Origin of the sequence: Microtetraspora niveoalba (genome assembly GCF_001570405.1) — a bacterium.
Classification (GTDB): Bacteria; Actinomycetota; Actinomycetes; order Streptosporangiales; family Streptosporangiaceae; genus Microtetraspora; species Microtetraspora niveoalba.
This window is the reverse complement of record NZ_BBYM01000047.1, coordinates 1-53,308: the sequence shown is the minus strand read 5'-3', so window position 1 is coordinate 53,308 and position 53,308 is coordinate 1. Positions and strand designations below refer to the sequence as shown.

Below are 53,308 nucleotides of genomic sequence, written 5' to 3'. Positions count from 1 at the left end.
GCCCGGCGCCGCTCCGGCGAGCGCGAGGGCCAGGGAGGCGACGGCGAGCAGGGCGAACGACAGCGCGAGCGGCCGGTCGTCGCGGAGCGCGGCCCGCAGCATGGGCGCCGCCCGTCCGCGTCGGACGGCGAGCACGACGGCGACCGGCGCCGCCGCGGCGGCGAGCGCGAGGCGGGGCTGGGCGGTGAGCAGGCAGAGCGACAGCAGGAGGACGAGCCCCCACCAGGCACGCCCGGCGATGATCCAGAACGTCACGCCGGCGTCCCGCCGGGCGGCGGGCACCGGGCTCGCGGCGGCGAACTGGACGAGCGCCCGCACCGGACGGCCCTGCCACGCCTCGACCAGCAGGCGCAGGCCGCCCGCGGCGACGCCGTTGAGCAGCACGATGCCGCACGCCCCGGCCCACACGCCGTCCCGCGCCCCGTCCAGGTCGCCGGGCAGGGTGGCCAGGCCCGCGACGTACGCGCCGACGGCCGCGACGGCCATCGCGGCGTCCATGGTGAGCCAGAGGTCGCGGCGCAGCATCGCGGGAACGCGCGGCCAGACGGGGACCCGCCCGGTCTGCCGGATCGTCACCGCCACGACGCCGCCGAGCGCGAGCGCCCCGCCGATCTGCGCCTCCTTGTGCAGGCCGAGGCCGAGCGCGGCGGCCGTCACGGCGACGGTCGCCACGGCGAGCATGACACGGACCTGCCGGGACCAGACCTCCGCGGCCCGCCTGGCCCGCGCGGTGTCGCGGGGGTCGGCGTCCCAGGCCGGATCGTGGTGGTTGCGCGGCCGTTCCCAGCGCAGCAGGGCGAGCCCCAGGTTGACCCGGGCCGCCGGGTGGTCGCGCGAACGCCGCAGCGCCGCGCGATAGGACGCGACGGCGCTCTCGTGGTCGCCCCGGAGCAGGGCCAGGTCCCCGGCGAGCACGTGCGGGTCGGGTTCCTCGGGGGCGAAGCTCACCGCCTTGCGCGCCTCCGCCCACGCCTCCCGCCAGCCGTCGGGCATCCGGCGCAGCGCTCCGCCCAGCCTGAGGCGCGCCGCCCAGGAGCCGGGCGCGAGCCGTACGGCCTCGCGGGCCGCCGCGACGGCCTCGGGGTCGCGGCCGAGGCGTTCGAGGGCGAGGCTGGCCAGGCGATGCGCCCACTCGCCGCCCGGGTCGCGCTCGATCGCCTGCCTGGCGGCCTCGAGCGCCGCCTCCGGGCGGCCGCGCTCCAGCCTCGCGACGGCGGCGAGGCACCAGGAGCGGGGGTCGGCCTCCGGGGAGTGACGCGGGACGCCGTCTCGGGCGCGGTTTCCGGGTCGGGTCCTGGCGTGGTCCGGGTCCTCGATGTCGCTCCCCACTCCCGCATGATCGGCTGCCGGCGAGGGGTTGCCTAGATGTCGGATATATACCTATATCTCGCTAGAGAGCGCGATGCCGGAAGCTGCTGAGGGATCTACCTGGAATGGCCTAAGCTGCGACCCATGTTCCACCAGGCCGGCGGTTCCCATCCATGATCGTCATGGGGGTCGGGACGCGGTCCCGTACGGTGCACGCCGCCGCTCGGCACACGAGCCGGTGGGCGGTCCTCGCGCTGCTCTGCTTCAGCCTGCTGCTCATCGCGGTGGACGCGACCGTGCTCCACATCGCGGTGCCCGCGCTGACCGCCGCGCTCGAACCGTCCGCCGTCGAACTGCTGTGGATCATCGACATCTACTCGCTCGTCGTCGCGCCGCTGCTGGTCACGTTCGGCACCCTCGGCGACCGGTACGGCAGGCGCCGCCTGGTGCTGGCCGGCTACGTCGTGTTCGGGCTGGCCTCGCTCTCCGCCTCGTTCGCCGGGACGCCGCTGGCGCTGATCCTGTCGCGCGCCTTCCTCGGCCTCGGCGGCGCGATGATCATGCCGGCGACGCTGTCCATCATCCGCGAGGTCTTCACCGACCGCAGGGAGCGGGCGATCGCCCTGGGCGTCTGGAGCGCGGTCGCCGCCGCGGGCGCCGCCGTCGGCCCGCTGGTCGGCGGCGTCCTCGTCGAGCACTTCTGGTGGGGAGCCGTCTTCCTCATCAACGTGCCGCTGCTGATCGTGGCGCTGCCCCTCGCCGTACGGCTGCTGCCGCCGTCCCGGAACCGGTCCGGCCATCCGTGGGACGGGCTCAGCGCCGCCCTGTCCACGCTCGGCATCCTCGCCCTCGCGTTCGGCCTCAAGGAGGCCGGGTACGGGCACATGATCGGGCGCGGCCCGGCCGTGGCCGTCGCCCTGCTCGGGATCGCGCTGCTCGCCTGGTTCGTACGGCGGCAGCGGCGGCTGCCGTTCCCGCTGCTCGACATCGCGTTGTTCACCCGGCGCGGCTTCGCCACCGGCGTCGCCTGCGTCCTGCTGGCGATCTTCGCGCTGGTCGGGCTGGAACTGCTGCTCGCGCAGTACCTCCAGCTCGTGCTCGGGTTCTCCCCCCTGTCCGCGGGTTTGCGGATGTTGCCGTTGATGGTCGCCGCCATCGCGGGCGGGCTGGCGGCGGCGCACGTGCTCCAGCGGATCGGGCTGCGGGCCACCATGAGCGGCGGCCTCGGGCTCACCGCGATCTCGCTCGCCCCCGTGCTCACCTGGGGGGTCGAGCAGCATCCGTGGATGCTCGCCCTCTGCTTCATCGGGATCGGGTTCGGCGTGGAGGTCGCGCTGCTCGCCGCCTCCGACACGATCATGGCGGCCGTCCCCGAGTCGCGGGCCGGCGGCGCGGCCTCGATCGAGGAGACGGCCTACGAACTGGGCGCCGGTCTCGGCATCGCCGTCCTCGGCACGATCACCACGATGGTGTACGCCCCGGCGCTCGGCACGGTCCCCGGAGTGCCCGGCCCCCTCATGGACGAGGCGAGGGAGTCTCTGGCGGCGGCGGCGCACGTCGCCGCGCAGGTCGGCGGCGGGTCGGGCGCGGCCCTGCTCGGCGCGGCCCGCGTCGCGTTCGTCGCCGCCCTGCACCACACGGTCGTGGTCAGCGTGATCCTGCTCGGGCTCACCGCCCTGGCCGCGGCCGTGTTCATCTCCAGGGAGACCGGCTGCCCCGCCGAGGACGAGGCGGGCGAGGCGGTCCCGTCGTCCTGAGGCCCCGGCGGAGGGAGCCGATGGAAGGCCGGAGAAGGGGGGCGGCCCCGTCGTCCTGACGAGACGCGCGGCCGCCGGGTGTGCGGTCGATCCTTATGGGCAGATGTATGGGCAATCGTTGCCCGTCCCCCCAGAATGAGGAACCGTGAAGCGAACCCTCCACGACGTGGCCTCGCTGGCGGCCCGGATGGGCGTCGGCGGCATCTTCTTCGCCAACGGCTGGGAGAAGCTGGAGGCCGGTCTCAACGCGACCGCCACGCAGTACGCCGAGCTCGGCGCTCCCCTGCCCTCCGTATGGGCCGCCGCGACCATGCTCATCGAGCTGGTCGGCGGCACGCTGCTGGTCGCGGGCCTCGCCGTGCCGTTCGTCGGGCTGCTGCTCTTCGCCGAGGCGGTCGCCGTCTTCGTCATCACCACCGGGCACGCCGGCATGCCGCTGACCGGCGGCGACATCAAGATCATCGTCGCTCTCGGGGCCGCGTCCGTCCTGCTCTCGGTCGGAGGGGCCGGGCGCGTCTCGGTCGATCACATGGTGGTCATCAAGCGGCGCGAGGCCGAGGCGGCCGACGAGTTCGCCGCGGACCGGGAGGCGGACGCCGTCATCGCGGCGCTGCGCGACCCCGCGGACGCGTCCAGGACCGCCATCGCGCCGGGCTCCGCGTCGGAGCAAGAGGGTGGTGGGACGGCGCCGAAGGCGGCCGGCGCGGAAACCGCCGCGACGGCCGGCGGCCGGGGACAGGAGGCGTCCACCCCCAAGGGGCCGGTCACGTTCCCCACGGCCGGCGAGGATTCCGCGTCGAGCGCGGCGCGCCGCCCGTCCGGCGGGACGGCGGGCGGCCGCTCCTCCGGCAGGGCGAGCGGAACGCCGCCGAAGGCGGCCGGCGAGGACCCCGCCACGACGGCCGACACCGTACCCAACCCCGTGCCCGACGCCGCACGGGACTCGGCCGGGCGGGACGGCGCGGCGGCCAAGACGCGGGCACGCCGTACGAAGCGGGGGCGGGACGAGAACGCCGAGAGCCGGAGCGAGGCGGCCTCCGGCCCCGAGCCCGGCGACACGCTGGTCGCGGGTCCCCGCCCGCACACGCCCTGACCCTTCACGACGACGGCGCCGGGACCGGCGCCCCGGTTTCCGTCCGCTCGCCGCCGCCAATTTCATCGCAAGAGCGTGCCGGTGGGACTGTGGTCGGCCGCGGCGCAGCTCGCCGCGCTGCTCGTGCTGCTGGTCACCCTGCCGGCGGTGGAGCACCGCCGTCCCGCGGATCCGGTTCACGCGCTCGACGCCGTCGGCGCGGAGACCGGCGGGTGAGCGGGGTCCGCCGGTCCTGAAGTCCGGCGTCCCGGAGCACGACCGGCCCGCTCCCTCCCGTCACGGGCCGCGTACGGGAGGGACGGGGCGGGTCGTCACCGCGCGGCGCCGACCTTGTCCACGATCTGGGTGGCGCCCAGCTCGCGGGCACAGTGGGCGCAGCAGCAGAAACGCCCGTCCACGTCGACGCCGTGCCCCACGATGCGGCAGCCGCAGTGCTCGCACACCGGGGCCATCTTGGTGATCGCGCACTCGAAGCTGTCGAAGGTGTGGACCGCCCCCTGGGCGTGTACCTCGAAGCTCAGGTCGTAGTCGTTGCCGCAGACTTCACAAGCCGCCATGATTCCCCCCGAATCTCGCTGCTGGCTCTCGTCTACCCTCGCGCCCCTGACGATCACCACATATAGGGGTCAATCTCCCGCATGTTTCCCTCGATCAGAATCCGCGTACGGCGGCCGCCCCACCTGGGGCGACCGCGCCCGACGGAATTATCCCTGTTAATCACTTTTGTCCAATTTTGAGGTAATATCGGGGGTTAATTGACGCGGAAGGGATGCCCCCATGGCCAGCTTCGTTCATGTGATGCCACTCGACGACGTCATCGGCCACGAGGGCACCCCTGACTGCGTCTGCGGGCCGGGCGGCCAGCCGGTGGAGACCGTCGCCACCCGCGAGCCCGTCGGCATGATCTACCACCACCACGCCGTGCGCCCCTGCTCCCTCTGGGAGGCCTCCGCCGAGGCCCGCTGAGGCGGCCCGACGCGAGCACCCGCCCGCGCGTCCCGGGCGCGAGACGTCCGATCAGGGCGCATCGGCGCCGCCCCGGCACACGTGCTCGTACGGCAGGCCGGGAAGGTACTCCCGCCACTCCCCCTCCGACAGGGTCCGGCCCGCCCGCGCGCACACGGCGGCGGCCACCGCGTCCGGATTCACCGGCCGGGACGCCACCGCGCCGCTCGCGTCCAGGCTGGTCACCATGAGGCCCGCGGGCTCCCCGGAAGCCGCGGAACCGCCGGGCCCGGCCGGAGCGTCGAGGCGGAAGGCCACGGCGACCACGTCCACCCCGTGGGTGGCGATCGCCTCGCCGACCGCCGTTCCTGCCCGCACGTCCCACAGCCGCACGTCCTGCCCCGCCGCCACGGCCAGGACGGAGCCGTCCGGACTGAACGCCATGGCCTTCACCGGCCGCCGTTGGGCGAGCACCGCGCCGCGCTGCTCGCCGGTACGCGTGTCCCAGGCGATCACCCGGCCCGCGTAGTCGCCCGTGACCACGATCGGGGCGCCGGGGTGGAAGGCGACCGCGACGAGACTCTGGTTGGTGGCTCCGAAGGTCCTGACCTTCCCCCCGTCCACGTCGACGAGATAGCCGGTGTCCGGTCCGAGTACGGCGAGATCCCGCCCGTCGGGGCTGAAGACGGCGGTGGCCGCGTCCTCGTCGGGAAGCGTCGCGACGACGCGCCAGGCGCCCGTCCTCAGATCGGCGACTCCGACCTCCGTGCCGGTGGACGACGTGGCCGTGACCGTGGCGGCCCTCGTCCCGTCCGGGCTGACCGCGACCCCGACGATGCTGTGCCTGTCCGGGTCCCGGACCGAGGTCGTCGCGAGGGTCCGGCCGCTCTGCCGGTCCACCGTCCGGGCCCGACGTCCGGCGTCGTCGGCGATCTCGACGATCCGCGAGTCCCGGCTGAAGGCGACCGCCTGCGGCGACTCCGTGAAGGGGACCGCGGCGCCCGCCGGCCGTCCTGTACGCGTGTCCCTGAACGTGAGGGCGCCGGCGCCCGCCCCGCTGACCGCGTACCTCCCGTCCGGCGTCAGCACGGCGCCCGCGTCGGCCGGTCCCGCCTTCGCCGGGGAGGTCAGGTCCGCGATGCCGACCGTGTGGACGGTGTCGTCGACGATGTACCGCAGCGCGCCGCCGTCGCGGTCGAAGCGCACCTGCGCGGCCTCCCCCAGGGTGGGGTGGACGAGCAACTGCGCACGATCGGCCACCCGCCAGAGGGTGACGGCGTTCTCGGCGCGGACGGCGAGGAACCGCCCGTCCGCGCTGAAGGTCACCGCCGGCCGCCCGCCGACCGGCGGCCCGAACGGGGCCCCGGTCCGGCCGCGGGCGAGGTCGGTCAGCGTGACGCCCTCGTCGGCGGCGCAGGCCAGCGTGCGGCCGTCGGGGCTGAAGGCGAGCGCCTGCGGCCCCGATCCGTCGTCCGCCCGTGCCGAAGGAGGACCGCCGCAGATGCCCGCGGGCGTGCCGCGGCGGGTGGCGCGGGGCAGGTCGAACAGCAGGGGACGGTCCCCGACGCCGTCGATCGCCGCGAAGCGGCCGCTCGGGGCGACGTCCGCGAGGTAGCCCGGCCGCCGGGGGCTCACCGTTCCGGTGCGGAGGTCCCAGAGCCGGACCGCGCCGCTGAAACCGACGATCAGCGTCTGGGTGTCCGTCCCGAAGGCGACCTCGATCGGATAGTGCGACTCGTACCGCTGGGTGCCGAGGTCGAGCTCCCGGCCCGTGGCGCGGCCGGTGCGCGCGTCCCAGACGCGCACCCGCTGCCCCGCGGCGACCGCGAGGAACCGTCCGTCCCCGCTCAACGCGATCGAGTGGAGGCGCTGGCCGCGGACGCCGAGGCCGGACCACCCGCCGGTCCGCCGTCCCGACCGCACGTCCCAGACGGACACGCCGTCGCCGTCCACGGACGCGGCGCTCCGCCCGTCGCCGCTGAGCGCGTACGCGGACCCCTTCAGCCGCAGCACTCCCGTCTCCCGCTGGGCGAGCGAGCTGACCAGGCCGCCGCGCGCCTCGGCGGTGTCGCCGAGCCGCCAGGCGGCGACGCTCAGCAACATCGCCCTGACCGGGTCGGTGTCCCTCAGCCGGTCCGCGGTCGAGGCGAGCCCGCGCGACTCGGCCAGGTATCGCTGCTCGTTCACCGCCGCGCTCTGCCGGACCGTCGCGACGCCGAAGCCGACGGCGAGCACCAGCAGCACGGCGAGTGCGGCGGTGACGACGCGGCGGCGGCCGGCGCGGCGGCGGGCCAGCGCGGAGCCCGCGTCGAGGAAGTCGCGTTCGAGGCGGCTGAGCGCCACGTGGCGGCGCCCGGTGGCCGCCCAGCGCAGGACGGTGTCCAGCCGGTCGCCCTGGAACAGGTCGCCGTCGGCGCCGCGGTTCCACCGCCGGGCCGCGACCGTGATCTCACGGAGCACGGCGAGGCCCTCGCGTTCGGCCTGGACCCAGGCGCGCAGGCGGGGCCACGCCTGGATCAGGGCGGTGCGGGTCAGTCCGATCTCGCCGTCGCGCTCGGCCAGCAGGCGCCCGAACGCCTCGACGATCCGCGCGACCGCGGCGGCCTCCTCCTCCGGCCGGCCGTCGATCAGCTCGGCGCGCGCCGCCCGCCTGGTGACGACCTCGCCGTCGTCGGTGACGGTGGCGAGCCGGAGCAGCACCTCCGGCACCAGTTCGCGCTCCGCCGGGGAGAGCACGCCGTACGCGTCCTCCGCGAGCAGCCCGAGCCCCGGGTCGGCGACCTCCGGCCCGGGCAGCAGCCCGGCCTCGGCGCTGCCGAGCACCAGCAGGTCGTCCGCGGCGGCGCCGCGCGGCCCGGAGATCAACCCGTGCAGCAGCTCGCGGGCGGACGGGCGGCCGTGGGCGTCCTTCGCCAGCGCGGCGGAGACGAGCGGGCGCAGCGAGGTCGGCAGCACGCCGAGGTCGGGGTCCTCCGAGAGCACGCGGTGCATGACGCCGCCGAGGGTCTCGGCGCTGAACGGGTCCGCTCCGGTGGCGGCGAACAGCACGATGCCGCCCCAGGCGAACAGGTCGGCGGGCGGCCCGGCCCGCTCGCCGACGAACACCTCGGGCGCCATGTACGCCGGGGTCCCGGCCACCAGCCCGGTCGCGGTGAGGGACATGTCGCGCGTGCGGGCGACGCCGAAGTCGATCACGCGGGGCCCGTCCGGGCCGAGCAGCACGTTGTCCGGCTTGAGGTCGCGGTGGACCACCCCGGCGTCGTGGATGGCGACGATCGCGGTGGCCACGGCGGTGGCCAGGCGGTGCAGGTCGTCCCCCGCGAAGAGCCGGCCCGCCGCGACCGCCTGCCGGAGGCTCGCCCCCTGGACGTACTCGCTCACGATGTACGGCCGGGGCCCGTCGAGGACGGCGTCGATCACCTGAGCGGTGCAGAACGACGCCACGCGGCGGGCCGCCTCCGCCTCGCGCGCGAACCTGCGCCGCAGCTCCGGGTCCCCGGCCGCCTCTCCGTGCAGCACCTTGATCGCGACTCGGCGTCCCGCGGCGTCGTACGCCTCGTAGACGACTCCCTGCCCGCCCGCGCCGAGCCGTCCGGCGAGCCAGTAGTCCCCGAGCCGCGAGGGATCCTCCACGGCCAACGCTCCCGATGCCACGCATCTTCTGACGCCCGCGATCCCGTCCGCGTTTCATCTCGTTTCGATAACGCCGCAGATGGACGAGGAGAAGGCCGCCCGCGCGGCGGACGGATCGCGACGACCCCGGACGCGAGCGCGCGGACCCGCCATGGCACAGTAGTCACCCAGATCCCGTTAAACATCACCGCTTTACACCGGTTTTACGGGTAGATCGGTAGACATCTCACTAAATAACGGAATCATCACGGTCGGGGGGATCGGAAAGATGCTGAGGGTCGTCACGTCGCTCGACGAGTCGGTCGAGACGCCGTTCGCGAAGGTGCGCGACATCACGTCCGCGCTGCGCCGCCGGCCGAAGCGCGACACCAAGATCGTGGACATGCGGGCGTACGCGGGGCGCAACGTCATCCGCTTCCCCAAGCCCGGGCCGACCTCGGTCGCCTGATCTTTCCAGCCGCGACCGCTTACTGATTGGATGTCACCTCATGGGTGACTTGTCGGCCTTGCCATCTTTGTCGGCATCGGAGCGGACCCGGCACCGCCGGCTGCGCGAGCAGGGCCGTACGGACAGGGAAGAGCTGTTCGCCGTGCTCGGGGCCGGGTTCGTCTGCCACCTGGGCGTGATCGTGGACGGCGCGCCCATGGTGGTGCCCACGGTGTACGGCTTCGACTCCGACCACGTGTACGTCCACGGATCGGTCGCCAGCCGCAGCCTGGCCACCGGGGGGCCGGCGCCCGTGTGCGTGACCGTCACGCACGTCGACGGCCTGGTGCTCGCCCGGTCGGTGTTCGAGCACGGCGTCAACTACCGCAGCGCGATGATCTACGGCGTGCCGCGCGCCCTGGAGGGCGAGGAGAAGCTGGAGGCGCTCCGCCTCCTCACGGAGCACACGGCCCCCGGCCAGTGGGACTACGCGCGCCGGCCGAACCGCAAGGAGCTGGCCGCCACCACGATCCTGGCCGTCCCGCTGGACGAGGCGTCGGTGAAGGTCCGGCAGGGCCCGCCCGACGACGCCGACGATCCGCACGACGTGTGGGCGGGCGTGCTGCCTCTCGCCGCCACCTGGCAGCCCCCGGTCACCGACCCGCTGAGCGCCCGCGAGGTCCCCGCCCACGTGCGGCTCCGCGCCGGAACCCGCCTCGGCGGCGAGTCCCCCGGAGACTGAGGCCGCGGGTCCCGCCGGCGCGAGCGGCCCCCGACCGGGGACGACGCGTGGAAGCGGCGCCCGCGGCCGTGGCGGCGTTCGGCCCCATACGGCGGGCCGCCGCGACACTCATGGTGCAGGATGGGGCGGTGACCCCTTCCCCAGCGGTCGTCCAGCCCGATCAGGAGTTGATCAGGGAGATCCTGGACGAGTTGGACCTCGACCACACCCTCGACGCCGAGGGCGACATCGCCATCTCCACCCCCGAGCTCACGGTCTTCTTCCTGTTCGGCTCCGAGGGAGAGCTGTTCACGATCCGCACGTACTACGAGGAGCAGTACTCGGTCGACGACAAGCCGACGCTGGTCACCGCGCTGAACGAGTGGAACGCCGACACCATGTGGCCCAAGGTCTACAGCTTCACGCAGGACAGCGGCGCGTTGCGCGTGGTGGGCGACTCGCAGCTCTACATCGGCGCCGGCGTCACCCGCGAGCACCTCACCACCGTGATCGCCCACTGGGTCAGGTTCGCGATCAGGTTCCACCGCTGGCTCGCCGACCGGCTCGCGTACGAGACCGACTGACCCACCCCGGCGCCGAGCCGGATCACCGGCGCGCCCGCCGACCGGTGGGGCGGCCCGGAGCCCGGATAGGGTGGGGCTCCCCTCTTCCCCGAGTCCCCCGGAGCGCTGCCCGCCGATGCCCGAAGGTCACATCATCCACCGTCTCGCGGCCGAGTACGGCCGGCGTTTCGCGGGCGGCCCGGTCGCGGCGAGCAGCCCGCAGGGCAAGTTCTCCGACGGCGCCGCGCTGATCGACGGGCAGCGCATGGCCGTGACCGACGCCCACGGCAAACACCTCTTCCTCGGCTTCGAGGGGTTCGGCGGACACGGCTGGGTGCGCGTCCACCTCGGCCTCTACGGGAAGGTCTCCTTCGGTCCGGCTCCCGCCCCCGCGCCCGTCGGAGCCGTACGGCTGCGCCTGGAGGGACGGGACGAGTACGCGGACCTGCGCGGCCCCACCGCCTGCGAGCTGATCACCCCCGGGGAGAAGCAGGCGGTGCACGACCGCCTCGGCCCGGACCCGCTGCGGCCGCACGACGACCCCGAGCGCGCGTGGACGCGCGTCACCCGGTCACGCGGGCCGATCGCGGCGCTGCTCATGGACCAGAAGGTGATCGCCGGGGTCGGCAACGTCTACCGGGCCGAGGTCCTCTTCCGGCACGGCGTCGACCCCTATCGCGCGGGTCGCGACCTGGACCGGGCCGAGTGGGAGGCGATCTGGGCCGACCTCGTCGCGCTCATGCGCGAAGGCGCCGCCTCGGGCCGGATCGACACCGTACGCCCGGAGCACATGCCCGAGGCGATGGGACGGCCGCCCCGGGTGGACGACCACGGCGGCGAGGTGTACGTCTATCGCCGGGCCGGGCAGCTCTGCCACGTCTGCGGCGGCGAGATCCGCACCGCCGACCTGGAGTCGCGCAACCTGTTCTGGTGCCCCGCCTGCCAGCGACGCTGACGCCGGAAGGCCGGGCGGAGGTCAGGGCAGCGGTTCCAGCATCCGGCGCGGCCCGCGCAGCGCGACGCTCACCGGGTCCTCGCGGGTGAGGTCGGCGCCGGGACCGGGCCGTACCTCGACCTCCTCGACGGGCACGTACGCCCCGCACGCCGAGCAGGTGGCGCCCGCGCCGATCGGCGCGTCGCAGGGCACGTGACGGAAGACGCGGCGCGGCCCCGCGTCGCTCATGTGCCGCTCGCCCCAGTGGGCGAGGGCGAGCACCGGCGGCCAGAGCTCCCTCCCCTTGCCGGTCAGGACGTACTCCTCGCGCGGCGGGGACTCCTGGTAGCGGCGCCGCTCCATGACCTCCGCGTCCACCAGCGCGGACAGCCGCTGGGAGAGGACCGCCCTCGGGATGCCGAGGTGGGCGAGGAAGTCGCCGTACCGGCGCACGCCGTACAGCGCGTCGCGCACGATGAGCAGCGTCCACCGCTCGCCGAGCAGTTCCAGCGACCGGGCGAGGGAGCAGTCCTGCCCCTCGTAGTTCTTGCCGAGCCCCATCACCGTCCTCCTTCCGCCACATCTTAGTTCAGTCATCGAACCGACGCGTGCTATCGTCGCGCCATCAGTTCAATGAATGAACCTTGGAGGTCCTGTGCTGGACACGCCCCCGGCTCCCTTACGGGCCCGGCCGGCGACCCTCGCGATCGTGTGCGCGGCGCCGCTGCTCGCGCTGGTCAACTACACCGCGCCGATGGTCACGCTGCCGGAGGCCGCCCGCGCTCTCGACGCCGGTCCGACCGGCCCGGTCTGGATGCTGAACGCCGTCACCCTGGGACTCGCGGTGTCGCTGCTCGTCGCCGGCGTGCTCGCCGACGAGCACGGCCGCCGGCGCGTCTACGTCATCGGCATGGCGTCGCTCGCGGTGTCGAGCGCGATCGTGGCCCTCGCGGGAGGCGTGCCGATGTTCGTGCTCGGCCGCTTCGCCCAGGGGGTGGCCAGTGCGGCGGTGCTGGCCGCCAGCCTGGGTGTGGTCGGCGAGGTCGTTCCCCCGGGTCCCGAGCGGGCGCGGGTCACGGGATGGTACGGCGCGATGCTCGGCCTGGGCATCGCGATCGGCCCCCTGGTGTCGGGCGGGCTCGCCGCGCTGTCGAGCTGGCGCGGCGTGTACTGGCTGACGGCCGCCTGCTCCGTCGCGCTGGCCGTGACGGCGCGTACGCTGCCCGCACGGACCGAGCCGCCATCGGGACGCCGGCGGCTCGACGTGCCCGGCGCCGTCACGCTCACCCTCGGGCTCGCCGCCCTGGTGACCGGCGTGACCGAGGGGCGGCTCGGCTGGTCCCGGCCGGTCGTGCTCGCGGCCCTGGCCGCGGCGGCCGTCCTCCTGGCCGCCTTCGCCCTGGTGGAGGTCCGCCATCCGGAGCCGCTGATCGACATGGGCCTGTTCCGGCGCCCGTCGTTCCTCGTCGCCACCGGCGGCGCGCTGGCCACCGGCATCGCGATCATCGGGCTGATGAGCTATCTGCCGACCGTGCTCCAGTCGGCCCTCGGCATGACGCAGCTCGCCACCGCCGCCGTGTTCGCCGTCTGGTCCGGGACGTCCTTCGTCGCCGCGCTCCTGGCTCCCCGGCTGCGGCTCACCACCCGTGGCCGCCTCGCGCTCGGCCTGCTGCTCTCCGCCGCCGGCGGCCTCGCCCTGCTCGGCACGACGGCCCAGTGGTCGGCGCCGCGGGCCCTCGCCGGGCTCCTGGTCGCGGGGGTCGGCAGCGGGCTGATCAACGGATCCCTCACCCACCTCGCGATCGAGAGCGTGCCGCCGCACTGGGCCGGCATGGGGTCCGGGGCCAACAACACCGCGCGGTACGTGGGATCCTCGGTGGGCGCGGCGCTGACCGCGGCGGTCATCGGCGGCCAGGGGCCGGCCGCCGGCGCCGATCTCATGATCGTGGCCTGTGCGGCGGCCGCCGCCCTCACCGCCGGGCTCGTCCGGTTCGCCGCCTCCTGACCTTTCACTCGGAACGGCCGGACGGGGTCAGGCGATCGCCGCGCCGATCTCGCGTACGACGTCCGCCGCCGGTCGCTCCCCGGCCAGCCGCCAGGCCGTTCCCGCCCAGAGGTTGACCCCGCCGGGGTCGCCCTGCGCGACGGCGGCGCGGCGGATCGGCGTGGTCAGGTGGTGGACGGCGGGATAGCCGACCGGGGCGTCCGGGTGGTCGAGGATGAACCTGTTGGTCAGCCCGCGCGCCGGCCGTCCCGAGAACGCGGTGGTCACGGTGGTCGAGGTGAAGCGCGGGTCGCGCAGCGCGGCCCGGTGGACGGGGTTCGCCCCGCTCTCCGGTGTCAACAGGAAGGCCGTGCCGAGCTGCACGGCCGCCGCGCCCGCCTCCCGCGCCGCCGCCGCGGCCGCCCCGTCCCCGATGCCTCCGGCCGCGATGAGCGGCGCCCGTACAGCCTTGCGGACCGCCGCGAGCAGGTCGAGCAGCCCCGGCTCCGCGGCGCCGTACGGCTTGCGCGGCACGAAGGAGCCTCGGTGCGCGCCCGCCTCCGGGCCCTGCACGCACAACGCGTCCGCTCGCGCCGACACGGCGGCCACCGCCTCGCCGGGGTCGGTGACGGTCACGACGACCGCCGTCCCCACCTCGTGCAGACGGTCGACGAGGGAGACTCCGGGGCACCCGAACGTGAAGCTCACCACCGGCACCGGACGCCGCAGCAGCAGGTCGATCTTGGCGTCCCATTCGTCGTCGTCGTCGAGCGGGACGTCGGGCAGCCCGACGCCGTACCGCTCCGCCTCCGGCGCCAGCTCGGCGGCGTAGGCGTCCACCACCTCGGGGTCGGCCGGCTCGCCAGGGACGAAGAGGTTCACCCCGAACGGCCGCGAGGTCGCCTCCCTGACCTGCTCGATCTCGGCGGCCATGGCCTCGCCCGTCTTGTATCCGGCGGCGAGGAAGCCCAGCCCTCCGGCCTCGGACACGGCCGCGCACAGCCGCGCCGTCCCCGCCCCGCCCGCCATGGGCGACAGGACGACGGGGTACGCCAGCGCGTCCAGAATGCGGTCGGGCATGTGGTCGGGCATGTGGTCGGGCATGGCGGCAGCCTAACCCGGACCCCGCGAGCGCCCCTCGGCCCGGGTCCGCAGGCTGCCGGAAAGAGTCGGCGTGGTCGTCGTGCCCGCCGGCGCGGCGGGACATGTGCCGGGATGAAGCGGAGCGGGGCCCCGGAATGCCCGGGGCCCCGCTCCTCTCGCGGCTCCTGCGCCCGCTGACGCGGGACGCCGGTCGTCAGCTGCAGCCGCTGGTGCTGCCGCAGCCCTCGCAGACGTAGCAGCTTCCGGCCGGACGCATCTTCGTGCCGCAGGTCATGCACAGCGGCGCGTCGGCCGTACGGCCCTGGTGGCTCTCCAGCGAGTCGGTCGAGGAGCGCTTCGCCGCCGGCCGCGCGACCTCGGCGCGCTTCTCCTCGATCGGCGCGGACTGGGCGAGCGCCGCCGTGTCGACGACCTCCTGCAGCGCCGCCGGGTCCTCGCCGCGCGCCTGCGCGGCCCGCTCGGCGGCCGAGAAGATGCCGAGCGCGGCCCGGTCGTCGTACGGAAGGTAGTCGAGCGCCAGCCGCCGGAAGATGTAGTCCATGACGGACTGGGCCATCCGGACGTCCGGGTCGTCGGTCATGCCGGCCGGCTCGAAGCGCATGTTGACGAACTTCTGGACGTAGGTCTCCAGCGGCACGCCGTACTGCAGTCCGATCGAGATGGCGACGGAGAAGGCGTCCATGACGCCCGCGAGGGTCGAGCCCTGCTTGGACATCTTGAGGAAGACCTCGCCGAGGCCGTCGTCGGGGTAGGACGACGCGGTCATGTAGCCCTTGGCGCCGCCCACGGTGAACCGCGTGGTGATGCTCGGCCGCTGGTTCGGCATGCGCCGCCGGGTCGGCCGGGGCACCTCGATGACCTGGACCTCGGGGGCGGCGGCCTCCTCGGTCGCGCCCTCGGTGGTCTTCTTCGCCGCCGAGAGCGGCTGGCCGACCTTGCAGTTGTCCCGGTAGACGGCCAGGGCCTTCAGCCCGAGCTTCCAGCCCTCCAGGTAGACCTGCTCGATGTCGTCCACCGTGGCGGACTCGGGCAGGTTGACGGTCTTGGAGATCGCGCCGGACAGGAACGGCTGGGTCGCCGCCATCATCCGGACGTGGCCCATCGGGGCGATGGCCCGCTCGCCCATGGCGCAGTCGAACACCTCGTAGTGCTCGGTCCGCAGGCCGGGGGCGTCCACGACGTGACCGTGCTCGGCGATGTACTCGACGATCGCCTCGACCTGCTCCTCCTGGTAGCCGAGCCGCCGCAGCGCCCGCGGGATCGTCTGGTTGACGATCTGCATGGAGCCGCCGCCGACCAGCTTCTTGAACTTGACCAGCGCGAGGTCGGGCTCGATGCCGGTCGTGTCGCAGTCCATCATCAGGCCGATGGTGCCGGTGGGCGCGAGCAGCGACGCCTGGGCGTTGCGGTAGCCGTTCTTCTCGCCCAGCCGGAGGCACTCCTGCCACTGCCGGGTGGCCTCGGTGTGGATCTCCCTGTCCATCGCGTCGACCGTGCGCAGGCCGTCGTTGGCGCTCGCGTGCTTGCGCATGACGCGCTTGTGCGCCTCCGCGTTGCGGGCGTAGCCGTCGTACGGCCCGACGATCGCGGCGAGCTCGGCCGAGCGACGGTAGGACGTGCCGGTCATCAGCGAGGTGATCGCCCCGGCGATGGCCCGGCCGCCGTCGGAGTCGTACGCGTGGCCGGTGGCCATCAGCAGCGCGCCCAGGTTCGCGTATCCGATGCCGAGCTGCCGGTACGCCCGGGTGGTCTCGGCGATCTTCTCGGTCGGGAAGTCCGCGAAGGTGATCGAGACGTCCATCGCCGTGATGATCAGCTCGGTCAGCTTGACGAAGTTCTCCACGTCGAACGTGTCGTCGTCGCGCAGGAACTTCAGCAGGTTGATCGACGCGAGGTTGCAGGAGGAGTTGTCCAGGTGGAGGTACTCCGAGCAGGGGTTGCTGGCGGTGATGCGCCCGGTCTCCGGGCAGGTGTGCCAGTCGTTGATCGTGTCGTCGTACTGCACGCCGGGGTCGGCGCACTCCCAGGCGGCCTGGGCCATCCTGCGGAACAGCGACCTGGCGTCGACCTTCTCGATGATCTCGCCGGTCAGCCGGGCGCGCAGGCCGAAGTCGCCGCCGTCCTCGACCGCGCGCATGAACTCGTCGGAGACGCGGACGGAGTTGTTGGCGTTCTGGTACTGCACGGACACGATGTCCTTGCCGCCGAGGTCCATGTCGAACCCGGCGTCCCGCAGCGCGCGGATCTTGTCCTCTTCGCGCGCCTTGGTGTCGATGAACTCCTCGATGTCGGGGTGGTCGACGTCCAGGACGACCATCTTGGCCGCCCGGCGGGTGGCGCCGCCCGACTTGATGGTGCCCGCGGAGGCGTCCGCGCCGCGCATGAACGACACGGGGCCGCTGGCGGTGCCGCCGCTGGAGAGCAGCTCCTTGCTGGAACGGATGCGGGAGAGGTTGATCCCGGAGCCGGAACCGCCCTTGAAGATGACGCCCTCTTCCTTGTACCACTCCAGGATCGACTCCATCTGGTCGTCCACGGCCAGGATGAAGCACGCGCTCACCTGCTGCGGCGACGCGGTTCCCACGTTGAACCACACGGGCGAGTTGAAGCTGAAGATCTGGTGGACCAGCGCGTGCTTGAGCTCGTGGTCGAAGATCTCGGCGTCCTCGTCCGAGGCGAAGTAGCCGTTCTCGACGCCGGTCTTGGTGTATACGTCCACGACCCGGTCGACGAGCTGCCGCAGGCTCGACTCGCGCTGCGGCGTCCCGACCGCGCCGCGGAAGTACTTGCTGGTGACGATGTTGGCGGCGTTGACCGACCAGAACTCGGGAAACTCGACGCCGCGCTGCTCGAAGTTGATCGAGCCGTCACGCCAGTTCGTCATGACGACGTCGCGACGCTCCCAGGCGACCGTGTCGTACGGATGGACGCCGGGGGTGGTGAAGACGCGCTTCATCTTGAGACCCTTGCGTGGCCGCTTGCCCCCGCGGCCCCCGGTGCCCGTCTCGGTGCCGTTCACGATCTCCGTCATGAATTCCCCCTCCCGGGGCCCGGTGGAGCCCCTCGCATCCGATCACGTGTCTGTCTAATCACCCTGCGTGACGGGCGGCGGCGTCGGCCGTTCCCGTCGGCTCCCGCCGCTACTGCTGTACGGCGGTGCGCGCGGCTCTGAGCTGCTCGATCTCGGCCTCGAAGTCGGCCAGCGTCTCGAACCCCCGGTAGACGGAGGCGAAGCGCAGATAGGCGACCTCGTCCAGCTCGCGCAGCGGCCCCAGGATGGCGAGGCCCACCTCGTGCGAGGCGATCTCGGCGCACCCGGTGCCCCTGATGCTCTCCTCCACCCGCTGCCCGAGCTGGGCGAGAGAGTCCTCGCCGACCGGGCGCCCCTGACAGGCCCGCCGCACTCCGGCGACGACCTTGTCCCGCGAGAACGGCTCGGTCACTCCGCTGCGCTTGCTGACCATGAGCAGGACGGTCTCCTGCGTGGTGAACCTGCGCCCGCATTCGGAGCAGGTCCGCCGGCGGCGGATGGCCGCCCCGTCCTCGGTCGAGCGGCTGTCGACGACCCGCGTGTCCGGGTGACGGCAGAACGGGCAGTGCACGTCATCGCCTCCCTGGAAACGCTTGCGCCCACCTCACGAAAGCGTCGTGAAGCGGTCACGGAAACACAAGCTGTGGTGAAGTACATCGCTGTAACTACTAGATGTTGTGGTCCAACCGTAGAAGTGCCCGACCTTGAACGCAAGTCGGCCGCCACCCCCCGGGTGAAGTCGCTGTTCAGCCGGGAAATCACCGGGGCGGCCCGGGCGTGTCGCCCGTCCCGAGCGCCGAGCGCATCGCACGGGGGCACTGTACGCGCGGGCACTGTACAAGAAGATCGGCCAAATCTCGGCAATATCGAACACGGTGTCGATCGAACTCCCGTACGATGTCGGTACAACTGCGCAGGTGACGGGGATTCACATCGAATCGAACAATTGTTTGAAGATGATCTTGAATCGAGATACCGTCGCTCTGTGCGACATGAAGAACACGGATTGGGAGGTGGTTTGGTGAGCGGGCAGGAAGAGAGCGTCAACGACCTGGCGGTGCGCAGGCGGGACTCCCTTGGTCTCACCCCAAGGCAGCGCAAGATCCTCGAGGTGATCCGCGACTCCGTGCAGCAGCGCGGTTATCCGCCCTCGATGCGTGAGATCGGCGAGGCGGTCCAGCTGACCAGCACCTCCAGCGTGTCGCATCAGCTCACCGCGTTGCAGCGCAAGGGCTACCTGCGCCGCGACCCGCACCGCCCCAGGGCGCTGGAGGTGCGGCTGCCGGGCGAGCCGGTGCTGTGGGTCGACCCGGACGCGGCCGAGGTCGAGCCCGGTTTCAGCCGCCCGACCGCCGCGTACGTGCCGCTCGTCGGCCGCATCGCCGCCGGAGGCCCGATCCTGGCCGAGCAGAGCATCGAGGACGTCTTCGCGCTGCCCAAGCAGCTCGTCGGCGAGGGCACGCTGTTCCTCCTGCAGGTCAGCGGCGACTCGATGATCGACGCGGCGATCGCCGACGGCGACTGGGTCGTGGTGCGCCAGCAGCCGGTCGCGGACAACGGCGACGTGGTGGCCGCCATGATCGACGGCGAGGCCACGGTCAAGACCTTCAAGCGCAAGGACGGCCACGTCTGGCTGGTGCCGCACAACCCCAACTACGAGCCGATCCCGGGCGACGAGGCGACCGTCCTGGGCAAGGTCACCGCGGTCCTGCGCAAGCTTTAGCCCCGCGCGGCTCCAGGCCCCGCACATTCCGGGCCCCGCGCGTTCCGGGGACCGCGCGTTCCGGGGACCGCGCGGGTTCGCGCGGTTCCAGGTCCGCGAGTCCGCACGTCGCTCCGCGGTGATCCTCGCTCACCGCGGAGCGCCCACGAACCACCGGCCGGCGGCTCGTGGAGGACCCGGCCGTCGTGCCGCGCTCGCCACGGGCCGCCTGGCGGCACAACCCGCGAAACCCACCGCCGTCGCGTCCACCGACTCATGTGATCGCTCCGCCGTGAAGGCGGGATCCCCGAGCTGCGGCAATCAGTGTGAAAGCGCAGCCAGGTGGCGATAGGGGTGATTAGCGCAAATAGGCTGGCTGGTGTGACGCGCAACCTTGACCAGCTCACCCTGGAGACCGCATCTCGCCGCGACGGGCTCAAGTGGTCGCAGACCGCGCCCGGCGTGATCCCCTCCTGGGTGGCCGACATGGACTTCCCCGTCCCGGAGGCGGTGCGCGAGGCCGTGCGGCGGCGCGCCGAGACCGACCTCGGCTACCCCTCCTGGCTGGACGAGCCGTCCGCCGGCCCCCTCGGCGAGGCGTTCGCCGAGCGTATGGAGACCCGGTACGGCTTCCGCCCCGACCCGGGCCACGTCCGTTCGTACAGCGACGTCAACCAGGCGCTCCAGGTGCTGCTGCACCTGACGACCCGGCCCGGTGACACCGTGGCGCTGCACACCCCGGCCTACCACCCGTTCCTGGACACCATCGCGCAGATGGACCGGCGGCTGCTCCCCATCCCGATGCTTCCGGACGGCGACGGCTGGCGGTTCGAGGTGCCGGACGAGCCCGCCGCCGTGCTGCTCCTGGTCAACCCCCACAACCCCACCGGCCGCGTGCTCACCCCCGAGGAGCTCGGCGCGCTCGCCGAGTACGCCGAGCGGCACGACGCCCTGGTCCTCTCCGACGAGATCCACGCCGACCTGACGTACGCGCCCCGGACCCACATCCCGTTCGGCACGCTCCTCCCCGACCGCACGGTCACGCTCACGTCCGCGACGAAGGCGTTCAACATGGGCGGCATCCGCTGCTGCGTCGCCCATCTGGGCGCGCCCGCCGTACGCGAGACGGTGGACCGGCAGCCCGCCCACATCTACGGCGCGCCGAACCTGCTCGGCGTGGAGGCCACCGTGGCGGCGTGGCGGCACGGCGACGACTGGCTGGCCGAGGTCATCACGATCCTCGACCGCAACCGCCGCCTGGTCGCGAAGCGGCTGCCGCCCCGCGTCGGCTACCGGATCCCGGAGGCCACCTATCTGGGGTGGCTCGACCTCGGCTTCCTCGACGAGGACCCGGCGGCGTACCTGGAGCGGGAGGCGCGGGTGAGGTTGAACCCGGGCCCGCTGTTCGGGCCGGGAGGCGAGGGGTGCGCGCGGCTCAACTTCGGCACCTCCGAGCCGATCCTGGAGGAGATCCTCACCCGGATCTGCGCCGCCCTGCCCTGAGCCTGCCCGCACCGGCTCGTTCCGGGCTCGTCCCGTGCCTTTCCTGTGCCTTTCCCGGGGCTTCCTCGGGCCCTTCCCGTGCCTTTCCTGGGGCTTCCTCGGGGCTTCCTCGGGGCGGCCGTCGCCCGGGCCCTGGCGCGGTCCCCGCACGGCGCCCGCGCGTTCAGGGCGCTTTCCCGGGGCCGCTCCGAGGAGCCGCCGCCCGGCGTACCCGGGCGGCGGCCGTCGTCGGCGGATGTCCCCCGGACCTCGGCCCGGGATCAGGCTGACGTCAGGAGGCGGCGCAGGTGACCGACGCCGGGACGCCGCCCGCTCCGGACGAGGACGCGCTGAAGCCGAACGTGGTCGAGGCGTTCACCGCGAGGCCGCCGTTCCAGCTCAGGTTGGTCACGGTGACGGAGGCGCCACTCGCGGACAACGTGCCGTTCCAGAGCTGGCTGATCGTCTGGCCGTCCGGGAGGGTCCACTTCACCGCCCAGCCGGACGTCGCCGCGGTGCCGGTGTTCTTGACCGCCACCTCACCCTGGAAGCCGCCGCTCCACGAGTTGGTCACCGTGTAGGTCGCCGTACACGCCTTCCCGCCGGAAGGGGAGGCCGACGGGGACACGGACGGAGAAACGGAGGGGGACGCCGACGGCGACGGGGACGACGTGCCGCCGCCCACGGGCGGGATCAGGTACGGCCGCAGGATGCTCTGCTTGGCCTGGTCGACGGTGGTCCAGTCGTCCTTGAGGATGCCGCCCGTGTCGCCCGAGTTCGGGTTCCACGACCAGTACGTGAACGACATGCCGTCGACGCCCGTCCCCAGGTACTTCATCAGCTCCTGGAGCCAGACCTTGTCGACGTCGCTCGCCAGGGTGGTGCCGAACTCGCCCACCATGATCGGGGCGATGTTCTGCCGGTACAGGTATCCCCAGTACCGGTCCCAGATGGCGGGCATGTTGGCCGGGTAGGACGGATCGTCGAACCACGCCTGGTGATAGACCGACGTGGCGTACTCGTGGGGCGAGTAGACCAGCCGGTTCGGCACGTCCAGGCGCACCGGATGGTCCTTGGCCTTGCTGAGGTTGCCGCCCCACCAGCCGCAGTCCTCGTCGTTGCTCGGGTCGTTGTCCCAGACGTTGGACAACCCGCCGCTCGGGCAGCTCACGCCCTCGACGAAGATCAGCCAGTTGGGCTGGACGGACAGGATCGCGTTGCCGGCCCGCTCGGCCGCCAGCCGCCAGTCCCGGCTCACGTCCCCGCACCCCCAGCACGCGCCGGTGGCCGCCGGGTTGGTGCCCTCGGCGTGCGGCTCGTTGTGCAGGTCGGCGCCGATGACGGTCGTGTTGCCCGCGTAGTGCTGGGCGAGCGCCTTCCAGTCGGCGATCCAGGTCGCCTCCGAGACCGTCGGGGTGTACCAGAGCGGCGACTGGCCCGCGCTGGTCGGCCGGTGCCGGTCGAGGATGATCCGCATCCCCTTCGTGCCGGCGTAGTCCACGACCTTGTCCAGGATCTGCATCGGGGACAGCCCGACCAGGTCGGGGTTCGTGTACGTGTTGACGCTCGTGGCGACGGCGCCGGGTTTGACGGCGTCGTCGGACCACGGGACGCGGATCGTGTTGTAGCCGAGGCTCGCCATCAGGTCGAGCTGGCTCTTCCAGGGGTTGCCGGACCAGAGACCGTGGAAGGTCTTGTTGTCGGTCTCCATGCCGAACCAGTTGATGCCGGTCAGCCGGACGGTCGTCCCCGTGCTGTCCACGATCTTGTTGCCGCTGGTGTGGAGATAGCCGGTTCCGGTGCCCGCCGCCTGCGCCGGCGTACCGGTCGCGACGAGTACGGCGGCGGCCGTCGCGGCGACGGTGGCCAGCCCGCTGAGAATGCGTCTGGACAAGACGTGCCTCCCATCCCGGAGGCGCGGCCGCCGTGAGCCGGACGGTCAGGCGCGCGCTCCAGGACCACCGCTTTCGCGGTGGATGGTCGCGGCATGCCCTGACCGCACGCCCAACAGTGTTCGATTTGTGGCTCGGCCGCCATTTTGTCGGCCTGATCGGCGAGCGTCAACGCCCCGGCTCTCGGCCTCGCCCCGCCCACGCCGCCGCGAGCCCGCGAAGCGTCGACACCGGTTCAGGGCCGGGTGAGGGCGTCCAGCTCGTTCCGGAGCGCGAGCTGCCAGGCGAACGACGCGGGCGTGTCCCCGGACAGGGTGAGCGTGGCGCGCGAGACGCGCCGTCCCCCGCTCTCGACCGTGTCGTGCTCGATGCGCTCGGCCATCCGGCCGAACGGCCGGCCGCCCGCCGTGGCGGCCGCGGTGGTGAGCCTGGCCGCGAACGTGTCGCCGACCTTCCGCGCGGACGCCGTACGGGCCAGCACGCAGATCACGTTCACGGGCCGGTCGCTCAGCTTCTCCGGACGGCGCAGGCCGACGCCGTACAGCTCGACCTCACCGGCGGCCCGCGGCGTGTACAGGAGCGCGGAGACGACGCCGCCGAGGCACTCGGCGACGGCGGCGTGCGCCGGGCGGTCCGCCAGGCTGCGCCCGCCGCCCAGCGCCGCGGCCACCGCCTGGGCGCCCGGCCCGGCGGCGACCGTCGTGCCCGTGACGACGACCTGGTTGAGCTGGTTCAGCAGACCGAACTTGGTCTGCACCCCGTCCATCTCGACGGCGAGGTCCGGGGCCAGGGTCAGGCCGTCGTGCCCGCCGATGTCGCGGGGCTTCGCGCCGATCCAGGAGAGCTTCCCGTCGATGGCCTCGGCGTCGAACTCGCCGTCGGCGCGCACCGCCCGGTTCGGCGGCAGGCCGATCGTGACGACGTGGTCGGCGCCGTACAGGTCGATGCCCGTACGCTCGGGCAGCGACGTGGCGGCGGAGAGGGCGAGATCACCGAGCCCGGAGCCGAGCGCGGACGCCCAGACCCCGGATGTGACCGGCCCCCAGACCTCGTCCCGGCGCGGCCCCCTGAGGGTGACGGCGCCGATCTCGCGCCAGTGCGCCGTGTCGCCGTACTCGAAGTAGGTCGCGGCGGGGCCGTCTCCGGACACCTGCGCCATCGCCTCGGCGAGGCCGGAGCGGCCGGCCCCGCCACACGCCGTCACGGCGAGCCCGACCCCCAGCAGCAGCGCCCCAAGCCGTCTCATGACCGAGACTTTACTCAGGGCGCCGCGGGGACATCAGGGGACGATGTTGACCAGCTTCGGCTCGCGGACGATCACCTTGCGCGGCGCGCCGTCCAGGTACGGCCGGACCTTCTCGCTGCCCAGCGCCAGCGCCTCCAGGTCGGCGGCGGAGATCTCCGGCGACACCTCCAGGCGGTCGCGGACCTTGCCCGCGACCTGTACGACGCAGGTGACCGACTCGCGCACCAGCAGCGCCGGGTCGGCGACCGGCCAGCCCGCCCGCGCGACCGACGGGGCGTGGCCGAGCCGCTCCCAGCCCTCCTCCGCCGTGTACGGCGCGACCAGCGACAACATGACCGCCAGCGTCTCGGCGGCCTCGCGTACGGCGGGGTCGCCGGCGCCGGGGCCGGAGTCGATGGCCTTGCGCGCCGCCGACGTCAGCTCCATCATGCGGGCCACGGCGACGTTGAAGCGGTGGGCGTCCACCAGCTTGGTGACCTCGTCGATGGTCCGGTGGGTGACCTTGCGCAGCTCCTGGTCGCCCCCGGCGACGTCGGCGCCCGGCGCGGAGGCCGCGCCCGCCTCGGCCATCACGCGGAAGGCGCGGGCCAGGAACTTCTGCGAGGCGGCCGGCGAGACGTCGGCCCAGTCGATGTCGTCCTCGGGCGGCCCGGCGAACACCATGGTCAGCCGGACGGCGTCCACGCCGAACGCGTCGATCTGCTGGCCGAGGTCGACGCCGTTGCCCAGCGACTTGGACATGGCCTTGCCCTGGTTGATGACCTGGCCCTGGTTCAGCAGCCGCAGGAACGGCTCGGTGAAGGTCAGCATGCCCATGTCGAACAGGACCTTGGTGAAGAACCGCGAGTACAGCAGGTGCAGCACCGCGTGCTCGACGCCGCCCACGTACTGGTCGATCGGACCCCAGCGGCGGACCCGGCCCTCGTCGAACGGCCCGTCCTCGTACCCGGGCGAGCAGTAGCGCAGGAAGTACCACGACGAGTCGACGAAGGTGTCCATCGTGTCGGTGTCCCGCTTGGCGGGGCCGCCGCACTTGGGGCACTCGACGTTGACCCAGTCGGTGGCCGCGGCCAGCGGGGAGACGCCCTTCGGCTTGAGGTCGGCGCCGCGCAGGTCGGGCAGCCTGACCGGGAGCTGGTCGTCCGGGACCGGCACCTCGCCGCAGTCGGGGCAGTGGATGATCGGGATCGGGGTGCCCCAGAAGCGCTGCCGGGACAGCAGCCAGTCGCGCAGCCGGAAGTTGACCGCGGCCCGCCCGGTGTCCCGCTCCGCCAGCACCTCGATGATCTTGGCGATGGCCTCGGCCTTGGACAGGCCGTCCAGGGGCCCGGAGTTGACCAGCTTGCCCTCGCCCGGGGTGGCGACGCCGGTCTCGCCCGGGTCGGCCATGCCGGTGTGGACGACGACCTTGACCGGCAGCCCGAACTTCAGCGCGAAGTCCAGGTCGCGCTGGTCGTGGGCGGGAACCGCCATGATCGCGCCGTGGCCGTAGTCGGACAGGACGTAGTCGGCCGCCCAGACCGGGATGCGCTCTCCGTTCACCGGGTTGATCGCGTGAACGCCCAGGAAGACGCCGGTCTTCTCCTTCTCGGTGGACAGGCGCTCGATGTCGGACAGCTTGGCGACCTCGGCCCGGTAGGCCTCCAGCGCCTCGCGCCGGTCGGGGGCGACGATCTCCTCCGCCAGCGGGGCGTCGGCCGCGACCACGAAGAACGTCGCGCCGTACAGCGTGTCGGGGCGGGTGGTGTAGACCGTGACCGGCTCGTCCCTGCCCTCGATGCGGAACCGGACGTCGGCGCCGGTGGAGCGGCCGATCCAGTTGCGCTGCATGGTGAGCACGCGCTCCGGCCAGCCGCCCTCCAGCATGGACATGTCGTCCAGCAGTCGGTCGGCGTAGTCAGTGATCTTGAAGTACCACTGCGTCAGCTCGCGGCGGACCACGTCCGATCCGCAGCGCTCGCACTTTCCGGCCACGACCTGCTCGTTGGCCAGCACCGTCTGGTCGGTCGGGCACCAGTTGACCAGGCCGCCCTTGCGGTACGCCAGGCCGCGCTCGTAGAAGCGGTTGAACAGCCACTGGTTCCAGCGGTAGTAGTCCTCGTCGCTGGTGTGCAGCCGCCGCGACCAGTCGAAGGACACGGCGTAGCGCTTGAAGGAGTTCGCCTGGGTCTCGATGTTGGTGTAGGTCCACTCGGCGGGGTGGGCGTCGCGCTTGATCGCGGCGTTCTCCGCGGGCAGGCCGAAGGAGTCCCACCCGATGGGGTGCAGGACGTTGTAGCCCTTCTGGAACCAGTAGCGCGCGACGACGTCGCCGATGGCGAACACCTCTCCGTGCCCCATGTGCAGGTCGCCCGAGGGGTACGGGAACATGTCGAGCATGTAACGGCGCGGCCTGGTGTCCGCCTCGTCCTCCACTGCCGCGAAGGGATTCAGCTCCTCCCAGCGCCGCAGCCACTTGGCCTGCAGCGCCTGCGGGTCGTACACCAGCTCGTCCACGTCAACTCCCGAAGGGATGCTTTCCTTAAAGGCACGGTGAGGGCGCCCGCTCACAACAAAGCCCCCCGCATCGCACGAGGGGCAGCCGCATCGAGGGAAATCAGCCCTGGCGATGCGGCCGGGCAAGCAGGGTCGCGGCGCGCATATACCAAGGGTAGCGCAGACGGCAAGAGCGTCGCTTCAGGATCTACCGGACGGGCTTGCCATCTGGACAGGCGATACATGATGGTGATAGATCCGCTGTGAACACATATGTCGCGTTAGTTTAATCTTTTCGCGTGGTGAACTCAGTCCAGCCGGGATCGGGCCCGGATTTCCCGCAGACGGACCTTCCGATGCAGGACCCGCCGACCGACCCCACGGGCGAGCAGTTCCGCGGAGCATTCTCCGGTTTCCATACGGCGTCGCCAGGTTCGCATGAGATCATGCCAGGCGCACCCAATTCGGGCATGATCTCGGGAGGTACCATGCCCTCGGAGCACAGCGAGCCGCAGCGGACCCCGGCGTGGCCGGAGGTCCCGCCGGCCTGGCCCGAGGTCCCAGCGGCCTCCTCGTTCACGCCGTCCGCGCGGTCGTTCGAGGCGGCGGACCAGGGCGGCGACCAGCCGCCGCGACACACGGGACAACAACCGGCACCGGGCCCCTCACGGGGCCCGTCCCATGGTGGGGACGAGCGGACCGCGTTCCCGCCCCCGCCCTCCTACGGAGACTCCCGCGCGGACGACCCGTACGGCATGCCGCAGTCGTCGCAGCACGCGACCGGCCCCAACCCCTTCCTGCCGCCGCCTCCGGCCTCGTACGGAAGCGACCCGCTCGGCGTGCGCCCGGAACCGCCGCGCCAGGACTCGGTGTGGCCCGAACCGGCGCGCCAGGACTCCGTCTGGGGCGAGCCGCCCCGGCAGGAGCCGCCCCGCAGGGAACCCGCGCGCCAGGAGAGCGTGTGGCCGGAGCCGGGGCGGCCGGAGCCGGTCCGCCAGGACTCGGTCTGGCCCGAGCCCGCCCGCCAGGACTCCGTCTGGGGCGAGCCGTCCCGCGCCGAGAGCGCGCGGCAGGGCTCGGTGTGGCCCGAGCCGTCGGCGGACTCCACCCGCACCGACGGCATGCGTTCCGATCCTCTGCGGGCCGATCCGCTGCGCGACGACCCGCTGGGCATGCGGCCGGATCCGGCGCGGCCCGGCTCGTCGCGCCAGGACCGGATCGACCCGCTCGGCATGGACCCTCGCGCGTCGGACCCGCTGCGGCCCGACCCCCTGCGCGCCGACCCTCTGGGCCAGGGCTCTCCCGGACGACCGGACCCGCTGGGCACCGACCGCCCCGCCTTCGGCGACGCCACGATGTCGCTGCCCACCCCGTCGGCGCCCGCCCCGGACGCCACCATGTCGATGCCCGCCCCGGCCAACCCGGACTCGACGATGTCGATGCCCGCGCCCGGCGGCGCGTACCCGCAGGCGGGCGGGCCTCCCGGTCAGCAGGCCCCCGGTCAGCACGGGGGCGCCCAGCCCGGCTTCCCCGGCCCCGGCGGGCCGCACGACCGGCCCCAGGAGGGCATGGGGCGCCAGGACGACCCGTACCGCCCGTTCGTCACGGCCGGCCAGATCAGCGGACCGAAGACGCCTCCCGCGCACCGCCAGGAGGAGTTGTGGAACACGGTCTTCGGCCCCGAGGGTGAGCGCGACCCCGACGACGGTTACTACGACGACGAGGGTGGCCGTCCGATCTGGCTGTTCGCCCTCATCGGGTCGGTGATCGTCGCGCTGATCGCCGCGCTGGTGTGGGCGTTCGTCTCCGGCCCGCTGAGCTCGGACGACGGCGCCGACGACGTGACGCCGTCGGCCAAGCCGTCCGCCAAGAACTCCGCGCCCGCCGCGGCCAAGCCGCAGTCGCTCCCCGCCCTGCCGACGTACGAGGGCACGGCGTCCCCGGTCTCGGGCACGGTCACCGACTCCGCGGGGCGGATCACGCTTCCCAAGCTCGGCGGCCCCTGGCAGCTCGACCAGCGCGCCCAGCACATCCAGGACACGTACGGCTTCGCCACCCGGCAGTACGTGGCCGCCGGGACGACGCCCGAGGGCAAGCCGCAGTTCGCCCAGGTGATGACCGGACCGCTGGACAAGTCGCTCGCCGCGAAGTACACCGCCGGGGGCGACCTCGGCCCGGTGATCAACTCGGTGATGTTCCAGGCCCGGCAGAAGCTCTTCGACAAGGGCAACAAGGCCGCGCCGGCGGCCCGGCAGCGGGTGTCGCGCGGCGGCATGACCGGCCAGCTCGTCGCGTACACGGTGAAGACGGGCTCCGAGCGGACGACCGCGGTCGTCGCCGCGCTCGACGCGGGCGGCGACGTCCCGACGATCGTCTACATGCAGGTGCCGAAGCAGAAGGACGAGCTGCTGCCCGACATCAACACGGTCTTCAAGCGGATCCGCCCGGTCGGCTAGCCGGCCCGCCACGCTGTGGCCGGCCCGCAGGGCCGGTCAGAACGTGCAGGTCATGTGCTTGGTGCCGTTGATGAAGCTGGAGAGGAGCATCTCCGGCTCGCCCGCCTCGATGCCCGGCACCCGGGTGAGCAGCTCGCGGAACATGACGCTGATCTCCCGCCGGGCCAGGTGCGCGCCGAGGCAGAAGTGGGGGCCCGGCCCGCCGAATCCCAGGTGGGGGTTGGGGTCGCGGAGGATGTCGAAGCGGAACGGATCGGTGAAGACGGACTCGTCCCGGTTCGCCGACCAGTAGTAGAGGACGACCTTCTCGCCCGCGCGGTACAGCGCGCCGTTCATCTCGTGGTCGCGGGTGACCTTGCGGCGCATGTAGTTGACCGGCGACGCGAGCCGCACGATCTCCTCCACCGCCCCCGCCGTGCGCCCGGCGAAGTCCTCCGTCCACAACCCGCGCTGGTCCGGGTGGAGCGTGAGCAGGCGCATGCCGTGCGAGATGGCGTTGCGGGTGGTCTCGTTGCCGGCGACGACGAGCAGGATGAAGAACGAGCCGAGCTCCTGGGCGGTCAGCCGCTCGCCGTCGAGGTTGGCGTTGACGAGGGACGACGTGAGGTCGTCCGTCGGGTTGTCCGCGCGGTGGGCGGCCAGGTCCTGCACGAGCTGCTGCAGTTCCATCCCCGCGGTGAGCAGCGCGGTGGCGATGGCCTCGGGATCGCTGACGTACTCGGGATCGCCGGCACCCAGGATGATGTTGGACCGGTCGAAGACGAACCCGTAGTCCCGCTCGGGGATGCCCATCATGTCGCAGATGATCTTCAGGGGGAGGCGGGCGGCCACCTCGGCGACGAAGTCGCACCCGGAGCCCTTCTCCAGCAGGTCGTCGACGATGCGCGCGGCCGCCGCCTCGACGTCGGCCTCGAACTGCCTGATCATCCTCGGCGTGAACGCCCGCGAGACGATCCGGCGCAGCCGGGCGTGCCGGGGGTCGTCCATGTTGATCATCGAGCCGAAGTACTCGACGAACTCGGCGGGCATGTCGACGATGTTGGTCGATCCGCCGTCGCCGGAGCAGAAGATCTCGGGGTTGCGGCTCGCCTCGACGATGTCGGCGTGCCTGACGAGGGCGTGGTAGCCGGGGCCGGCCGGCGCGAACGACAGCTCGGGCTCGGCGAAGAACGCGGGCTTCTCGAGGCGGCGCAGCAGCGCGAACGCGTGCTCGCGCTCCTCCATGGGCCGGGCCCAGAAGTCCCAGTCGGTCAGGTCGACGTCGGCCGCCGACCTGATCGGCGCGCGGTCCACGGGCTGAGTCGTCATGGGCGGGCCTCCCGGGCCTGCGAGTGACTGGAATGCCGTTCGGTTTTTGATGGTGCCACAGCCCTCCCACCCACGCCAGTTCTTCCCGCGATCATGACATTCCGGGCGATCTACTAGTACGGTGTGTTACCAACCGGTCGGTATGTAACCCCCCAGAAACCGAGGAGCGGCGTTGCTCAATCTTTCTGTCGTGCTCGAAGACAGCGCCCGGGAGACCCCGGACAGAACCGCCGTGATCTTCGGGGACCTGCGGCTGCCCTACTCCCTCGTCGACACCATCGCCAACCAGGTGGCGAACCTGCTCGTCTCGCGCGGTGTCGGCAAGGGCGACAAGGTGGCGCTGGCCTGCCCGAACCTCCCCTACTTCCCCTTCGTCTACTTCGGGGCGCTCAAGGCGGGCGCGACCGTCGTCCCGCTGAACGTGCTCCTCCAGTCGCGGGAGATCGCCTACCACCTCGAGGACTCCGACGCGAAGGCGTTCTTCTGCTTCGAGGGCACCCCGGAGCTCCCGCTCGGCGAGCGCGGCCTCAAGGGCTTCGAGGAGTCCGGCGCCGAGCACTTCTTCGTGCTGCCCGCGCAGGCGTTCGCCACCGAGTCCCAGTACGGCGAGACCCTGTGGGCCGCGCTCGACGGGATGTCCGGCGAGTTCCAGACCGTGCAGACCGCGCCGGACGACACCGCCGTCATCCTCTACACCAGCGGGACCACCGGCCAGCCCAAGGGCGCCGAGCTCAGCCACCAGAACATGCTGCTCAACGCCATGGTCAGCGACGAGATGTTCGCCCGGCAGGGCGACGACGTCAACCTCGTCACGCTGCCGCTGTTCCACTCCTTCGGCCAGACCACGATGATGAACGCCGGGTTCCGGCGGCGGGCCGCGCTGGTGCTGGTCCCCCGTTTCGACCCGGTGGACGCGCTCAAGCTGATGGCGGCGGAGAAGGTCACGATGTTCGCCGGCGTGCCCACGATGTACTGGGCGATGCTGACCGCCGTCCGTACCGGCGCGGCCGAGGTGCCCTCCACCCTGGTGACCGCCGTCTCCGGCGGCGCGGCGATCCCGGTCGAGGTGCTCAAGGACTTCTCCGCGACCTTCGGCGTCGGCGTGCTCGAAGGGTACGGCCTGTCCGAGACCTCGCCGGTCGCGGCGTTCAACCAGGCGGGCCGCCCGGCGAAGCCGGGTTCCATCGGCACCCCCATCTGGGGCGTGGAGATGAGGCTCGTCGACGCCGAGTGGAACACCCAGCCCGAGCTGGGCGAGATCGCCGTCCGCGGCCACAACGTCATGAAGGGCTACTACAACCGGCCCGAGGCGACGGCCGAGGTCATGAACGACGGCTGGTTCCGCACCGGCGACGTGGCCAGGCGTGACGAGGACGGCTACTACTTCATCGTCGACCGCGCCAAGGACATGATCATCCGCGGCGGTTTCAACGTCTACCCGCGCGAGATCGAGGAGGTGCTGATGACCCACCCGGCGGTCTCGCTCGCCGCGGTCGTCGGCGTCCCGCACGACTCGCACGGCGAGGAGATCAAGGCGTACGTCATCCGCAAGGAGGGCGTGGCGGTCACGGAGGACGAGCTGGTCGCCTGGTCGCGCGAGACGATGGCGGCCTACAAGTACCCGCGGATCGTCGAGTTCCGCGACGCCCTGCCCATGACCGCCACCGGCAAGATCCTCAAGCGCGAACTGCGGTAGCGGTCACGGCGTAGCAGGACGGCCCTCCGCCCGGATCACGGCCAGTCGAGAGACGGGCGGAGCGCCACGTGGGAGCCCGCGTCGCGGTCGAGCTTGACACCGAGGACCTGGTGGAGCTGCACCTTGTTCCGCTCGAACCCGACCACGCAGCCGGCCATGTACAGCCGCCACACCCTGGCGATGCCCCGGCCGACCTCGCGGACCGCGTCGTCCCAGTTGGCGTCGAGGTTGGCGCACCACTTGCGCAGCGTGAGCGCGTAGTGCTCGCGCAGGTTCTCCTCGTGCCGGATCTCGAAGCCGGTGTCCTCCATCTGGCGGATCAGGTAGCCGACCGACTCCAGCTCGCCGTCCGGGAAGACGTAGCGGTTGATGAAACCGCCCTTGTTGAGGGTCTTCTCCTTGCCCGTCGGGCGGGTGATGCAGTGGTTGAGCAGCCGCCCGCCCGGCTTGAGCTTGCCGTACAGGAAGGAGAAGTACGACGGCAGGTTGTCCTTGCCGATGTGCTCGGTGAGGCCGATCGAGCTGACCCGGTCGAAGCCCGACTCCTTGACGTCGCGGTAGTCCATGAAGCGGACCTCGGCCAGCTCGGACAGGCCCGCCTCGGCGATCGCCTTCTGCGCCCATTCGGCCTGCTGCCGCGAGAGCGTGACGCCGAGGGCCTTCACGCCGTACTCGCGGGCGGCGTGGATGACCATGCCGCCCCAGCCGCAGCCGATGTCGAGCAGCCGCATGCCCGGCTGGAGGTCCAGCTTCTTGGCGACCAGGTCGAACTTCGTGTACTGCGCCTCCTCCAGCGTGGCGTCCTGCGTCGGGAAGACCGCGCACGTGTACGCCATGGAGGGGCCGAGCACCCACTCGTAGAACCGGTTGGAGACGTCGTAGTGGTGGTGGATCGCCTCGGCGTCGCGCTTCTTGGCGTGCCTGCTGCCCAGCCGGGCCAGCGTGCTGCGCCGCATCTCCTGCGGCGGCGGCGGCACCCGCATCAGCAGCGGCTTGGTGCCGAGGGCGCGCATCGCCGCGATCTTCTCGCTGAGCGGGATGTCGTTGAGCGTGAGCGTCCACATCCGGTTGAGCAGCTCGTACATGTCGCCGTGCACATCGATGTGACCGGAGACGTACGCCCGGGCCAGCCCCAGCTCGCCGGGGGCCTGCGCGAGGTACGCGACCGCGATCGGCGACTTCACCTCGATGCGGACGTCGGCGGTGGGGGGACCCGCCTTGCTCCCGTCATAGGCGATGAACTGGACATCCGCGTTCGGGCCAACGATCTTTTCGAAGATCTCGGCGAGTTTCATTGATCACCTTCCCCGTACACACTTCTCATACAGGTCGAGCAAGCGCCCGCCGGGGTCGTAGGAGTGTTTGACCGGCCAGTAGGCGTCCCCGTTGTACAGCCGCCAGAACTCCTCCCGCTCGTAGAAGGAGGTGGAGTAGAGGGACTTGTGCCCCTCAAGCTCGTGCACGGCGTTCTCGATCAAACGGTTGTGATGGCCGTCGTGCGTGCCCCTGGGCAGCGGCACCATTCCCCAGAAGCCGAAGTTCACGTAGAGCCGGTTCGGCTCCAGCGGGTAGAGCGACCACTCCTGGGTCGCCTTGAGCGGGCACATCCACACGGGCGTCATACCGACCCGCTCCTGGAAGAACTCCAGGAACTCGGCGCCCCGCTCGATCGGCACCTCGACGTCCTGGATCACCGACTCCTGCACCGGGTTGCCCCGCCAGCGGTCCAGCCGCGCGGTCACGCCGTACCTCTGGTCGAGGCCGACGAAGCGGCGGTAGACGTCGGAGCGGAGCCAGCGGCGCGGCAGGAGGGAGCGCACCAGCGGCTGCTGCACCCCGAACGCGCGCGAGCACCAGAACCAGTCGGTGTCCCAGCGCCACAGGTAGTCGCGGACGGTCAGCCAGTCGCGGGTACGGCTGCGCAGCGACTGGTAGTAGATGCGCATCCCGGTGTAGTCGGACACGTACGGCGCCTTGTCGGCGAACGTGCCGATCGTGACGTAGAGCTCGTCCGGCCCGAAGTAGGTGCCGTCGACGAAGTCGGCCCGCTCGCCGTCGTACTCGCCGCTCTGGCAGATCTCCTGCATGGCGAGCATGCACTTGGCCGCGTCGGTGAACCGCACGTGGGTCAGCCGGACGAAGGGCTTGACCGGGGCCAGCTTGATCCGGATCCGCAGGGCGTAGCCGAGCGTGCCGTACGAGTTCGGGAAGCCGCGGAACAGGTCCGCGTGCTCGCCCTCCGGGCGGGCCACGACGATGCGGCCGTCGCCGGTCAGGATCTCCAGCTCTTCGACCGACTCGTGCGGGAGGCCGTCCCTGAAGCTGCTGGACTCGATGCCGAGCCCGGTGACCGCGCCGCCCAGTGTGATCGTCTTCAGCTGCGGCACGACGTACGGCATCAGACCGTGCGGCAGGGTGGCGTCGACGAGGTTCTCGTACGTCGTCATGCCCTGGACCTCGGCCGTCATGCTCGCCGGATCCACGTCGATGACCTGGTCCAGGTCGCGCGCGGAGAGCTTGGCCGTCTTGGCCGGCTCACGGAAGCGGAAGAGATTCGTGGTGGCCTTGGCGAGCCGGGGCGCGGCGCCGTCGGGAATCGCGGCGTAGGACTCCCTGATCTGCTCGACCGCCTTGTCGTGGGCGGTCATATTGGCCGTGCGCTCTGGCATGCAACCACCCCCAGGAATGTAGAGATCGTCCTCAGGGAACGCTATCCCTGGAAACCATCCCAGACCAGACCGGACACGTTAAGCCCGAGAAAACTATCAGGGCTCCGGAATCGATGATCCGCAGGGGGGTCCCGCACCCCTCCGGCCCGTCCCTGGCTTGCACCGATGGACCGAATCTTGTTCTACTTGGCGGCCGTACGGATGTGATGGACGTGACGCCGAGGAGGCTCCCATGAGCGAACCCGGGAAGGGACCGCTGGCCGGAATACGCGTGCTGGAGCTCGCCGGGCTCGCGCCGGGGCCGTTCGCCGGGATGATGCTGGCCGACCACGGCGCGGAGGTGCTGCGCGTCGACCGGGTGGCGGCGGTGACCGACGCGCCGCGCCGGGACGTGATGGACCGGGGCAAGCGCACGATCGGGCTCGACCTGAAGTCGCCCGAGGGCGTCGAGGCGTTCAAGACGCTGGCCGCGAACGCGGACGTGGTCATCGAGGTGTTCCGGCCCGGCGTGGCCGAACGGCTCGGCATCGGTCCCGCCGACCTGCACGCGGTGAACGAGCGGCTGGTGTACGGCCGGATGACCGGCTGGGGCCAGGACGGCCCGCTGGCGCAGAGGGCGGGCCACGACATCGACTACATCGCCGTGTCGGGCGTGTTGTCCATGCTCGGCCGGGAGGGGGACGCGCCGACTCCGCCGATCAACATTCTGGGCGACTTCGCGGGCGGCGGTCTCATGCTCGCGTACGGCGTCCTGCTCGCGCTTCTCGAGCGGGAGCGCACCGGGCGGGGCCGGGTGATCGACGCCGCGATGGTGGACGGCGCGGCGACGCTGTTCGCGATGTTCTACCACGCCGTGCAGGCCGGCTACTGGGGCCCGCGCGGGACGAACCTGCTGGACACCGGCGCCCCCATGTACGACACGTACGAGACGGCGGACGGCGGGTTCCTGGCCGTGGGCGCGCTTGAGCCGCAGTTCTGGGCCGAGATGGTGGCGAAGATGGGCCTCACCGACCTCCCGGACCGGGACGACCGGGCCAACTGGCCGCGGATCCGCGAGCGGCTCGCCGACGCTTTCCGGAGCCGCACCCGCGCCGAGTGGGAGGCCGTCTTCGACGGGTCGGACGCGTGCGTGGCCCCGGTGCTGTCCATGGCCGAGGCCGTGACCCACCCGCACAACCGGGCGCGCGGCGCCTTCGTCGAGGTGGACGGGATCACCCACCCCGCGCCCGCGCCCCGGCTCCTGGGGGCCGGGCGGAGCGAGCTCGCCCCCGCCACCCGCCTGCTCGACCTCGGCGCCTGGGGACTGGACGACGCCGCGGCGGGCGCGCTGCGCGAGGCCGGGAAGCTGGCCTGACCCCCGCCCCCGGCCCGGGACCCGGTGGGGTCAGGAGTCGCCGAAGGACGGCAGCACGGCGACGTAGAGGTCCACGCCCGCCGGGTGGTGGATCTCCACGTCCGTGGTGAACGCGCGGGGCGGGATGCCGCCGGCCTCGGTGTGCTTCCAGACCTGCTGCCAGGCGTCCAGGAGCGCGTCCGGCATCGGCCCCCGCGCCTCCAGGCGCATGGCGGGCACGCCGGGCGCGCGTACCGCGACCATGCCCTCGGGCAGCCGTGCCGCGGTGTGCACGGCGACGCCGACGACCTGGGTGTAGGCGCCGTTGTGGTCGCTCTCGTAGTCCGTCAGCACGGCGTACAGGTTCTCGTCCACCCGTGCGGGCACGTGCGCGAAGGCCCCCGGCGCTCCCGCGCGGGCCCAGAGCGCCGGGAGCAGCGCGCCGGCGGGGTCCGCCTCCGCCGCGTTGGTCGTCCGTACGGCATGGCCGACGACGAGCACCTCCGGCCGGTCCACGATGATCACATTTCCTCCCCAATGGTTCCCTCGCCACCATGGATCCTACGAAGCGGATCGCCGGCGCACGCCATCGGACCGGCGGGAATGCCAACTTTGTCCGGTGACCGCATAAGCTGGGCAGACGTGCGATTCCTCAACGATGTGACGCCGCCCTACGATCTCACGTACAGCGACGTCTTCATGGTCCCTTCCCGCTCCTCGGTCGGGTCCCGGCTGGCCGTCGACCTCTCGGTCAACGACGGCACAGGCACCACCATCCCTATCGTCGTGGCCAACATGACCGCCGTGGCGGGCCGCCGCATGGCGGAGACCGTGGCCAGACGCGGCGGCATCACCGTGATCCCGCAGGACATCCCGTTCGACGTGGTCGCCGACGTGATCGCTTGGGTGAAGGAGCGCGACCTCGTCCACGACACGCCGATCACCCTCACCCCGCACGACACCGTCGGTGAGGCCCTGAACCTGCTGCCCAAACGCGCGCACGGCGCCGTCATCGTCGTCGACTGGGACAACCGCCCGGTCGGCGTGGTCACCGAGGCCGACTGCCACGGCGTGGACATGTTCACCCAGCTCTCGCAGGTCATGACGCCGTCGCCGCAGACGCTGCCCCGCGGCACCGACCCCAAGGTCGCGTTCGACGCCCTGCACGAGCGCCGGCACCGGCTCGCCCCCATCGTGGACGGCGAGGGCCGCCTGGTCGGCGTCCTGACCCGCACCGGCGCCCTGCGCGCCACCCTGTACGAGCCGGCGCTTGACGCCTCCGGACGGCTGCGCGTCGCGGCCGCGGTCGGCGTCAACGGCGACGTCGCCGCGCGGGCCAAGGAACTGCTCGACGCGGGCGTCGACGTGCTCGTGGTGGACACCGCGCACGGCCACCAGGAGAAGATGATCTCCGCGCTGCGCGCCGTGCGGCAGCTCGATCCCGGCGTCCCCGTCGCCGCCGGCAACGTCGTGACCGCCGAGGGCGTGCGCGACCTCGTCGACGCGGGCGCCGACATCGTCAAGGTCGGCGTCGGACCGGGCGCGATGTGCACCACCCGGATGATGACCGGCGTCGGGCGCCCCCAGTTCTCCGCCGTACTGGACTGCTCCGCCGAGGCGCGCAGGCTCGGCCGCCACGTGTGGGCCGACGGAGGTGTGCGGCACCCGCGCGACGTGGCGCTCGCCCTCGCCGCCGGCGCGTCCAACGTCATGATCGGCTCCTGGTTCGCCGGGACGTACGAGTCGCCCGGTGACACGCGGACCACCGCCGACGGCCGCAAGTACAAGGAGAACTTCGGCATGGCCTCCGCCCGCGCCGTACGGCTGCGCACGGCGGAGGACTCGCCGTTCGAGCGGGCGCGCAAGGCGCTGTTCGAGGAGGGAATCTCCACCTCGAGGATGTATCTCGACCCGGTGCGGCCGAGCGTCGAGGACCAGATCGACGCGATCGTGGCCGGGCTGCGCTCCTCGTGCACGTACGCGGGCGCCACCAACCTGGAGGAGTTCCACGAGCGCGCCGTCGTCGGCGTGCAGAGCTCGTCCGGCTACACGGAGGGCATGCCGCTGCACCAGAGCTGGTGACGCCGATCTGTCCATGCGCCCCGGACGGCGGGGCGGCGCCCGGTAGAGTCATCCGGTTGGCCAGGGCATCGGGCCCCGGCCCCGAGTGACGCGACACGACAAGGAGAGCCAGGTGGCACTGGAAAAGCCCGAGATCGACTTCCCCGAGGGCGCACCGCCCGCGGACCTGGAGATCGTCGATCTCGTCGAAGGGGACGGCCCGGAGGCCAAGCCCGGACACACCGTGAGCGTGCACTACGTCGGCGTCGCGTTCTCGACCGGCGAGGAGTTCGACGCGTCGTGGAACCGCGGCACGCCCTTCCAGTTCCCGCTGGGCGGCGGCCGGGTCATCGCCGGGTGGGACCGGGGCGTCGTCGGGATGAAGGTCGGCGGTCGTCGCCGGCTCACCATCCCGGCGCACCTCGGGTACGGCGACCGCGGCGCCGGCAACGCCATCAGGCCGGGCGAGACGCTGATCTTCGTGGTCGACCTGCTCGGCGTGAGCTGATCGACCGGGCGGGGCCTTCACGCGCGCCGTGAAGGCCCATGCCCTCGGGGGTTCCCGAGCGGACCCCTCGCGCGGATCATGGCCCTGTGGCCGATCCGGCTCTGGCGCGATCGCGTGACCCGGTCGCTCGCGATCGCGTACCCGCTGTGCTGCGCTGTCGTGCTCTACGCGGGAGGGCGTCCGGACTACGTGGCGGGGCTGCTCCTGCTGTTCTTCACCGCCGGGTGCGCGCCCACGGTGGAATGGGTCGCCGGACGGGCCCGGCGGCGCACCCTCGTCACGGCCGCGGTCGTCCTGGGCGCGGTCTCCAACATCGTCTTCGCCCTGCCGGCCGTCCCGGCCGAGTCCCTGCGCGGCACCCCGGTCGCGGTGGCGAACGAGGTCGCCCGCGAGTCGGTCGGCTGGCCGGGCTTCGCCACCCAGGTGGCCGCCGTCGTACGCGCGCTTCCGGCGGAGGACCGGGCGCGCGCCGTGCTGCTCGCCGCCAACTATGGCGAGGCCGGCGCGCTCGACCGGTGGTCCGGAGAGTACGGCCTGCCCCCGGTGCACAGCCCGCACAACGAGCTCTACTGGTGGGGGCCGCCGCGCGAGACGGCCCGCGTCGCGGTCGTGGTGGGCGCCCCGTCGTCCTTCCTGACCGGGCGGTTCGCCCGCTGCGACCAGGTCGCGTCCATCGACGGCACGGCCGGAGAGGAGCAGGGCGTGCCCGTCACCGTCTGCCGCGACCCGGTGACGTCGTGGGCCGCCCTGTGGCCTGAGCTGCGCCACTACAGCTGACCCACCGGCCCCCCGGGATGGGCAAAGGGAGGCGCCGTAAGGCAGGATGACGATGTGTTGCTGATCGACCTTGCCCGGACGTCGGCGGCGGTGGCGGCGGACTCGTCGCGGCTGGCCAAGATCACCCACCTGGCCGAGCTGCTCGCCAGGGTGGGGCCCGGCGAAGCCGAGATCGCGATCTCCTACCTGTCCGGCGAGATCCCGCAGCGCCAGATCGGCGTCGGCCCGCGCACCCTCAGCGAGGCCCCCGAGCCGCGCCAGATCGCCACCGCCACCCTCACCCAGGTCGACTCCTTCTTCGAACGCATCAAGGCGCAGTCCGGTCCCGGGTCGCAGTCGGCGCGCAAGGCGCTCATCGACGACCTCTTCAGCGCCGCGACCCGCCAGGAGCAGTCCTTCCTGAGGCGGCTGATCCGCGGCGAGCTGCGCCAGGGCGCGCTCGACGGCGTGATGATCGAGGCCCTCGCCAAGGCCGCGGGCGTCCCGGCCACCGAGATCAGACGGGCGCTGACGCTGCGCGGCTGGCTGCCCGCCGTGGGCGCCGCCGCGCTACGCGGCGGGGTCGAGGAACTGCGGGCGTTCCACCTGGAGGTCGGGCGGCCGGTCTCCCCCATGCTCGCGCAGAGCGCGCCGTCGGTGACCGCCGCGCTGGAGAAGGTCGGCGTCCCGGCGGCTCTCGAGTGGAAACTCGACGGCGTACGCGTCCAGGCCCACCGCTCCGGCGACCGGGTCGGCGTCTTCACCCGCACCTTGGAGGAGATCACCGCCCAGGTCCCGGAGCTGGTCGAGGCGCTGCTCCTGCTGCCGGACCGCGACCTCGTGCTCGACGGCGAGGTCATCGCCCTGCGTCCCGACGGGCGGCCCGAGCCGTTCCAGGTCACCTCCGGCCGGGTCGCGAACAGGACCGACGTCGAGGCCGCCCGCGCCGCGGTTCCGCTGAGCGTGTTCTTCTTCGACGCCCTCCGGCTGGGGGGCGCCGACCTGCTCGACCTGCCCGCCGAGGAGCGGCACGCGGCGCTGGCCACCGCCGTACCCGCCGGGCTCCTCACGCCGCGCCTGGTCACGGCCGACGCGGAGGCGGGCGAGGCGTTCTTCGCCGACGCCGTACGGCACGGCCACGAGGGCGTGGTGGTCAAGTCCCTCCAGACGCCGTACGCGGCGGGCAGGCGCGGAGCCGGGTGGGTGAAGGTGAAACCCCGGCACACCCTCGACCTGGTCGTGCTGGCGGCCGAGTGGGGCAGCGGGCGGCGCGAGGGCTGGCTCTCCAACCTGCACCTGGGCGCGCTCGACCCGGAGACCGGCGGTTTCGTCATGCTGGGCAAGACCTTCAAGGGACTCACCGATGAGCTGCTCACCTGGCAGACGGAGCAGTTCCTCCGCCTGGCGGAGGGGCCGGCCGACGGCTGGGTGGTCAAGGTCAAGCCCGAGCTGGTGGTGGAGATCGCCTTCGACGGGGTGCAACGTTCGACCCGCTATCCGGGCGGGATGGCCCTGCGCTTCGCGCGTGTGCTGCGCTACCGGCCGGACAAGCGCCCCGAGGAGGCCGACACGGTGGCCACGCTCAACGCCCTCATGCCCTGACCCGCCTCCGCTCGGGCGGCGCGATGGCGTTTCCACAGGAACACGACGGCCGCGAGGCAGGACAGGACGTCGGCCGCTCCCAGGAGGGCGGGAAGGATCCGGTCCTCGACGTCCGGCACTCCCCCATCCGGCGGCCGGGCGTCACTTCACGAGGCGGACCGTCAGGGGGTAGCGGAAGTCGCCCCCGGCGACGGCCGATACCCCGCCGACGACGGCGAGCACGAAGCCCAGGACCCACAGGAACGGGATGAGCACCACCCCGATCACGGTGAAGGGCAGCAGCATCGTCGCCCCCAGCACCGTGAGGTGGAAGTTCAGCGACTCGACCGCGTGCCTCCTGATGAACGGCGACGTGCGGCCCGCCGTCAGCAGCATGATCAGCGGGCCGACCACGAACAGGCCGCACAGCGTCAGCAGGTGGGCCGCGGCGCCGCCGACCCGGTCGCCTCCGTCGGCGGGCCCTGCGTCGCCGTACCCCGCCCTCGGGGCGTAGCCGGCGGCGCGCGGATGCCGGCCGGGCGGCGGGGCGGGCGGCACGTACGCGGCGGCGCGGGAGCCGTACAGGTCGTCCATGATCGGGATCAGGTCGGCGTGCGTGCGAGCGGTCATCGCCTGGTGCAGCCGCTCGTCCATCTCGAACTTCTCCAGCCGGCCCTCGGCATAGGCGGCCTTGACGTGCTCGACCACCTGGTCACGGTCGTGGTTCGTGACCCTCAGGTCGGGATGGATTGGCGTGCGCCCGGACCAGGATGGTGTCGCTGCCGCCGGCATGAATGCCCTACCTCCGTCGATGTCGCGCCCGTCCCCGACGCCGTTGGCACGGGACGGACACGACCTGCCTGCCTTTCCTTCGAGTCTGCCTCGCCGCCCGGGCGGCAGGGCATCTCACCCTCCATCCTCGACGGCGCCTCCGGCGCGGTCCATCGGGGATCTCCCCTACGTCTCCCCCGATAACCCCCGATCCCCGGCCTTCCGATCCTCTGTCGCCCCCGCGTTCGGGTCCCGGGGATCGGCCTGAAACGGCTATGCGCCGCCCTCGCTACCGATACGAAGAAGAGCCCTCGCCGACATTCCGGTAGGCCGCCGAAATGACGGTCGGGAACTGTATATAAGGGGTATGAGATGGCGAGATCGTTACGGCATCAGGCGACTACGCGGACACCGCGTCGCCAAATTCGACCGGGAAGCCACGGATGAGGACATCGAGGCCCTGATCGCGTTCGCCCGGTCGCGGCGGGGCGTCGAGTTCTACGTGGAACCGGAGACGTTCGCGACCGACACCACGGCCGTCGCCGTGGCGCACGACGGCGAATGGACCCGCCGCCGGGTCGGGTCGCCGGCCGTCATCGGCAGGGTCGCCCGCGATCTCGCGCTCCCTGTGTACGACGTGCAGCTCACCGGTTATCCCGCCCGGATGCGTGCCTACAACGAGCGCCGCCGCGAGCAGGAACGTCGTCAGGCCGAGTCGTGATGAGGAACGCGAGGACGGCCGCGTCCCGGCTGAGCCCAGCCGACCTGCCGGTTCCGGCACGTGCGGCGGGCCGCACCGCCGGAGCGGTTGGAACAGCGGGCGGGGGTCATCCGGCCAGCAGGGACGGTTCGTCACCGAGCCGGGCGAGCAACGGCACCAGCCAGCTCATCCTCGGCGGGCCCATCTGCGCGTCCAACTCGTCCGGCGTCGGCATGCGCTGACGCATCGCATCGGGCGGCAGCAGATGCCGCAGCGCCTGGCACAGCAGGTTCGCCATCGAGTACGCCGGGTCCGCGGCCAGCGCCCGCTCCAGCGCCAGGCCGGCGAGCGCGCAGTCCCCGCCGTGCCACGTCGCCGCAGCGAGCAGGGAGGCCGCCGGGGCCACGAAGCGCGGCTCCAGACGCCGGGTGAGATCCCGCCACAGGGCGACATGGGCGTCCCCGTGGTCGATCAGCGCCCACGCCTCGTCCCGGACGCGGACGACCATCAGGTCGAGGCCGAGCCGCGCGGCCTCCTCGTCGGTGAGGCGTCCGCCGGAGTCGTAACGGTCGATCGCCGCCCGGACCCGGGCCAGCCCTGACGAAACGAACGCGGCGGCGGCCTCGTCGGGGCGGTCCGCCGCTGTCAGCAGCGTGCGCGTCTCGGCGGTGACCCTGCGGGTGGCCTGCCCCATCGCCACCCGGACGAGCCCGCCGTACGGCTCGACGGAGCAGGCGAGACTGCGCCGATCGGGCAGCGCGACCAGACCGTGCAGGACGGCCTCGGCGGCGACGCGGCCGGACACCGGATCGTACGGCGTTCCCTCGGGCGGGCAGCAGTCCGCCTGGGCGCAGACATAGGACCAGTAGCGCCCGGCGTCGGCGCGCAGCGCCTCGACGATCTCGATGCCGGCCTCACGGAGCAACCGGGAGGCCGCGTCGATCGCGGGGGTCACGAGGGCGGCCGGGCCGTACCCGGCGAGGACGGCCGTGGTGACGGGCTCGCGCCGCAGCAGCGCGGTCAGCGGATCGAGGGCATCCGGCTCGATCGGCAGGTCCCACCGCGTGGTCACCCGCAGCACGCCGCCGGAGAAGACCGCCACGACGAGGCTGTCCCGCGGGTGGAAACCGAGCAGGTACGGCACGGCCGCGAGGATGTCGGCGGGGCTGGCGAGCACGAGCGTCGAGATGGAGGTCATGGACCGAGAGCGTCGCCGACGCGCGCCCTCGCCGACCGGCCCGAACCACGTTCTGGGGATATCGGTCCCCCTGTGGAAGAACTGCGGACGACAACCGCGGGCGACGGGCCACGGCCACAACCACGACCGCTTGCGACGACCGCGGGCGACGGGCCGCGCGAGAACCGCTCCCAGCCGCACCAGCGCCGACGACGCCGCGGCGTGCCGGAGAACCGGTTCCGCGGCGCGGAGGTTCGTCAGGCGGCGGGCGGAGGGAGCAGCCGCTCGCGCAGGTTCGTCAGGCGGCGGGCGGAGGGAGCAGCCGCTCGCGCACCAGGATCGCGGCGCCCGCCACCGCCGCCGGCATCAGCACGACCGCGACGAGGGGCACCATGAAGGCCAGGAAGAGGAGCACGCCGAAGCCGAGAGTCGCCCCCTTGTCGCCGCGCAGCAGGGCGAACCGCTCCTTGCGCGCGATGCCGCGCCGTTCGAGCGGCAGGGCGGTCAGCTCCACGCTCAGGAAGAAGCCGGAGACGATCGCGCCGAGGACGGGCACCACCGTCTGGCCGATGACCGGCACGAAGCCGAGCACGAACAGCGGGATCGTGAACAGCAGCACGTAGTAGAGGGTGACGATGCTGTCGCGGATCGACCGTCCCAGCGACCGCCAGAAGGGCATTTCGACGGCGTCGGGAAGTCCGCCGAGATCCTCCTCGACCTTCTCCGACAACTTCTCGTAGAACGGCTCGCCGATGGCGAGGGTCACCGCCGCGTAGGTGAGGACCGCGAGCGCGAGGCCGGCCACGAAGATCAGGATGCCGACGAGGGTGCGGAAGGCGTCCCGCCAGCCCCAGTCGTCCGCGAACGGGGTCGCCCACTCGGCGAGGCCACCGGCGTGCGTTCCGAGCCACACCAGGGCGAAGGCGTACAGAACGAACGCGATCAGCGCGGGGATGAGGCCGAAGAGCCACCAGCGGGGATGCCGCGCGACCCATCCGAGCCCCCTGAAGGCACAGCCGACGCCCGTCAGGAGACCTCCGGCCTCTCGCCGGGCCGGCCGTACGATGTCGTTCATGTCCGGCAGGCTAGCGCCTCCGATCATGCGCCGCGATCTCGCTCACGCCTCTCGCGGCGTCAGCCCGCCTCCGTCCAGAGGCTCGTGACGGGGACGCCGACCTCCGCGAGCAGGCGGCGGAGCAGCGGGAGGGAGATCCCGAGGACGTTGCCGTGGTCGCCGTCGATGCCGTCCACGAACCAGCCGCCGAGGCCGTCGAGGGTGAACGCGCCCGCCACCTTCAACGGCTCTCCGCTGGCGACGTAGGCGGAGATCTCCTCGTCGGTGGGGGCGCCGAACCGGACGACAGTCACGCCGACGTCGGCGGCCCTGCGTCCCGACGCCACGTCGATCACGCAGTGGCCGGTGAGCAGGCGACCGGTCCTCCCCCGCATCGACCTCCAGCGCGACACGGCGTCCTCCGGCGAGGAGGGCTTGCCGTACGCGACACCGTCGAGCTCGAGGACGGAGTCGCAACCGACGACGAGGCCCTCGTCGAGAGAGGCCGCGACGACGTCGGCCTTGGCCTGCGCGAGGGCCAGGCAGAGCGCGGCGGGGGTCTCGGCCGTGACGGCCTCCTCGTCCACACCGCTGACGATCACTTTGGGATCGAGCCCGGCGGCACGCAGGACGCCGAGTCGGGCCGGGGAGGCGGAGGCGAGGACGAGTTCGGTCACGGGACCCGAGTCTAGTGTCGCGTTCGTGTATGCCGGGGCCGCCGAGACCGGTACCTTTTCCGATCATTGATCCGCTCATTGAGGGACTTTCGGGAGATTTCGGTGGCGAGGGCGACGATCCGGGAACGGCTGCGCTACTGGTTCGACGGCACGATGGCGAAGGGCACGGTGGCGCTCATCGGCTGGCTGGGACTCGCGTCGCTCGGGCTGATCCTCACCGTCTCCGGCCTGACCCTGTGGCTCACGCCGGACGAGGTGTTCGAGCACGCCGGACTGCCGGGGGTGTTGTGGATGACGCTGGTCCGCGCCCTCAGCCCCGGCAAGATCGCCAGCGACTCGGGGACCGCGCCCTTCCTCGCCCTGATGCTCGTCGCCTCGCTCGGCGGCATCTTCATCGTGAGCACGCTGGTCGGCGTGTTGTCCAACGGGCTCAAGGGCAAGATCGAGGAGCTGCGCAAGGGGCGGTCGCGCATCATCGAGAGCGGCCACACGGTGATCCTCGGCTGGTCGGAGCAGGTCTTCACGATCGTGGGCGAACTGGTGAAGGCGCACGCCAGCCAGCGCGGGTCGGTCATCGCCATCCTGGCTGACCATGACAAGCCGGGCATGGAGGAGGCGATCAGGATCAAGGTGGGCGACACCGGACGGACCCGGCTGGTCTGCCGCACCGGCCGCCCGACCGAACCGGCGGACCTCGACCTGATGAGCCTGGAGACGGCCAGGAGCGTCGTGGTGCTCTCGCCGCAGGGCGACGACCCGGACGCCCAGGTCATCAAGACCCTGCTCGCGCTGGCGAAGCGCGAGGGCGACCACTCCCCCGTCGTGGCCGCCCTCACCTCGTCGCGGAACATGGCGGCGGCGCGCCTCGCGGGCGGCCCCCGCGTCCACCTGGTCGACTCCGACGACACCGCGTCCCGGCTCATCGTCCAGTCGTCCCGGCAGTCGGGCATGTCGGTCGTCTGCATGGACCTGCTCGACTTCGACGGCGGGGAGGTCTACCTGCGGCCCGAGCCGTCCCTCGCCGGCCTGACGTACGGCGAGGCGCTCGGCGCGTACCGGACGGCGACCGTCATCGGGCTGCGCTCGGCGGGGAAGGTGGTGCTCAACCCGCCGGCGAACACGGTGATCGGAGCGGGCGACGAGGTCATCCTGATCGCCGACGACGACTCGCTGATCCGCCTCGGCGACGCCGCGGCCCCGGTGGAGGAGGACCGCGTCGCCGCCGTCGCGCACGAGCGGCCCGGCCCGGAGCGGACACTGCTGCTCGGCTGGAACGGCAGGGCGCCCCAGATCGTGCGCTATCTCGACGGCTACGTCCCCGAGGGGTCGACGATCGACGTCGCCAGCGACCACCCGGACGCGGGAAGCGGCCTCACCGGCCTGGCCAGGCTCACCGTGAACGCCAAGGAGTGCGACATCACCGACAGGTACGCGCTGGAGTCGCTGGGCGCCGGGCTCTACCAGCACGTGATCGTGCTCTCCGACGACAGGTACGACCCCCGTCACGCGGACACGCGCACCCTGATGACGTTGCTCCAGTTGCGCGACATCCAGTCCACGCTCGGGGAGCGGTACTCGATCGTCAGCGAGATGCACGACGAGAACAACCGCGCGCTCGCCGAGGTCGCGCGGGCCGACGACATCGTGATCAGCGACACGGTCATCGGCCTCCTCGTCGCGCAGCTCGCGGAGAACCCGCGTCTGGCCGACGTGTTCGGCTATCTCTTCGACTCCAAGGGGTCGGAGCTCTATCCGCGTCCGGCGGAGGACTACGTGACCCCCGGGGAGCCGGTCAGGTTCGCGACCGTGATCGAGTCGGCCCGGCGGCGCGGCGAGACGGCGATCGGCTACCGGCTCGCCTCCGCGGTCAACGAGCCGCCCAGGTACGGCGTCGTGCTGAACCCGGACAAGGACCGCCCGGTCGCGTTCGCGCCCGGCGACGCGGTGATCGTGCTCGCCGAGCGCTGAACGCCCGATCCGAGGAGACTCAGTGGTGGGCGCCGGCGAGCGCCTGGCGCAGGTTCTCCTCGGCCTGGTTGGACAGAGAGGTGTGGATGATCTTGCCGCCGTAGGGCGAGATCTGCGGGATGACCTTGTCCGGGGTGCTCTGGGTGACGAGCACGAACAGGGCGGCGGAGCCGGGCTTCAGTTCCTCGCCGACCTGCTTCATGAACTTGTCGTCCACGCCGACGTCGGTCATCGCCCCGGCCGCCGCGCCCGTCGCCGCGCCCACGGCCATGCCGATGAGCGGCATGAAGAAGATGAGCCCGATCAGGCCGCCCCAGAGCGCGCCTCCCATGGCGCCGACGCCGGTCGTGCTGGTGGACTGGTGCAGCTTGATCTTGCCGTCCTTGGTCCGCTCCGCGACCGCCGCGTCGGCGAGAGTGATCAGCTTCTGCTTCTGCAGTTCGAAGAGCTTGTCCCGCACGGTGTTCGCGGTGGTGACGTCGTCGTACGCGACGGCGATCAGATTCGACATATCGATCCCCCCGTTTCGGATGGCCGTAATCATCCCCCGGAGGATCGCCCTTTAAAGCATGCGAATTCGCGACATAACGGTATTAATGTCGCGCCAGTGCTTCCTCTGGGTGTCGGGGATGGTCATGAACACCAACGCGGGCTTGTCCCTGGGCACGTCGACCAGGGCCAGGGCCGCCATGGCCTTACGCTTCTTGCCCTTGATCGTGTAGTTCACGGTGTAGCCGAGCAGCCAGCCGTCCCGCTCGCCGACCGCGATGGGCTGCGACGCCGTCCAGGCGATCGTGGCCCCGGACGGATGGTGGTTCAGCGTCCACCGGGCGGCCAGGAAGGCGGTGTCCCGGACGTTCGCCTGCACCGGGATCGGCACCGGGCAGGACACCAGGAGGCCGCGGAAGGCCGTGCCCTTGATCTTGGGCAGCACCTGGCGGCTGGCGAAGGGGTTCGCCGAGGCCAACTTCCACGTCTTGGCGAAGCGCGGGAAGGCGACTCCCGACCGGTCGTCCTTCAACGCGCCCCGCACCGGTGCGGCCCGGCCGTACAGCCGGCCGAGGCGGCGGTCCTGTTCGGGCAGCTCGGGGACCCGCGGATCGGACAGCGCGGCCTGCATGACCGCCGTGACGGCCACGGTTCCGGGTGAAGGAGCCGCGGTCGCGGGGGTGGTCGCCGAGGACCCCTGGGGAGACGCGAGGGGCGAGGCCGCGGGCGAGCCCGCCGACGGGCTCGTCTCCGGGACTGCCGCGGTGCCGTTCACGGCGGGGAGGCTGGGAGCCGCCGCCGTTCTGGCGGGAGCGGCCGCGGGCGCGGTGTCGTCGCCGCCGTTCAGCACGAGGAACCCTCCGACGCCCGCCGCCACGACGGCGGCCGCCGCCACCGCGAGCAGTCGGTAGACGGTGCGCATCGGCAGGTCGCCCACCCCCTTGCCCGAACCGGAGGGCGGCGAGGGCGGGGGGACCACGATCTTCGGCAGCGGCGACGTCTCCGCCTCGGCCGCCACGTATGTCGGAACCGCTTTCGTCCCATTGTCCCCAGGTGACACGATCGGGAGCGTACGGCATATCGCGGTATTTCGGGCGCGATCCCCATCACACTTCGGGAACGAGGATTATGTGGCGCGCAGCGGCCCCCAGCCCTCCGGGCGGAAGCCGCCCAGCCGCAGCCAGGGCGCGTCCGCGACGACCGTGACCGAGCCCGGCTCGATCTCCGTGAAGCCGGCGTCCCGCACCACCGGGAGACCGCTGTCCACCAGCGACGCCCACAGCTCGGGGGACGCGGTGCGCACCGCCGCGCCCAGTCCCTTGCCGCGCCATTCCTCCCTGGCCCGCTCGTCACTGCCCCACCAGGCGAGCTGGGCGCCGTGTCCCGCCTGCGCCATCGCCTTGCCCGCGCTCATCTCCAGATGGGGGTTCACCCAGAGGATCGCCCCCGCCCGATCCGGGCTGTCCGGAACGCGAGAATCGGTCAGATCGGTGCCGGACACCTGGAGCCGCTGGAGATCTCTCGGCCAGTCGTCGAGCGGCACCGGCGGATGGACACGCACCTCCGCCGTACGCGCCTCGACCGTGAAGCCGGGCAGGGCGAGGACGCGGCGCCACTCCGCGCCGCGTGCCCGGCGTACCACCTTCCTGATGCCGATGCGCTCCCACTGGGCGATCGGCTCGGCCCATTCGTCCTGGTCGAGCAGGCTCAGCACGGCGTGCGCCGCCGCTTCGAGCGCGTCGGTGCGCTCAGGGGGAGCGGCGCGTTCGATCCGGACAACGAGGGGGAGGACCCACTGGTTCATCCGACCAGGATCCCAGCCCGGCGCGTCTCGCTCACCCGGCGGGCGATCCGCGCGGACATCAGCGCGGCGGCCAGGCACAACACGCCCGCGCCGTACCAGGCGAGGTCGTAGTTCCCGAGGTGGTCGCGCGTCACCCCTGCGAGGGTCGCGGCGAACGCGGCGCCGACCTGGTGGGAGGCGAACACCCAGCCGAACACGATCGCGCCGTCCGCGCCGAAGATCCTGCGGCACAGCGCGACCGTGGGCGGCACGGTCGCCACCCAGTCCAGGCCGTAGAAGATGATGAACACCAGCATGCTCGGCTGCGCCGTCGCCGCGAACAGCCCCGGCAGGACCAGCAGGGACAACCCGCGCAGCGCGTAGTACACCACCAGCAGGAGCCGGGCGTCGATCCGGTCGCTCAGCCAGCCGGAGAGCACGGTCCCCACGACGTCGAAGACGCCCACGGCCGCGAGCAGCCCGGCCGCCGTGGTCTCGGGCATCCCGTGGTCGTGCGCGGCCGGGATGAAATGCGTGCCGACCAGGCCGTTCGTGCTCGCCCCGCAGATGGCGAAGCCTCCGGCGAGGTACCAGAACGACCGGGTGCGGGCGGCGTCGCGCAACACCCGCAGCGCGCGGGCCGCCGCGCCTCCCCCTGCCGGGCGCACCCGCGGCGGCGCGTCGGGCGCGGCGCCGTACGGCCGCAGGCCGACCTCTTCCGGGGTGTCCCGAAGCAGGAACCACACCAGCGGCACCACCGCCAGCGCGCACGCGGCCACGGCCAGCGCCGCCGCCCGCCAGCCCGACATCTCGACCAGGTGCGCCAGCACGGGCAGGAAGACGAGCTGGCCGGTGGCCCCGCCCGCCGTGAGCACGCCGGTGACCAGCCCGCGGTGCCGTACGAACCAGCGGTCGGTCACGGTGGCGACGAACACGAGGGCCATGGAGCCGGTGCCGAGCCCGACGAGCACGCCCCAGCACAACACGAGCTGCCAGCTCGCGGTCATGAACACGGTGACGCCGCTGCCGGCCGCCACGAGGGTGAGGGCTGCGGACACGACCGAGCGCATGCCGAACCGGTCCATCAGGGCGGCCGCGAACGGCGCGGTGAGGCCGAAGAGCATCAGGTTCACCGATACGGCGAGCCCGATCGTGCCCCTGGTCCAGCCGAACTCCTCCTGGAGCGGCGTGATGAACACCCCCGGCGTCGCCCGGAAACCCGCCGCGCCGATGATGGCGACGAGGGCGACGGCCGCCACGATCCAGGCGCGGTGCGGGCGCCTGCTCCCCAATCCTCTGAACGTCACCCGGACATCATGGTGTGGCGAAATGTCCGATCACGAGTGGCCTGAAAGCCAATATATGAAAGAATCGGGCCATGTACGGCGCGACACCTCCGAACCGGACCAAGGACGACGACCCGGCGGAGCGACGGCATCGCATCGTGATCGTCGCCCTCGACGACTTCGCGCCCCTCGACCTCGGCGTCCCCGGGCAGGTCTTCCTCGTGGCGGAGGACCCGACGGGACAGAGCTTCTACGAGATCACGACCTGCTCGCCGGGCGGGGCGCCCGTACGCGGCTCCGCCGGATACCGCGTGCTGCCCGACCACGACCTCGACGTGCTGGAGACGGCCGACACCGTCATCGTCCCCGGCGTCCACGGCGGGTCCGCGCTCACCGACGGCACGATCGACGACGGGCTGCGCTCCGCGCTCCGGGCGGCGGCGGGACGGTCCCGGCTGGTGTCGATCTGCACCGGAGCGTTCGTCCTCGCCGCGGCCGGCCTGCTCGACGGGCGTCCGGCGACCACGCACTGGCGCAACGCCCGCCGCTTCCGGCGGCTCTTCCCGCTGGTACGGCTCGACCCCGACGTGCTGTTCATCGACGACGGCGACATTCTCACGTCCGCGGGGGTCGCCTCCGGGATCGACCTCTGCCTGCACGTGGTGCGCCGTGACCACGGGAGCGAGGTGGCCAACCGGGCGGCCCGCAGATGCGTGACACCGCCGTTCAGAGAGGGCGGCCAGGCGCAGTACATCGAACGCCCGCTGCCGGCTCCCGGCGGCGCCGGCACGGCTCCGACCCGGGCCTGGATGCTGGAACGGCTGCACGAGCCGGTCGACCTGGCCGAGCTGGCCGCGCACGCCAGGATGAGCGTGCGCACGTTCACCCGCAGGTTCCGGGAGGAGACGGGGCTCAGCCCGTCCCGCTGGCTGACCGGACGCCGGGTGGAGCAGGCCAGGCACCTGCTGGAGACCACCGACCTCTCGGTGGACGAGATCGCCAGGCAGGCCGGGTTCGGCACCTCCGTGTCGCTGCGCCAGCACCTGCACGCGGCGGTCGGCGTCGCCCCGCTCGCGTATCGCCAGACGTTCCGGGCACGCTGACGACGGGCGCTCCGGACCGCCGCGTCTTGACTAGGCTCGGGGAGTGCGTGAGCCGATCATCGATGTCCAGGACCTTCACGTCGAGCTGGGGGCCAATCCCGTCCTCCGTGGAGTCGACCTCATGGTGTACGAGACCGAGATCGTCGCGGTGGCGGGCGAGAACGGGACGGGCAAGTCCACCCTCGTGCGCTGCCTGGCCGGTCTGCGGCCGCCCACGTCCGGGAAGGTCGCCGTCTTCGGCTCGCCGCCCGCGGACGACGCGGAGTTCTGGCGCTCCGTCGCCCTGGTCGCCGCCGAACCGGCGTGGTACCCGGGGCTGACCGTGCGCGAGCACGTCGAGCTGGTCAGGGTCACCCACACACCGGCGGACGGCGCCCTGCCCGACGTCGACGAGGTCCTCGACCGCTGCGGCCTCACCGAACGCGCCGACGCCGTCCCGCTCAACCTCTCCAACGGCCAGCGGCAGCGGCTGTGCCTGGCCACCGCGCTGGTGCGGCCCAGCCGGCTGCTCCTGCTGGACGAGCCCGAGCAGGGGCTCGACTCCGCCTTCCGCGCACGGCTGGCCGCGATGCTGATCGAGTACGCCCGGGGCGGGGGCACCGTCGTCATGGTCACCCACGATCCCGGCCTCATCGAGGCCACCGGCGCGCGGCACACCGTCCTGTCCTCCGGCCTGCTGGCCACCGGAGCCGTGCGATGAACGCCGTCGCCGCCGCCCGGGAGATCATCCGCGCCCCTCGGGGCAGGCGCGCACGCACCTGGCAGGACCGCTACACGCTGGTGTTCGCCGTCGTCCTGCTGGGTGCCATCGCCGCCCAGCAGATGTCGCAGGTGTGGGACGGCCTGCTGGCCCCGGTCGCCGCCGCGGATCCGGTCGCGATCGGCGCCGGGCTCACCCTCGTCGTCCTCGCGTACGCCGGGCTGATGGCCCTGGCGCGCTTCGCGGGACCGATCGCGGTCTCCCCGCCGGACGCCGCCTGGCTGGTGCCGTCGCCGCTGGCCCGGCGCGCCGTGCTGCGGCCGGCCGCGTTGCGGCTGCTGGTCGTGTCGGCCGTCGCCGGAGCGGTGCTCGGCGTCGCCGCCCTGGCCGTGCTCGGAGTGCCGGACCTCGCCGCGCTCCGGTTGACGGGCGCCGTGGTCGCCGGCGTCGCCGCGTGCGTCGGCGGGGCCGCCCTGGCCGTACTGGCGCAGCGTTCGGGCCCGGAGTCGGACTGGCTGGGCGTCGCGCTCGCCGTGCTCGGGGCCCTCGCGATCGTGGCCGGGCTCGCGGCCTCCAGCGGCGCGGTGCCGCCCCTGCGCTCGCTGCTCATCGCGCTCCCCCGCGTCCCGGCGGGCGCGGTGGTCGCCGCGGCCGCGGCCGCCTTCCTCGCCGCGACCGGCCTCGCCGTACGGGCCTGGCGGGCGTTGGCGGACTTCCCCGCCCGGACGGTGATCGCCTCCTCGGCGCGGACGGGGCAGGCGGCGGGCGCGATCGTCACGCTGGAGCCGGCGCTGCTCACATGGATCGCCGAGGACAACCACTGGCGCGCCCGGCGGCTGCGGTCGCGGCCCTGGCCGCTGCTGCCCGCGCCCCTCGCGGTCGCCTGGGTGGAGGCGCGCCGACTCGGCCGGCGCCGCGGCCGGCTGGCGGCACTC

45 protein-coding genes are annotated in these 53,308 nt (G+C 72.4%); 23 read left to right on the top strand and 22 right to left on the bottom strand.

Annotated features, from left to right (window positions below):
* Nucleotides 1-1,329 (bottom strand): tetratricopeptide repeat protein (locus AWQ70_RS33900; RefSeq protein WP_067185698.1); only part of this gene is annotated, 1,329 nt, incomplete at its 3' end.
* Nucleotides 1,330-1,481: 152 nt separating this feature from the next.
* Here AWQ70_RS33900 and AWQ70_RS33895 point away from each other — a divergent pair.
* The 3 genes from AWQ70_RS33895 (at nucleotide 1,482) to AWQ70_RS39545 (ending at nucleotide 4,374) form a co-directional block, all read left to right on the top strand.
* Nucleotides 1,482-3,065 (top strand): MFS transporter, encoded by a 1,584-nt coding sequence (locus tag AWQ70_RS33895; protein WP_067185696.1) that lies wholly within the window; start codon nucleotides 1,482-1,484, stop codon nucleotides 3,063-3,065.
* A gap of 145 nt (nucleotides 3,066-3,210) precedes the next feature.
* Nucleotides 3,211-4,158, top strand: a complete 948-nt coding sequence (locus AWQ70_RS33890) for a DoxX family membrane protein (RefSeq protein WP_067185693.1) — start codon at nucleotides 3,211-3,213, stop codon at nucleotides 4,156-4,158.
* A gap of 75 nt (nucleotides 4,159-4,233) precedes the next feature.
* Nucleotides 4,234-4,374: a hypothetical protein gene (locus AWQ70_RS39545; RefSeq protein WP_157530792.1), complete on the top strand. Its 141-nt coding sequence runs from the start codon at nucleotides 4,234-4,236 to the stop codon at nucleotides 4,372-4,374.
* 95 nt (nucleotides 4,375-4,469) lie between these two features.
* Here the strand turns inward: AWQ70_RS39545 and AWQ70_RS33885 are convergent, their stop codons facing one another.
* Nucleotides 4,470-4,715, bottom strand: a complete 246-nt coding sequence (locus AWQ70_RS33885) for a metallothionein (protein ID WP_067185706.1) — start codon at nucleotides 4,713-4,715, stop codon at nucleotides 4,470-4,472.
* 220 nt (nucleotides 4,716-4,935) lie between these two features.
* Here AWQ70_RS33885 and AWQ70_RS33880 point away from each other — a divergent pair, with 220 nt between their 5' ends.
* Nucleotides 4,936-5,124, top strand: coding sequence for a hypothetical protein (locus tag AWQ70_RS33880; protein WP_067185691.1), 189 nt, complete (start codon nucleotides 4,936-4,938; stop codon nucleotides 5,122-5,124).
* 51 nt (nucleotides 5,125-5,175) lie between these two features.
* On the opposite strand, the gene AWQ70_RS33875 is transcribed toward AWQ70_RS33880, so the two are convergent.
* A complete protein-coding gene (locus tag AWQ70_RS33875; RefSeq protein WP_067185689.1) occupies nucleotides 5,176-8,736 on the bottom strand; it encodes a serine/threonine-protein kinase in 3,561 nt (1,186 codons plus the stop codon).
* A 268-nt stretch (nucleotides 8,737-9,004) separates the two neighbouring features.
* Here AWQ70_RS33875 and AWQ70_RS33870 point away from each other — a divergent pair, with 268 nt between their 5' ends.
* From AWQ70_RS33870 to AWQ70_RS33855, 4 genes are all read left to right on the top strand, one after another.
* Complete coding sequence (locus tag AWQ70_RS33870) at nucleotides 9,005-9,184, top strand: hypothetical protein (protein WP_067185687.1); 180 nt, start codon at nucleotides 9,005-9,007, stop codon at nucleotides 9,182-9,184.
* Between the two features lie 40 nt (nucleotides 9,185-9,224).
* Nucleotides 9,225-9,905, top strand: coding sequence for a pyridoxamine 5'-phosphate oxidase family protein (locus tag AWQ70_RS33865; protein ID WP_067185685.1), 681 nt, complete (start codon nucleotides 9,225-9,227; stop codon nucleotides 9,903-9,905).
* A gap of 128 nt (nucleotides 9,906-10,033) precedes the next feature.
* Nucleotides 10,034-10,468 carry a YbjN domain-containing protein gene (locus AWQ70_RS33860; RefSeq protein WP_169808783.1) on the top strand — a complete coding sequence of 145 codons (435 nt, stop codon included), beginning with the start codon at nucleotides 10,034-10,036 and terminating at the stop codon, nucleotides 10,466-10,468.
* Between the two features lie 115 nt (nucleotides 10,469-10,583).
* The gene (locus AWQ70_RS33855; protein ID WP_067185683.1) at nucleotides 10,584-11,402 is read left to right on the top strand and encodes an Fpg/Nei family DNA glycosylase; all 819 of its coding nucleotides are present in this window, start codon (nucleotides 10,584-10,586) and stop codon (nucleotides 11,400-11,402) included.
* A 21-nt stretch (nucleotides 11,403-11,423) separates the two neighbouring features.
* Here the strand turns inward: AWQ70_RS33855 and AWQ70_RS33850 are convergent, their stop codons facing one another.
* Entirely contained in the window at nucleotides 11,424-11,942 is a 519-nt protein-coding gene (locus tag AWQ70_RS33850) for a winged helix-turn-helix transcriptional regulator (protein WP_067185681.1), read from the bottom strand.
* A 94-nt stretch (nucleotides 11,943-12,036) separates the two neighbouring features.
* On the opposite strand from AWQ70_RS33850, the gene AWQ70_RS33845 reads away from it, so the two are divergent.
* Nucleotides 12,037-13,386: an MFS transporter gene (locus AWQ70_RS33845; protein WP_169808782.1), complete on the top strand. Its 1,350-nt coding sequence runs from the start codon at nucleotides 12,037-12,039 to the stop codon at nucleotides 13,384-13,386.
* Between the two features lie 27 nt (nucleotides 13,387-13,413).
* On the opposite strand, the gene AWQ70_RS33840 is transcribed toward AWQ70_RS33845, so the two are convergent.
* The 3 genes from AWQ70_RS33840 to nrdR form a co-directional block, all read right to left on the bottom strand.
* Complete coding sequence (locus AWQ70_RS33840; protein WP_245647279.1) at nucleotides 13,414-14,469, bottom strand: nitronate monooxygenase; 1,056 nt, start codon at nucleotides 14,467-14,469, stop codon at nucleotides 13,414-13,416.
* Between the two features lie 193 nt (nucleotides 14,470-14,662).
* Entirely contained in the window at nucleotides 14,663-17,500 is a 2,838-nt protein-coding gene (locus tag AWQ70_RS33835; RefSeq protein ID WP_067185674.1) for a vitamin B12-dependent ribonucleotide reductase, read from the bottom strand.
* A 109-nt stretch (nucleotides 17,501-17,609) separates the two neighbouring features.
* A complete protein-coding gene (gene nrdR, locus AWQ70_RS33830; RefSeq protein ID WP_067185671.1) occupies nucleotides 17,610-18,071 on the bottom strand; it encodes a transcriptional regulator NrdR in 462 nt (153 codons plus the stop codon).
* A 450-nt stretch (nucleotides 18,072-18,521) separates the two neighbouring features.
* Between nrdR and lexA the strand changes: the two genes are divergently transcribed.
* The gene (gene lexA / locus AWQ70_RS33825; protein WP_067185669.1) at nucleotides 18,522-19,223 is read left to right on the top strand and encodes a transcriptional repressor LexA; all 702 of its coding nucleotides are present in this window, start codon (nucleotides 18,522-18,524) and stop codon (nucleotides 19,221-19,223) included.
* 360 nt (nucleotides 19,224-19,583) lie between these two features.
* Entirely contained in the window at nucleotides 19,584-20,705 is a 1,122-nt protein-coding gene (locus AWQ70_RS33820; RefSeq protein WP_067185667.1) for a MalY/PatB family protein, read from the top strand.
* A 271-nt stretch (nucleotides 20,706-20,976) separates the two neighbouring features.
* Here AWQ70_RS33820 and AWQ70_RS41730 read toward each other — a convergent pair whose 3' ends face one another.
* The 3 genes from AWQ70_RS41730 to leuS form a co-directional block, all read right to left on the bottom strand.
* A complete protein-coding gene (locus AWQ70_RS41730; RefSeq protein WP_067185664.1) occupies nucleotides 20,977-22,578 on the bottom strand; it encodes a cellulase family glycosylhydrolase in 1,602 nt (533 codons plus the stop codon).
* 233 nt (nucleotides 22,579-22,811) lie between these two features.
* Nucleotides 22,812-23,822: a hypothetical protein gene (locus AWQ70_RS33810; protein WP_067185662.1), complete on the bottom strand. Its 1,011-nt coding sequence runs from the start codon at nucleotides 23,820-23,822 to the stop codon at nucleotides 22,812-22,814.
* Between the two features lie 33 nt (nucleotides 23,823-23,855).
* Nucleotides 23,856-26,318, bottom strand: a complete 2,463-nt coding sequence (leuS, locus tag AWQ70_RS33805; RefSeq protein ID WP_067185660.1) for a leucine--tRNA ligase — start codon at nucleotides 26,316-26,318, stop codon at nucleotides 23,856-23,858.
* 467 nt (nucleotides 26,319-26,785) lie between these two features.
* On the opposite strand from leuS, the gene AWQ70_RS33800 reads away from it, so the two are divergent.
* The gene (locus AWQ70_RS33800) at nucleotides 26,786-28,753 is read left to right on the top strand and encodes a hypothetical protein (protein ID WP_157530790.1); all 1,968 of its coding nucleotides are present in this window, start codon (nucleotides 26,786-26,788) and stop codon (nucleotides 28,751-28,753) included.
* A 36-nt stretch (nucleotides 28,754-28,789) separates the two neighbouring features.
* On the opposite strand, the gene AWQ70_RS33795 is transcribed toward AWQ70_RS33800, so the two are convergent.
* Nucleotides 28,790-30,061, bottom strand: coding sequence for a cytochrome P450 (locus tag AWQ70_RS33795; RefSeq protein ID WP_067185655.1), 1,272 nt, complete (start codon nucleotides 30,059-30,061; stop codon nucleotides 28,790-28,792).
* Nucleotides 30,062-30,233: 172 nt separating this feature from the next.
* Between AWQ70_RS33795 and AWQ70_RS33790 the strand changes: the two genes are divergently transcribed.
* Nucleotides 30,234-31,757, top strand: coding sequence for a long-chain-fatty-acid--CoA ligase (locus AWQ70_RS33790; RefSeq protein ID WP_067185653.1), 1,524 nt, complete (start codon nucleotides 30,234-30,236; stop codon nucleotides 31,755-31,757).
* Between the two features lie 35 nt (nucleotides 31,758-31,792).
* On the opposite strand, the gene AWQ70_RS33785 is transcribed toward AWQ70_RS33790, so the two are convergent.
* Entirely contained in the window at nucleotides 31,793-33,052 is a 1,260-nt protein-coding gene (locus tag AWQ70_RS33785) for a class I SAM-dependent methyltransferase (RefSeq protein ID WP_067185651.1), read from the bottom strand.
* A gap of 3 nt (nucleotides 33,053-33,055) precedes the next feature.
* Nucleotides 33,056-34,426 carry an FAD-binding oxidoreductase gene (locus AWQ70_RS33780; RefSeq protein WP_067185649.1) on the bottom strand — a complete coding sequence of 457 codons (1,371 nt, stop codon included), beginning with the start codon at nucleotides 34,424-34,426 and terminating at the stop codon, nucleotides 33,056-33,058.
* 232 nt (nucleotides 34,427-34,658) lie between these two features.
* Here AWQ70_RS33780 and AWQ70_RS33775 point away from each other — a divergent pair, with 232 nt between their 5' ends.
* The gene (locus AWQ70_RS33775; RefSeq protein ID WP_067185646.1) at nucleotides 34,659-35,780 is read left to right on the top strand and encodes a CaiB/BaiF CoA transferase family protein; all 1,122 of its coding nucleotides are present in this window, start codon (nucleotides 34,659-34,661) and stop codon (nucleotides 35,778-35,780) included.
* A gap of 30 nt (nucleotides 35,781-35,810) precedes the next feature.
* Here the strand turns inward: AWQ70_RS33775 and AWQ70_RS33770 are convergent, their stop codons facing one another.
* Nucleotides 35,811-36,284, bottom strand: a complete 474-nt coding sequence (locus AWQ70_RS33770; RefSeq protein WP_067185643.1) for a GyrI-like domain-containing protein — start codon at nucleotides 36,282-36,284, stop codon at nucleotides 35,811-35,813.
* Between the two features lie 117 nt (nucleotides 36,285-36,401).
* Here AWQ70_RS33770 and AWQ70_RS33765 point away from each other — a divergent pair, with 117 nt between their 5' ends.
* The 4 genes from AWQ70_RS33765 to AWQ70_RS33750 all read left to right on the top strand — a co-directional run bounded on the left by AWQ70_RS33765 (nucleotide 36,402) and on the right by AWQ70_RS33750 (nucleotide 40,686).
* Nucleotides 36,402-37,841 (top strand): GuaB1 family IMP dehydrogenase-related protein, encoded by a 1,440-nt coding sequence (locus tag AWQ70_RS33765; protein WP_067185641.1) that lies wholly within the window; start codon nucleotides 36,402-36,404, stop codon nucleotides 37,839-37,841.
* A 112-nt stretch (nucleotides 37,842-37,953) separates the two neighbouring features.
* On the top strand, nucleotides 37,954-38,328 hold the full coding sequence (locus AWQ70_RS33760) for an FKBP-type peptidyl-prolyl cis-trans isomerase (RefSeq protein ID WP_067185639.1): 375 nt from the start codon (nucleotides 37,954-37,956) through the stop codon (nucleotides 38,326-38,328).
* Between the two features lie 78 nt (nucleotides 38,329-38,406).
* A complete protein-coding gene (locus AWQ70_RS33755) occupies nucleotides 38,407-39,105 on the top strand; it encodes a hypothetical protein (protein ID WP_067185636.1) in 699 nt (232 codons plus the stop codon).
* A 54-nt stretch (nucleotides 39,106-39,159) separates the two neighbouring features.
* Nucleotides 39,160-40,686, top strand: coding sequence for an ATP-dependent DNA ligase (locus tag AWQ70_RS33750; protein WP_067185634.1), 1,527 nt, complete (start codon nucleotides 39,160-39,162; stop codon nucleotides 40,684-40,686).
* 141 nt (nucleotides 40,687-40,827) lie between these two features.
* On the opposite strand, the gene AWQ70_RS33745 is transcribed toward AWQ70_RS33750, so the two are convergent.
* Entirely contained in the window at nucleotides 40,828-41,373 is a 546-nt protein-coding gene (locus tag AWQ70_RS33745; RefSeq protein WP_245647278.1) for a DUF1707 and DUF4870 domain-containing protein, read from the bottom strand.
* Between the two features lie 430 nt (nucleotides 41,374-41,803).
* Here AWQ70_RS33745 and AWQ70_RS33740 point away from each other — a divergent pair, with 430 nt between their 5' ends.
* Nucleotides 41,804-42,157, top strand: coding sequence for a hypothetical protein (locus tag AWQ70_RS33740; RefSeq protein ID WP_067185628.1), 354 nt, complete (start codon nucleotides 41,804-41,806; stop codon nucleotides 42,155-42,157).
* Nucleotides 42,158-42,263: 106 nt separating this feature from the next.
* Here AWQ70_RS33740 and AWQ70_RS33735 read toward each other — a convergent pair whose 3' ends face one another.
* From AWQ70_RS33735 to AWQ70_RS33725, 3 genes are all read right to left on the bottom strand, one after another.
* Nucleotides 42,264-43,334 carry a DUF4192 domain-containing protein gene (locus AWQ70_RS33735; RefSeq protein ID WP_067185626.1) on the bottom strand — a complete coding sequence of 357 codons (1,071 nt, stop codon included), beginning with the start codon at nucleotides 43,332-43,334 and terminating at the stop codon, nucleotides 42,264-42,266.
* Nucleotides 43,335-43,611: 277 nt separating this feature from the next.
* A complete protein-coding gene (locus tag AWQ70_RS33730) occupies nucleotides 43,612-44,388 on the bottom strand; it encodes an EI24 domain-containing protein (protein ID WP_067185624.1) in 777 nt (258 codons plus the stop codon).
* A 59-nt stretch (nucleotides 44,389-44,447) separates the two neighbouring features.
* Nucleotides 44,448-45,044, bottom strand: a complete 597-nt coding sequence (locus AWQ70_RS33725) for a Maf family protein (protein ID WP_067185622.1) — start codon at nucleotides 45,042-45,044, stop codon at nucleotides 44,448-44,450.
* Nucleotides 45,045-45,146: 102 nt separating this feature from the next.
* Between AWQ70_RS33725 and AWQ70_RS33720 the strand changes: the two genes are divergently transcribed.
* The gene (locus AWQ70_RS33720; RefSeq protein ID WP_067185619.1) at nucleotides 45,147-47,012 is read left to right on the top strand and encodes a CASTOR/POLLUX-related putative ion channel; all 1,866 of its coding nucleotides are present in this window, start codon (nucleotides 45,147-45,149) and stop codon (nucleotides 47,010-47,012) included.
* Between the two features lie 19 nt (nucleotides 47,013-47,031).
* Here AWQ70_RS33720 and AWQ70_RS33715 read toward each other — a convergent pair whose 3' ends face one another.
* The 4 genes from AWQ70_RS33715 to AWQ70_RS33700 form a co-directional block, all read right to left on the bottom strand.
* A complete protein-coding gene (locus AWQ70_RS33715) occupies nucleotides 47,032-47,523 on the bottom strand; it encodes a DUF1269 domain-containing protein (RefSeq protein WP_067185617.1) in 492 nt (163 codons plus the stop codon).
* 51 nt (nucleotides 47,524-47,574) lie between these two features.
* On the bottom strand, nucleotides 47,575-48,519 hold the full coding sequence (locus tag AWQ70_RS33710; protein WP_067185611.1) for a hypothetical protein: 945 nt from the start codon (nucleotides 48,517-48,519) through the stop codon (nucleotides 47,575-47,577).
* 108 nt (nucleotides 48,520-48,627) lie between these two features.
* Nucleotides 48,628-49,305 carry a peptidyl-tRNA hydrolase gene (locus tag AWQ70_RS33705; protein ID WP_084518102.1) on the bottom strand — a complete coding sequence of 226 codons (678 nt, stop codon included), beginning with the start codon at nucleotides 49,303-49,305 and terminating at the stop codon, nucleotides 48,628-48,630.
* Nucleotides 49,302-50,591 (bottom strand): MFS transporter, encoded by a 1,290-nt coding sequence (locus AWQ70_RS33700; RefSeq protein WP_245647277.1) that lies wholly within the window; start codon nucleotides 50,589-50,591, stop codon nucleotides 49,302-49,304. The genes AWQ70_RS33705 and AWQ70_RS33700 overlap by 4 nt, the downstream gene beginning before the upstream one ends.
* Nucleotides 50,592-50,662: 71 nt before the next feature.
* Between AWQ70_RS33700 and AWQ70_RS33695 the strand changes: the two genes are divergently transcribed.
* From AWQ70_RS33695 to AWQ70_RS33685, 3 genes are all read left to right on the top strand, one after another.
* The gene (locus AWQ70_RS33695) at nucleotides 50,663-51,673 is read left to right on the top strand and encodes a GlxA family transcriptional regulator (RefSeq protein ID WP_067185604.1); all 1,011 of its coding nucleotides are present in this window, start codon (nucleotides 50,663-50,665) and stop codon (nucleotides 51,671-51,673) included.
* Between the two features lie 43 nt (nucleotides 51,674-51,716).
* Nucleotides 51,717-52,373 carry an ABC transporter ATP-binding protein gene (locus AWQ70_RS33690; RefSeq protein WP_067185602.1) on the top strand — a complete coding sequence of 219 codons (657 nt, stop codon included), beginning with the start codon at nucleotides 51,717-51,719 and terminating at the stop codon, nucleotides 52,371-52,373.
* A partial coding sequence (locus AWQ70_RS33685; RefSeq protein WP_245647276.1) for a DUF6297 family protein occupies nucleotides 52,370-53,308 on the top strand: 939 nt, incomplete at its 3' end. The genes AWQ70_RS33690 and AWQ70_RS33685, both read left to right, overlap by 4 nt.

What these genes read in the sequence shown, in the direction of transcription:
- AWQ70_RS33895 (WP_067185696.1), top strand. Translation starts at nt 1,482, where the DNA reads ATGATCGTCATGGGGGTCGGGACGCGGTCCCGTACGGTGCACGCCGCC.
- AWQ70_RS33885 (WP_067185706.1), bottom strand. Translation starts at nt 4,715, where the DNA reads ATGGCGGCTTGTGAAGTCTGCGGCAACGACTACGACCTGAGCTTCGAG.
- AWQ70_RS33880 (WP_067185691.1), top strand. Translation starts at nt 4,936, where the DNA reads ATGGCCAGCTTCGTTCATGTGATGCCACTCGACGACGTCATCGGCCAC.
- AWQ70_RS33870 (WP_067185687.1), top strand. Translation starts at nt 9,005, where the DNA reads ATGCTGAGGGTCGTCACGTCGCTCGACGAGTCGGTCGAGACGCCGTTC.
- AWQ70_RS33865 (WP_067185685.1), top strand. Translation starts at nt 9,225, where the DNA reads ATGGGTGACTTGTCGGCCTTGCCATCTTTGTCGGCATCGGAGCGGACC.
- AWQ70_RS33855 (WP_067185683.1), top strand. Translation starts at nt 10,584, where the DNA reads ATGCCCGAAGGTCACATCATCCACCGTCTCGCGGCCGAGTACGGCCGG.
- AWQ70_RS33850 (WP_067185681.1), bottom strand. Translation starts at nt 11,942, where the DNA reads ATGGGGCTCGGCAAGAACTACGAGGGGCAGGACTGCTCCCTCGCCCGG.
- AWQ70_RS33840 (WP_245647279.1), bottom strand. Translation starts at nt 14,469, where the DNA reads ATGCCCGACCACATGCCCGACCACATGCCCGACCGCATTCTGGACGCG.
- AWQ70_RS33835 (WP_067185674.1), bottom strand. Translation starts at nt 17,500, where the DNA reads ATGACGGAGATCGTGAACGGCACCGAGACGGGCACCGGGGGCCGCGGG.
- AWQ70_RS33810 (WP_067185662.1), bottom strand. Translation starts at nt 23,822, where the DNA reads ATGAGACGGCTTGGGGCGCTGCTGCTGGGGGTCGGGCTCGCCGTGACG.
- AWQ70_RS33800 (WP_157530790.1), top strand. Translation starts at nt 26,786, where the DNA reads ATGCCCTCGGAGCACAGCGAGCCGCAGCGGACCCCGGCGTGGCCGGAG.
- AWQ70_RS33795 (WP_067185655.1), bottom strand. Translation starts at nt 30,061, where the DNA reads ATGACGACTCAGCCCGTGGACCGCGCGCCGATCAGGTCGGCGGCCGAC.
- AWQ70_RS33785 (WP_067185651.1), bottom strand. Translation starts at nt 33,052, where the DNA reads ATGAAACTCGCCGAGATCTTCGAAAAGATCGTTGGCCCGAACGCGGAT.
- AWQ70_RS33780 (WP_067185649.1), bottom strand. Translation starts at nt 34,426, where the DNA reads ATGCCAGAGCGCACGGCCAATATGACCGCCCACGACAAGGCGGTCGAG.
- AWQ70_RS33775 (WP_067185646.1), top strand. Translation starts at nt 34,659, where the DNA reads ATGAGCGAACCCGGGAAGGGACCGCTGGCCGGAATACGCGTGCTGGAG.
- AWQ70_RS33755 (WP_067185636.1), top strand. Translation starts at nt 38,407, where the DNA reads ATGGCCCTGTGGCCGATCCGGCTCTGGCGCGATCGCGTGACCCGGTCG.
- AWQ70_RS33740 (WP_067185628.1), top strand. Translation starts at nt 41,804, where the DNA reads ATGAGATGGCGAGATCGTTACGGCATCAGGCGACTACGCGGACACCGC.
- AWQ70_RS33735 (WP_067185626.1), bottom strand. Translation starts at nt 43,334, where the DNA reads ATGACCTCCATCTCGACGCTCGTGCTCGCCAGCCCCGCCGACATCCTC.
- AWQ70_RS33730 (WP_067185624.1), bottom strand. Translation starts at nt 44,388, where the DNA reads ATGAACGACATCGTACGGCCGGCCCGGCGAGAGGCCGGAGGTCTCCTG.
- AWQ70_RS33715 (WP_067185617.1), bottom strand. Translation starts at nt 47,523, where the DNA reads ATGTCGAATCTGATCGCCGTCGCGTACGACGACGTCACCACCGCGAAC.
- AWQ70_RS33705 (WP_084518102.1), bottom strand. Translation starts at nt 49,305, where the DNA reads ATGAACCAGTGGGTCCTCCCCCTCGTTGTCCGGATCGAACGCGCCGCT.
- AWQ70_RS33695 (WP_067185604.1), top strand. Translation starts at nt 50,663, where the DNA reads ATGTACGGCGCGACACCTCCGAACCGGACCAAGGACGACGACCCGGCG.